The organism is Actinoplanes sp. NPDC021490, assembly GCF_055562135.1.
Map to the genome: position 1 here is coordinate 1 of NZ_JBVHFW010000020.1, position 54,882 is coordinate 54,882.

Below are 54,882 nucleotides of genomic sequence, written 5' to 3' on the forward strand. Positions count from 1 at the left end.
TCCACGATCTCTGCGGTCATTACTCACAGTGCCCATCCCGCCGGACCGAAATCCGGCGAATCGGGCCAGAAACACCGTTCGTGGCACAGTCCCACCTCGGCAAAGGCGCAGCTCAGCCCCACATTGGTGGACGCGGCGCTGTCCACACTCGGGAGTTATCCACAGCGGAGCCCATGCGGGGCCTCAAAGATCGGCGAATTGCGCCACACTCGGCGTGGCGGTGGCCCCCAGGGAGGGTGGGTAATGCGCTTGTGGGAGTGGCTTCCCAGTGCCGGTTCGGGTTGGGGGCTCTGCTACGTTCCTCGCGCCTCGCCGACGGGGCCGCGATGGAGGTCTCTGGCGCGCGAACGAGTCGCTAATTGATACGCGAAGTAAGCGGCTTTTGTGATTCGTGGCGCGCGGTGTCGAGCGCCCCGCGGCGGCCGGCCTCGCGAGAGAGCGATCGGCGGGCCGCGCCCTGAGCTGGGACATGATCAACACTTAGGTTTGTCAATAGATGTCCGCATTTCGTATTGGCAACTTTGTTTCAAGATAGATAAGACCCTTGTTCTGATCTCCTACCCTGCGATACAAAACTGCGCCGGAGTGGTGCAGGTTCGCACGGTGCGAGCCCGTTGCCACATGCAGTACCGGTCCCACGGGGGAGGTGGGCTGATGACACGGGCTCGTATGCCGCGTCCACATGAGGTAGCCATCGCGCGGAGGGATCCGCGCTTGCTCGAGGCGATCAGCGAACGACGCACCGACGAAGCTTGGCGGACCCGCGGCGCATGCCGTTCGGTCGATCCGGAGACGTTCTTTCCGGCGCCGAACGAACCGTCCGAGGGCGCCGTCTCGCTGTGCGGCACATGCACTGTCCAGGGGCCGTGCCTGGCCTGGGCGTTGCAAGTCGGCGACTGCCACGGCGTCTGGGGTGGCACGACCCCACGCGAACGCCGGGCGATGCTCGTGGCCTGGCGCGAACGCGTCGGCCCGAACGGTGAAGCCGTCGACGACGACACCGACGAGGAAGACCGCAGGTTGCTCAGCCTCACTCCGATCAGCCGCTGACCCATTCGTCGCCCGCCGGCCGGCACACCCTCAAGGGAGTGCCGGCCAGGCGCGCGGGCTGGTGAAATAGGGCGTGACCGAGATCGAGACGCCCCGCGGGCCGGCCCACGTACGGATCACCGAGCCGGACGGCCCGGCCGCCAGCACGCTGGTGCTGGGGCACGGCGCCGGCGGCGGGGTGGACGCGCCCGACCTCAGGGCCGTGCACGACGCCGCGGTGGCCGCGGGCGTACGGGTCGTGCTGGTGACGCAGCCCTATCGCGTGGCGGGTCGCCGCGCGCCCGCTCCGGCGGGGCAGCTGGACGAGGCCTGGGTGGCCGTGATCGAGGGCGTACGGGGAAATCTGCCGTTGATCGTCGGTGGGCGGTCGAGTGGTGCGCGGGTGGCCTGCCGGACGGCGGCGGGGCTCGGGGCGGCGGGTGTGCTGGCCCTGGCGTATCCGTTGCATCCACCGGGCCGGCCCGGGAAGAGCCGCGCCGGGGAACTGCCGGTGGGGCTGCCGACGCTGGTGCTGAACGGCGACCGGGACGCGTTCGGGGTGCCCGCGGCGACGGCCGACGTCGAGGTGATCGTGCGGCCGGGCGCCACTCATGACCTGCGCAAAGACGTCGCCGGAACGGCCGATCTGGCCGTTGGATGGCTGCGGAAGCACGGGTGGGCCGTCTGAAGGAATGCAAGTTGCGCCCGCGTGGTTGTAAGCCCCGGAGCTTGAAGTCGGAAGGGGTTTTACTGGTGCGAGCCGGAACCGAGAGCCTCGAGCGCGGAGGCCGGGACGTCGACCGGGTGCGGAATCTGCTGGATTCCCCCGACTGGCCGGCCACCGAGACCGTAAAGGCCACACCATCGGTGAGTGTCAGCACACCGGTGGTTTTCGAAGGCGTTGAAGGGGCACTACCCGTATCCTCGGCGGGGCGGTCGAGGGGAGAGCTCAGGGTGGCCCAGACAGAACGGACCGAGGAGCGCCGGGCGCGCTTCGAGCGGGACGCGTTGCCGTTTGTGGATCAGCTATACGCTGCTGGTCTGCGGATGACGCGTAACCCGGCCGACGCCGAGGACCTGGTGCAGGAGACGTATCTCAAGGCGTACTCCGCGTTCCACCAGTTCGAAGAGGGCACGAACCTCAAGGCGTGGCTGTACCGCATCCTCACGAATACCTATATCAACTCGTATCGGCGCAAGCAGCGTCAGCCGGTGCAGGCTCCCACCGAGGAGATCACCGACTGGCAGCTGGCCTCGTCCGAGTCGCACACGTCGGTCGGCCTGCGCTCGGCCGAGACCGAGGCGCTCGACCGGCTGCCCGACAGCGACATCAAGGAAGCCCTGCAGGCCCTGCCCGAGGACTTCCGCCTGGCCGTCTACCTCGCCGATGTCGAGGGTTTCTCGTACAAGGAGATCGCCGACATCATGGGCACGCCGATCGGCACCGTCATGTCCCGACTGCACCGCGGCCGGCGCAACCTGCGCAAGACCCTGGAGCAGTACGCAGCCGACCGGGGCATCACCCGGACCGCTTCGGAACCGCAGGAGGCGTGACCAGAGATGAGCGCGCTGAACGGTGAGGATCACGAAACCGACTGCGGCCTCGTAATCAGCGAGGTTTACCTCTACCTCGATCTGGAGTGCAGCGAGGACCGGCGGACGCTGATCCAGAAGCACCTGGACGACTGCGACGGGTGCCTGCGCGAGTACGGCATCGAGCACGAGGTGAAGGCGCTGGTGTCGCGCTGCTGCGGCGACGAGAAGGCGCCGCGCGAGCTGCGGGAGCGGCTCCGGGTCAAGCTCGACCAGCTCGAGGTCCAGGTGGAGACCCGGGAATACCTGCCCTGAGGTAGCACAAGACACAAGAAAGGCCCCGCGATCGCGGGGCCTTTCTTCGTAAGAACGCAAGCTCAGCTGTTGGGCCGCTTGCCGTGGTTCGCGCTGCTCTTCTTACGAGCCTTCTTCTTGCGAGCCTTCTTGGCCATCGGTGACTCCTCGTTCGTGCGGTGTTTCCCGAGCCGATGGTAGTCGGCGCGTCGTCTGCGCCCGGACTCGCCCGACGGTGAATCGTGGTTTGATGACGCGTACCGACCAGTGAGCGAGGAGGGTTCCCCATGGCCGACGAGATCCGGGCCGAGATGGTGGCCAACGTGTGGAAGGTCGTGGCTTCGAGCGGCGACACCGTGGCCGAGGGGGACACCCTGGTGATCCTCGAGTCGATGAAGATGGAGATCCCGGTCGTGGCCGAGACCGACGGCACGGTCGCCGAGGTCGCCGTGCACGAGGGTGACGTGGTGCAGGAAGGCGACCTGATCGCCATCATCCAGGGCTGATCCGCGGTCAGCCACGCCGCCAGCGCAGCAGCAGCCGGCTGCGGCCGCGCTGGCGGGGAACGGCCGGCACCCGGGTCATCGCCGTGGCCAGCTGCCTGGTCGACTGGTCGAGGCCGGGTGCGGCCAGGGCCAGTTCGGCGAACGCGCGAGCCCCGGGTCGCGACGCCACCTCGGTGAGCCTCGTGGTGACCACCCCGGCCACGTCGGCCCGCGCCGACGGGTCGGTCCAGGCCGCCACGATCAGGGCGAACAGCGCGGCCTCGGTGACCCGGTCGACCCCGCCGTCGACCAGTTCGCGCAGCATCCGGCGCCGTTCCGAGTCGAGCCAGGACTCCTCGGAGCGGTGGTGCAGCAGCCCCAGGCAGGCCCAGATCTCGGGGGCGGCCACGTCGGCCGGCGGGTGCGCGAGCAGCGCCATCAGGTCGGCCGGGGCCACCATGATCAGTTGAAGGGCCGCGTCGTACGCCGCCGGTGGATGCGCCCACGACAGCGAGGCGACCTGGCGCAGACGGCGTACGGCGTCGGCGGTGGGCTCGTCGGGCACCGGCGCGTTGCCGCGGGGCAGCGGCGCGGCGGCCGGGGCGCCGCTCAGCCACGGGGTGTCGCGGCAGCAGTCGGCCAGGTCGGTGTGCTCGTGCGACTCGTCGGGGTGGTCGCGGATGTAGTCGGCCAGCCGCACCAGGTGCATGAGATCGCCGTCGGCGCGGTGCCGCAGCCGGTGCGCGGTGTGCACGGCGCAGTCGTAGTCGGGATCGCGTTCGAGGGCGCGATCGACCCAGCTCAGCGCGTCTTCCAGGCGGCCGTTGTCGGCCAGCGTGCCGGCGATGTCGGCGTACACGGAAAGGTCGTCGGGGTCGTGGGCCACCGCGCGGCGCAGGGCCGCGAGCGCCTCGGGCAGGCGGCCGGCGCTGCGATAGGCGTACCCGAGCCAGATCTCGCCGAGCTTGGACGGCCGGACGCGGGCGCCGCGGGAGGCCCAGTCGACGGCCATGTCGTGCTCCCCGACCCGGCGGGCCAGCGCGGAACCGGCGCCGAGCAGCATCGCGTGCTCCGGATAGGCGGCCAGCGCGTGACGGACCACGCTGAGATAGGGCCGCAGGGTCGGCGGCGCCGGTTCGCCCACCCGGGTGCAGAGCCGCATGAGAACCTGAGCCAGAAGAGCCGGATCGATCCGTACGCCCAGAGTCGGCTCACCGACCCAGGGGATGCCGGCCCAGTCGGCCGCTGGTGACTGGCCGCTGGCCGCGGCGAGCAGGGGCAGACCGTCTTCGGGGCGGCCGGCCGCGGCGAGCAGGTGCGCACGGGCGGCGAGCCGGCCGGGGGTGGCGTGCGGTCCGGCGCGGAAGAGGTCGAGCCCGCCTCCGGGGCGGGCAGCGAGGCGTCCGAGCATCTCGTGGACCTCGGGCAGGGTGGGCGCGTGAGCCAGCGCGCCGGCCAGGTGATCGGCGGCCTTCTCCGGCTGATCCGTCGCCAGGGCCGATCTTGCCTGTTCAAGAGCGCGGTCGGCGGCGCGGCGTACATCCACGATGCAAGACAGTAGGGGAAATCGTCCCTTCTGTCAGTAGGCGGAGCGCTGCGCATTAGTGCTCGAAACGTTGACGAAGTAAGCTCTATCTTGCAAGACTGCGCAGCAATCGAGCGTACAGCGGCTCATCAGGGGAGGAATACGTGACAGCACGAGGCCAGGGGATGGCCGCGGACATCGCGGAACAACCGGGCGGATTCGCGCGGTTGCTCGAGGGTGAGCACGCCGGCGCCATCGCGACCGTCGCCGCCGAGGTGGCCCGCCGAAAGCCCCGCAACGTCGTGTTCGTGGCCCGGGGCACCTCCGACCACGCCGCGCTCTACGGGGCGTACCTGAGCGAGATCCGGCTGGGCCTGCCGGTGGCCAGCGCCTCGCCCAGCGCGATCACGCTGTTCGGCGCGCGGCCCGACTTCACCGGCACGCTGGTCGTCGGCGTCAGCCAGAGCGGCGGCTCGCCCGACCTGACCGGCGTGCTGCAGGTGGCCCGCGAGACCGGTGGCCTCACCCTCGCGGTCACCAACAATCCCGACTCGCCGCTGGCGCGGGCGGCCGAGCTGTCGATCGACGTCGCGGCCGGCCATGAGCGGGCGGTCGCGGCCACCAAGACGTACACGGCCGAACTGCTCGCCCTTCTGCTGCTGGTCGAGGGCATCCGGGCGGGGGACGGCACGCTGCCCGACGAGGAGCGGGCCGCGCTCGACAAGCTGCCCCAGCTGGCCGAGGACGCGCTGGCCGACCAGACGGCCGACGACCTCGCGCAGCGGTACCGGTTCGCCTCCCGGCTGGTGACGACCGGGCGCGGGTACGCCTACCCGACCGCTCGCGAGGCCGCGCTGAAGCTGATGGAGACGTCCTACCTGCCCGCGCTCGCCTTCTCGGGCGCCGATCTGCTGCACGGGCCGCTGGCCATGACCGACCCGGACGTGCCGGTGCTCGCCGTCGTGGGCGACGGGCCGGGCGGGCAATCGATGCGCGACGTGGTCACCCGGCTCGGCGAGCGGCGGGCCGACGTGGTGACGATCGGCGCGACCGACGTGCCGGGCGCGGCCGGGCGGCTCTCCGTGCCCGCGGTGACCGACGAGCGGTACAGCGCGCTGCTCGACATCCTTCCGCTGCAGAAGCTGGCCCTCGCCCTGGCGCTGGCCCGTGGCGAGGATCCCGACTCGCCGCGCGGGTTGAAAAAGGTCACCACGACGCTTTAGGAAGCTCCAGGAAACAGTCACGTGGCAGGCTTGGCCCGTGTCAACGTTGCGAGATCTGGCCGAGGAGCACACCGGCCTGGGGCCGGCCGACATCGACCACCTGCACCGCATCGCCGGTGATTGGCAGCTGCTGTCCGACCTCTCCTTCGCCGACCTGCTGATGTGGGTGCCGGTGAAGCGGGAGGGCGGGCAGCCGCGCGAGTACCTGTGCGTGGCCCAAGTGCGCCCGACCACGGCTCCGACGGCGTACCAGGACGACCAGGTCGGCAAGATCGTCGGCGGCCCGGAGGTGGCCCACCTCGACATCGCCTTCGCCCAGGAGCGGATCTGGCGCGAGGGCGACCCGGTCTGGTACGGCGACACCCCGGCCCGGCACGAGGCGATTCCCGTACGCCTTCGCGACCCGAACGATCGCGAAGAGGGCTACAGCGAGGTCATCGCGGTGATCGGCCGCGACACCAACCTCTCCACGGCCCGTACGCCCTCCCAGCTCGAACTGAACTACCTGACCACCGCGGACGACCTGGCCCAGATGGTCGCCGACGGCACCTTCCCGCCGCCCCGGCACCCGGGGGAGACCACGTCCGCGCCCCGGGTCGGCGACGGCTTGGTCCGCCTGGACGCGGGGGGCAAGGTCACCTACGCGAGCCCGAACGCCCAGTCCGCGTACCGTCGCCTCGGCTTCAATGCCCACCTGGTCGGCGAGGAGCTCTCGGTGCTGACCAGCCGGCTGGCCGCCGACCCGCTGGAGGGCAACGACACCGCCGAGCGGATCCTGTCCGCCCTGCGCGGCGAGTCACCGCCCCGGCAGGAGATGGAGGCCCGCGGCGCGACCGTGCTGATCCGGGCCCTGCCGCTGCTGCCCGCCGGGGTGCCGATCGGCGCGCTGGTGCTCGTCCGGGATGTGACCGAGGTCCGCCGGCGCGACCGCGCGCTGATGACCAAGGACGCGACGATCCGCGAGATCCACCACCGGGTCAAGAACAACCTGCAGACCGTGGCCGCGCTGCTGCGTCTGCAGGCCCGCCGGGTAGACGCGCCCGAGGCCCGGCACGCGCTGCAGGAGTCGGTGCGCCGGGTCGCGTCGATCGCCCTGGTGCACGAGACGCTGTCGATGTCGAGCGACGAGGCGGTCGAGTTCGACGGGATCGTCGACCGGGTCGCCACCGCCGCCACCGAGGTCGCGTCGACCAGCGTGCCGGTCAAGATGCGCCGTACGGGTACCTTCGGGGTGCTGCCCGCCGAGATCGCCACGTCGCTGGTCATGGTGCTCAACGAGCTGCTGATCAACGCGGTCGAGCACGGCTTCCCGGCCTCCGAGGACGACGACGAGCCCCCCGCCGACCGCGTGGAACCGGGCGAGGTGGTCGTCTCGGCGCACCGGTTCCGCAAGCAACTGCACGTAACAGTGGCCGACAACGGGCAGGGGTTACCCCAGGAATTCCGGGCCGACGACAGCCAGCGGCTCGGCCTGCAGATCGTGCGCGCGCTGGCCACCGGTGAGCTGCGCGGCAGCATAGAGCTGCGTAATCGGGCCGGCGGGGGTACGGAGGCGGTGCTGGTGGTCCCGTTGGGCAAGCGCTGAACGATCCCATCTGGTGGGCCTCGACACACTCCCGAAATCTGGACCGCACTGGCCCAGAAGGGTTCCGCGTGAGAGGCTTGCCGACATGACCGCTGCTCTGGACCGCCGCTTCGTGGCTCGCCGCCACGTTGATTACGGCCGTGTCCGCAGCGCGATGTGTCCGGCTTCCTGACGCCGTCCGAATTATTTTTCGGGCGCGCAAGACGCGCCGGCCACTCCTGACACCGTAGTCACGAGCCTCCAAAAGCCGTGAGCGTCTGATCGCGCCCACCGACTCCAGGAGGACCGCCGACATGGCGACCCCAGCTAAGCCGACCGCTCGCCCCCGCAAGGCGCGCGGCGAGGGTCAGTGGGCGCTCGGACACCGCGAGCCGCTCAACCCCAACGAGCGGATCAAGAAGGACGACAACCCGCTCAACGTCCGCGCCCGGATCGAGAACATCTACGCGCACTCCGGCTTCGCCTCGATCGACCCGCAGGACCTGCGCGGCCGGTTCCGCTGGTGGGGTCTCTACACCCAGCGCAAGGCGGGCATCGACGGCGGTCGTACGGCGGTGCTCGAGCCGCACGAGCTCGAGGACGAGTACTTCATGCTGCGGGTGCGCATCGACGGCGGCGCGCTGTCGGTGGCCCAGCTGCGCACCATCGCGCAGATCTCCAGCGAGTTCGGCCGGGACAGCGCCGACATCACCGACCGGCAGAACATCCAGCTGCACTGGATCCGGATCGAGGACATGCCGGAGATCTGGCGCCGTCTCGAGGCCGTCGGGCTGCAGACCACCGAGGCATGCGGCGACTGCCCCCGCGTGGTGCTCGGCTCGCCCGTAGCCGGCATCTCGACCGAGGAGGTCCTCGACGGCACCCCCGCGATCGACGAGATCCTCGACCGCTACATCGGCGACCCGCAGTACTCCAACCTGCCGCGCAAGTTCAAGTCGCAGATCTCCTGGCTGGCCGACGGGCCGTACGAGACCAACGACATCTCCTTCGTCGGCGTGATCCACCCCCAGCACGGCCCCGGCTTCGACCTGTGGATCGGCGGCGGCCTGTCCACCAACCCGCGGCTGGCCGAGCGGCTCGGCGTCTGGGTGCCGCTCGACGAGATCCCGGACGTCTGGGAGGGCGTCGTCGGCATCTTCCGCGACTACGGATACCGGCGCCTGCGCAACCGGGCCCGCCTGAAGTTCCTGCTGGCCGACTGGGGTGTGGCCAAGTTCCGCGAGATCCTCGAAAAGGAATACCTGGGCCGCGCGCTGATCGACGGTCCCGCGCCCGAGCTGCCGGCCAAGCCGATCGACCACATCGGTGTGCACAAGCAGATCGACGGCCGCAACTACATCGGCGCGGCCCCGGTGGTCGGCCGTTCCTCCGGCGCCCAGCTGAGCAAGCTGGCCGACCTGGTCGAGGCGCACGGATCCGACCGGGTGCGGCTCACGGCGTACCAGAAGCTCCTGGTCCTTGACGTGGCCGACGAGATGGTCGAGCCGCTGATCGCCGGGATGCGCCAGATCGGTCTGGAGGCGCGGCCCTCGGTGTGGCGGCGCGGCACCATGGCCTGCACCGGCATCGAATACTGCAAGCTCGCGATCGTCGAGACCAAGGCCCGCGGCGAAGAACTGGTGGCCCGGCTCGAGGAGCGGCTCAAGGACTTCGACGCCGACATCTCGATCCACATCAACGGCTGCCCCAACGCCTGCGCCCGCACCCAGGTCGCCGACATCGGTCTCAAGGGCCAGCTGGTCATGAACGCGCACGGCGAGCAGGTCGAGGGCTTCCAGGTCCACCTGGGCGGCGGGCTCGGCATGGCGCAGGGGCAGACGGCCGGCTTCGGGCGCAAGCTCCGGGGGCTCAAGGCAACCGCCGAGGAGCTTCCCGCGTACGTGGAACGCGTGGCCCGGCACTACCTGGACGGACGCACGTCGAAGGACGAGGCGTTCGCCGACTGGGTCATGCGCGCCGACGAGGAGCTCCTCAAATGAGCGACGCCCGATCGACGCCCCTGTACTGCCCGTACTGCGGCGAAGAGAACCTGTTCCCCAACGAGGCATCACACGGAGCGTGGGAGTGCCACTCCTGCGCCCGGGTTTTCACGGTCAAGTTCAACGGGTTGCTGTCCAAGGGAGTGAACCGATGACCATCGTGGCCGCTACGTCTCTCAATCTGGTCAACCTGGGCGCCGGCCCGGCTGTCCAGGACCCCGCGCGCCGCTCCCGCGACGAGCTCGAGGCGCTGGCGCGCGACGCCGGCCGCGAGCTCGAGGGCGCGCCCGCCGAAGTGATCGCCAAGTGGGCGACCGACACCTTCGGCGACCGGTTCTGCGTCACCAGCTCGATGGCCGACGCCGTGGTCGCGCACGTCTTCTCCCGGGTCTCGCCCGGCGTCGACGTGGTGTTCCTCGACACCGGCCTGCACTTCCCCGAGACGCTCAGGGTGCGCGACATCGTGGCCGCCACCATGGACGTCAACGTGCGCTCGATCCGCCCGCGCAAGACGGTCGGCCAGCAGGACGGCGAGTACGGGCCGCGGCTGTTCGCCCGCAGCCCCGACGAGTGCTGCTTCCTGCGCAAGGTCGAACCGCTCGAGCGTGCCCTGTCCGACTACGACGCCTGGGCTACCGGCCTGCGCCGCGACGAGTCCCCGACCCGGGCCAACACGCCGGTCGTCGCGTTCGACCCCAAGAAGGGCAAGGTCAAGGTCAACCCGATCGCGGCCTGGACCCAGGCCGAGGTGGACCGCTACATCGGCCGCTGGAACGTGCCGGTGAACGAGCTGTTCAAGAAGGGCTACGGCTCGATCGGCTGCTGGCCCTGCACCCGCCGTACGAAGGCCGGCGAGGACCCGCGCGCGGGCCGCTGGGCGATGTTCGAGAAGACCGAATGCGGACTGCACGTCTGACCGGCCGTCTCGCGGTGGTCCTGGTCGCCCACGGCAGCCGGGACCCGCGGGCGGCCGAGTCCACCCGGGCCCTGGCCCGGGCGGTGCGGCGGGCCCACCCCACGTGGGACGTCCACGCGTCGTTCCTCGACCACGCCGGGCCGCGCCCCCTCGACGTGCTCCGGTCGCTGCCTGGTCGCCGGGCCGTCCTGGTGCCGCTGCTGCTGACCGCGGCCTATCACGGGCGGGTCGACATCCCCGCGGTGGTCGCTGAGGCGGCTTCGCTGCCCGTCGACGTGAAGCTGGCCGACGTCCTGGGCCCGTCACCGGCGCTGACCGACGCCCTCGTCCGGCGTCTCGACCCCACCGGGCTGGACGCCGTCGTGCTCGCCGCGGCCGGCACCCGGAACGCGGCGGCCCGGGAAACGATCACCTGGGCCGCCGACGCCCTCAGCGCCCGTCTGGGCGTGCCGTGCATGGCGGCGTACGCGTCGGCCTCCCCGCCGGACCCCGGCGCTGCTGTGGCCCATTTGCGGGCCTCCGGGGCGCAGCGGGTCGGCATGGCGACCTACTTCCTGGCGCCCGGCTTCCTCTACGACCTCGCCGTACGCTCCGCCCGCGCGGCCGGCGCGGTGTCGGTGGCCGAACCACTGGGCGACGACTTCGGGCTGGTCCGGCTCATCGCGTCACGCGTCCTGGCCGCCAACGGCCTGCCCGTTCCCGCCGCGGCCTAAGAGCCCGATCACCTCGTCGGTGGTCCGCACGTCGCCGAACGTCCGATAAACGGTGTAGAGCGTCGCGTTGTGGTCCTCGTCGCGGCGGGCCGAGTTGGCGTCGGCCACCATGACCACCCGATAGCCGAGCGTGCTCGCGTCCCGCACCGAAGACTCGCAACAGACGTTGGAGACGGTCCCGGTGACGATCACCGTGTCGAGGCCGCGCTCCGCCAGCAGCCCCGGCAGCGGCGAGCGACCCGGGAAGAAGGCGCTCATGGCCGTCTTCTCCACCAGCAGGTCGGCGTCGTGAACCTCGAACTCGTGCCACAGGCGGTCACGCAGCGGCCCCTCGCCGCCGCTGCCCGCGAACATCAGCGCGATGTCGGGCCCCAGGAACTCCTCGCTGACCGGGTCGGGCTTGGTGAAGCCGGGCAGCACCCAGACGACCGTGCCGCCGGCCGCGCGCAGACCGTCGGCAAGACGCGTGATGTTGGGGACGATGCCGTAGGTGTACTCGTTCTCGGTCACGAAGAACGGGACCATGTCGACGACTATCAGGGCCGTGCGGGCGGGGGTCAGGGTGGTGTAGGCGTGGCGGCGGCCCCTTCGGGACTCCTGCCGGTTGTACTCGCGCTGTTCGATTCGCCAGTCGTGCAATCGCCGTTCCATGGGGCGCAAGGTAGCGCGGTCGCTCTTCCGCGGAGGCCCGTCGGTGTCGTCGTGCTCGGTGAGGCTGTCTCTGCGTTTTACCCGGGACGCTCTGCGCTGCGGGTGGGACGGCTCTGCGTTCCGCGCGGGAGGCGGCACGAGGCTGTTCAGGGCCCGCTGTGGCGTCCGCTGAGCCGCTTTGGGCCCTGGGGCCGGCCGTGGGGGGCTCCGAGGGCGGTGTTGGTGGCTGTGGCGCTCGCTGGGCTTCGCTTCGTTTCGCTTCGCTTCGCCGAGAGTTCCCGCTAGACCGGCCTATGCGCTGACTGGCCGCATAAGGGTCGTTGAACATGGCCCACCCGACCGGGGGACCCCCACCCTACCGAGCCTCGCCGCTTGATCGCTGACGACTGTCCACAGTCTCCCACGTCGGCGGCGGGAGCCGTTCGAGTTATCCACAGGGAGCGCCCACCCGAGGGCCGGAGACTGTGCCGACTTGCTGCCGAGGACGGCTTGCGTCACGGCGGGCCCCACGGCACAGACCTCACGGGCAACGGCGGGGCCCGCGCCACACAACGCCACCGGCCACGGCGGACCCGCGCATGGACAACGCCACGGCCACGGCGACCCGCGCCACGGACGACGCCATGGGCCCCAGGCCACGGACGGCCGCCATCGGCCACAGCCGGGCCCCCACGCCACGGACGGCCCCCACATCGGCCACTGCGAGTCCCACACGACTGGGCGGCGCCACGCGCCACGGTCAACCCCGCACCACGGCCGCAGCCCGCGCTACGGCCGTCCCCATCGCGGACCTCGCGAGGAACCCCCGGGTTCGCGCCACTGCGGTTGCCCGGCACTACGTGGCGTACCGGATAAGTAGGACGGTCACCATAGCTCAGCGTTACCGCCGGTTGTGCGCTCCGCCGAACTCCACGGCGCGTGAGCGGAATGTGGACCATTCGTGTCGGGGGCGCAATTTCGAGATCATTTCGCGGATTCTCGATGAAACCGAACGTGATCGAAATAGCGCAGTCGGCGAACCTCTCGGGAAGCTCTCAGGATTCGGCGCGCTGAGTAATCGATCGGAAACAGCAAGACGCCCCGGTGCCGATCGGCCCGGGGCGTAAATGCTGTGGGGGATTGGTTCAGGCGGTGGGAGCGCCGACCCGCAGGCCGCCACGACGCTTGACTGCGCGCCGTTCGTCTTCGCTCATCCCGCCCCATACGCCGGCATCCTGACCGGACTCGAGGGCCCACGTGAGGCAATCCTCGGTCACGGGACAGCGCCGGCACACGGCCTTGGCCTGCTCGACCTGCAGGAGCGCGGGGCCGGACGTCCCGATCGGGAAGAACAGCTCCGGGTCCTCGTCGCGGCAGATCGCATCGTGACGCCAGTCCATGGCGGCAACACTCCTTGTTTCGGATTGGGTGATGAATTGCGTTACCGGTTTACCTATGCGTGCGCGGGCGGCCTGTGGGGTGTGTGACCCTCGGCTCGCCGTGCGTAGCAAGCTTTTGTGTTATCGGATGCCGTTCAGCGCTTCTGGATTAGGAACGCGCGCAAGCAGCAACCGGTTACTTCTTATCGCTTGTGAATGCTTTCACGAACTCGTGCGATGTCAAGGGTAGCGCCCGAAGTTTCTCCGGGCGGGTGAGCTGGCTCACGCCCTCTTTGTCCGGTTCTGAGGCTTGCGCCAGAGCCGGTTGACCAACGCTCCCATCAATGTAGTACGGTCCGTGCCCCAGTGCCGACCTTTTGACCGTGTTTTTGTAACGGATCGTAAGGTTGAGGTGTTCCGGTGACGCAGAGGTGACCTACCCAGCGGTCAGCAGATCACACGTAGCGCTTCGGGAACGGACACGAAGTGCACCTTCTGACGCTCGCCGAGATAGTCGCCGTCCAGCTGGAAAGCCTGCGGTCGACTGGCGATCACGGTGAATTCGTCCTGATCGTGCAGGTGCAGCACCTGCTTGCCGTGCGGCTCGGCCTTGCGCATGGCCAGCTGGGCCATCGTGCGGCTCGTGCTGGTGACGGCGAGACCACGCAGCGCCATCACGTCGAGACCGCGGTCGAACGAGGCGCCGGGGCTCGGGTTGATCGGCCGGTCGCCCAGATAGGTCCAGGGCGCGGTGTTCTGGATGATGACGGTGCCCAGGTCGGACTCGGTCGGCTCGCCGGGGCGCTCGAGGGTCAGCGGCGGGGACTTGCGGTCTTCGCCGGTGAGGAACTGGCCGACGATCGAGCGGAAATAGAGACCGGGCGTCGACGTACGCCCCCGGAGGCGGGCCTGCTCGACCCGGCGCACCACGGCGGCGTCCAGGCCCATGCCGGCCGCGAACGTGAAATAGCGGTCGTCGGCGCGGCCGAGCCCGATCACCCGGTGCCGCCCGTCGCGCAGGCCGTCGAGGATCACGCCGACGCCCTCGACCCAGTCGCGCGGCAGGCCGAGCGCGCGAGCGAAGACATTCGTCGACCCGCCCGGGACCACGGCGAGCGCGGGCAGCACCTGCGAGCGGGGGCCGGTCAGCCCGCTCAGCACGGCCTCGGCGGTCATCAGCCCGTTGACCGCCTCGTTGACCGTGCCGTCGCCGCCCAGGGTGACGACCACGTCGACCCCGCTCTCGGCGGCGGAACGAGCCAGCGTCGCGGCGTGACCACGACGGGTCGTGTATTCAACCGTCAGCTCGACTGCGCTGCGCAGGGCCCGGACCAGGACGTCCCGGGTGCGCTCGCTGGTGGTCGTAGCTTTGGGGTTGACCAGCAGTAACGCTCGCATGCGCGGCACTGTACTAAAGAGCTCGCCAAAACACTGTCGGTATGGTGCTCCAGTGACCGGTGAGAAGGCAGTCGTTGACAACCCCGCGAGCCTGGTGTGGGCGGTGCGGCTGCTCTACCTGGAGTGCGCGGCCCTGGCCGGGCTCACTGTTTATCTCGTGGTCCTCGATCTGACCGGCGAGTCGGTTCACGTCGGCATGGCCGTGGCGCTCACCGTTTTCGCCGCCCTCGGCGTGGCGGCGATCTTCTTCGTCGCGCGCGGGCTCGGCCGCCGCACCCGGGGATCACGCGGGCCGGCGATCGTCATCCAGCTCTTCACGATCGCCGCCGGTGGCTTCCTTCTGCAGGTCGGGCCGGTGTGGCTGGGCGTGGTCCTGATGGTGCTGGGCGTGCTCGTCGGCCTGCTGATCGTGCTCCCGGCCAGCACGCGAGCGCTGGGCATCGATTAAACGCCCTCATTCGGCGAGTCAGGGCCTACCCTGATGAGGTGACCGGATCAACGGTGCGGCCGCCCGCATATCAGCTGCTGGCGGACGAGTTACGGGCCGACATAACCTCGGGACGACTGCAGCCCGGCGAGCGACTGCCGCCGGAGCCTGAGTTGTGCGTCAAGACGGGTGTCAGCCGCAGCACCGTACGCGAGGCGTTGCGCCTGCTGGCCAGCCAGCACCTGATCGTGACCACCCGCGGGGTCACCGGGGGCAGCTTCGTCGCGCATCCCGACGCCGAGCAGATCGCCGACAGCCTCACCACCGGGTTCACGCTGCTCACCAAGTCGGACGGGGTGGGCTTCGCCGACCTGCTCGAGCTGCGCCGGGCGATCGAGGTGCCGGCTGTCGGGCTGGCCGCGATGCGCCGCGACGACACGCATCTGGCCGAGATCCGGGGCGCGTTCTTCGACCCCGCCGTGGACGACTTCGAAACGATGATGGCGGCGCACGCGGCGTTCCACATGGCCATCGCCAAGGCCACCCAAAATCCGCTGTTCGAGCTGGTGGCGCGGCCGGTCTATCACGCGGAGTTCGGCTCGGAGGTCACCGACGACCTGCCCCCGGGGTATTGGTCGCAGATCGACGCGGACCACCGGCTGATTCTCGAGTGTCTCGTCATGCAAGACGTGGAGTCGGCAACCCGGGCGGCGACCCGGCATCTCGACTACCTGGCCGCGGTGGTGCGCTGAGCCGCGGTGGTCGCCGAGTCAGGCGCCGGTGCGACGGGTGACCAGGCGGATCGTCGCGCGCTGCCCGGTGGCTTCGGCGGCGGCCGAGGTGGTCAGCGCGGTCAGCACCTTCCACGCGAAGGACGACTCGGCGGGCAGCTTGGCCCCCCGTACGGTCGTGACCGTGACCTCGACGGTCAGCGCGTCCTCGGTGACGGCGAAGCGGCACTCGAGCTCGGCGCCGCGGGTCGCGATGGCCAGCAGCATCGCGCACGCCTCGTCGACGGCGATGCGCAGATCCTCGATCTCGTCCAGCGCGAAGTGCAGCCGGGCGGCCAGACCGGCCGTCGCCGTGCGCAAGACGCCCAGGTAGCCGCCGTCGGCGGGCACGGTGAGCATGACGACGTCGTCACCGATCGCCGGATCCGGGTATGTGTCCGTCAGCTGGGTCACCGTTGCTCCTCCCACCGTCAGCAGACTTTAGTCGCTGAGCGCAGTCGGCCGGTACGCCCGGGTGGGGCGCACCGGCCGAAGCAGCGCGGAAATCAGGCCTGCTTGGTCTCCCAGAAGATCTTGGAGATCTCCTCGATCTTGCCGAGCAGCTGGTCGGCCACGGCCGGGTCGACCGAGCCCTTGGCGCCCGAGGCGCCGGCCAGCTTGGTGGCCTCGTTGAAGAGCTGGTGCAGGTTGGGGTACTTCTCGAAGTGCGGGGGCTTGAAGTAGTCGGTCCACAGCACCCACAGGTGGTGCTTGACCAGCTCGGCCCGCTGCTCCTTGATCAGGATGGCCCGGGTGCGGAACTCGGGGTCGGTGTTCGCCTGGTACTTCTCGGCGATGGCCTTGACGGACTCGGCCTCGATCCGAGCCTGCGCCGGGTCGTAGACGCCACAGGGCAGGTCGCAGTGGGCGCTGACCACGGTCCTAGGCATGAGGAAACGCGGAAGTCGCATCAGGACTCCTCCATACGAGTTTGCGATGATCCGTCGTTGACACTACCCCTTGGGCCCTGCCCGTAACGCGACGGAGGACTGATGCCTTGAGGTGGCAACTACCACTGTTCGCGGTGCTCGTGCACGGGCCGTCCATGGTCCCGGCCCTGCGCTCGGGCGATGCCCTGCTGGTGCGCCGCGGCGCACGCGTGCGAGCCGGTGACGTGGTCGTCGCGCGGTTCCGCTCCCGGCCCGGCCTGCTGGTGGTCAAGCGGGCGGTGCGGCCGCAGGACGGAGGCTGGTGGATTCAGGGCGACAACGAACTGATCCAGGACGACAGCCGGGCGTACGGGGTGGCGGATGTCATCGGCCGGGTGTGGATTCGCTACTACCCGCGCGTAGGTCGGCTAGGTTAAGGTCGCACAACCGCAGCACACACTCGTGCTCCGCGGTTGCTTCTTACGGGTGATCCCCGCATCGCGCTCCGATCCCGCGCACAACTCGCCGCTGTGATCGATAGGCGCCTCGTCGACCTACGTCCTGATGCCGGTTGGAGTCCCCATGTCTTATTTCAGCTTTGAACTCGATCCCGCCCTCGCCGCCGATCCTGTCTTCGACCTGCACAAACACGGCAAGATGGAGATCGCGCTGACGGTTCCGCTGTCGAGCCGCGACCATCTGTCGCTGGCCTACACACCCGGCGTCGCCCGGGTCTGCGAGGCCATCGCCGACGACGAGGAGCTCTACCCCGACTACACGTGGACGGCCAACACGGTCGCGGTCGTCACCGACGGGTCGGCCGTGCTCGGGCTGGGCAACATCGGCCCCAAGGCCGCGATGCCGGTCATGGAGGGCAAGTCCATCCTGTTCAAGCAGTTCGGCGGGGTCGACTCGATCCCGATCTGCCTGGACACCCAGGACGTCGAGGGGATCATCGCCGCGGTCAAGGCGATGGCGCCCTCGTTCGGCGGCATCAACCTCGAGGACATCAGCGCCCCGCGCTGCTTCGAGATCGAGCGCCGGCTCGACGCCGAGCTCGACATCCCGGTCTTCCACGACGACCAGCACGGCACGGCGGTGGTCACGCTGGCCGCGCTGCGCAACGCGGCCAAGCTGCTCGACCGCCGGTTCGCCGACCTGCGCGTGGTGATCAGCGGAGCCGGCGCGGCCGGGGTCGCGATCACCGGCATGCTGATCGCCGCGGGCATCGACGGGGCCAACGTCATCATCTGCGACTCGCGCGGCATCATCCACGCCGACCGTGGCGACCTCACCCCGGTCAAGGCCGAGCTGGCCGCGACGACGAACCTCTCCGGGCGTACGGGGGGAATCGCCGAAGCCCTGATCGGCGCGGACGTGCTGGTCGGCGTGTCCGGCGGCCAGATCGAGGAGAGCGCGGTGGCCGGCATGGCGCCCGGCGGCATCATCTTCGCGATGGCCAACCCGACGCCCGAGGTGGCGCCCGCGATCGCCCACAAGTACGCCGCGATCGTCGCCACCGGCCGCAGCGACTTCCCCAACCAGATCAACAACGTGCTGGCGTTCCCGGGCATCTTCCGCGGCGCCCTCGACGTGCGGGCCAGCACGATCACCGACCGCATGAAGGTGGCCGCGGCCGACGCGATCGCCGCCGTCGTTTCGGACGACCTGACCGCCGACGCGATCGTGCCCTCGCCGCTCGACCCGCGGGTCGCCCCGGCCGTCTCGGCCGCCGTCGCCGCGGCCGCCCAGGCCGACGGCGTGGCCCGCCGTCCGGCGCCGGTCGCGCCCGAGCAGCGTCCCGCGCCGCTTTCGCTCTGACCCGGCCGCCGACCACTATGGTCGGGAGCTATGCGCGCCGCCTACGCCATAGCTTCCGACCCGATCAATCCCCGCTCCGCCCTGCGCGTGGCCGACCAGCCCGATCCGGAGCCGCCCGAGGGCTGGGTGACCGTCGACGTCCGGGCGGCCTCGCTCAACCAGCACGACATCTGGTCGCTGCGCGGCGTGGGCCTGCCCGCCGATCGCCTGCCGATGATCCTGGGCTGTGACGCGGCCGGGGTCGACCCGGACGGCAACGAGGTCGTCGTCTATCCCGTGATCGCGGACAAGGCCGACCCCCGGGGCCTGTCGCTGCTCTCCGAACGGCACCCGGGCACGCTGGCCGAGCGGGTCGCCGTGCCCCGGGAAAACCTGATTCCCAAGCCGGCCGGGTTGTCCTTCCTGGACGCGGCGTGCCTGCCGACGGCCTGGCTCACGGCCTATCACATGCTGGTCACGCGGGGCCGGGTCGCCGAGGCGTCCTCGGTGCTCGTGCAGGGCGCCGGCGGCGGGGTGGCCACGGCGGCCGTCGTGCTCGCGGTGGCCATGGGCAAGCGGGTGTACGCCACCAGCCGCGACGCGGGCAAGCGGGAAAAGATCGCCGCCCTGGGCGCGACGGCCGTCGAACCGGGACTCCGCCTGCCCGAGCGGGTCGACGTGGTGATCGAGTCGGTCGGCGCACCGACGTTCGAGCACTCGATGAAGTGCAGCGCGCCCGGCGCCCGGATCGTGGTGTGCGGGGCGACCGGCGGCCACCTGGCCACCGTCGACCTGCGCCGCGTGTTCGCCATGCGGCTCGACATCCTGGGCAGCACGATGGGCACCGGTCCCGAGCTGGCCGCGCTGCTCGACCTGCTCATCGAGAAGAACGTGCGGCCGGTGGTCGACTCGACGTACGGGTTCAGCGCGGTGGCCGACGCGTTCGCCCGGCTCGAGTCGGGCGACATCTTCGGCAAGGTCGCGATCGACTTCCTGCACTGAACCGAACGGCGCTGAACTGAACGGCGCTGAACCGAACGGCGCTGAACTGAACGGCGCTGAACCGAACGGCGCTGAACTGAACGGGCTTCACAGATCGTCGGCGAACGTGGCGACGCCCCCTCGGGTGGCGTCGCCCTTCAGCCGTTCACGGGCGCGTTCGTCGCCATAGAGGGCCCAGCGCCAGAAGTCGGTGCTCGTGGTGGCGACCACGTCGAGCGCCCGTCCGGTGGCGAGGTGCCCGCCGTCGGTGACGCTGACGAACGCCTTCGGCCACTTCACCGCGTCGTAGGCGGCGCGGCCGTCGGCGTACAGGACCGTGGGGTCCTTACGGCCGTGCACGAAGAGCATCGGCGCCTCCGGACCGGCGAACGGCTGCGACAGCACCTGACGACCGGCCAGCACCACGCCGGCGCGTAACCGCTCGTCGCGCGCGCCGCTGAACAACCCCAGCGTGGTGACACCGCCCGCCGAATGCCCGGCCGCGGCCACCCGCTCGCGGTCGGCGCTCGGAACGGCGGCGAGCGTCTGGGTGATCACGTAGCTGGCGTCGGCGGGCTGGTTGAGCACGTCGAGCACCTTGAACTCGGGAGCCGAGCGGGAGGTGAACGGGTAGGCGGGCGCGGACACGACGAAGCCCGCGCGGGCCCAGGCGGTCAGCAGCGTGCGGTAATCGGCCGGGCGGCCGCCGAGCCCGTGGCTGAACAGGATCAGCGGGAAGGGGCCGTCGCCCTCGGGCACCCAGACCGTCGTGGTGAGCGGCCGGTCGGCCCCACGCCGCAGGGTCAGCGTGCGCGTCTCGACCGCGAAGTCCCGGCTCGGCGCCGAACCCCGGGGCGCCGGTGCCGGTGCGGAGGCCGGTGCGGGGGCGGACGAGGTGACCGGCGGGACCGGGGGAGCCGGTGCGGGCTCCGCGGTGCACGCGGTCAGAACGGCAAAGGCCAGGGCGAGAACGACCGTACGGTGAGGCACCCGACCCATTGTGCGTCGGAGCTCACCGGGGCCGAGGAGGGGCCGGCGATCCCACGATGGGGTGAATTCCCCGGACGGATGATGTTTGTCCTGGTCGGAGCTGTGATGCCTAAGATAGCGGGCTCGGCTGACGTGCATTCTTTCGCTATGGTCTTGCGCATGTCAGACAACAGCGTCGACCCGAGCGGCAACACCGAGGCATTCCGGGCCTTCACCCAGAGCACGCCTCAGCAGCCGGCTGCGTCCTCCAAGACTCCACTGATCGTCGGCGGCGTCGCCGTGGCCGTGGTGCTGCTCGCTCTCATCATCTGGCTCGTCGCCTGAGCGGCTGAATTCAGCGCGACAGCGAGAGCGCCGTCCGGGACTGGTCGGCGATCTCCAACTCCTCGTCGGTGGGGACCACACAGACGGGAAGCCGAGCGCCCGGCGGGGAGATCACCTCGTCGTGGCGCTCGTTGCGTTCCGGGTCGATCGCGATGCCGAGCGGTTCGAGACCCGAGAGCGACGCCGCGCGTACGGCGGCCGAGTTCTCACCCACGCCGGCCGTGAACGTGATGGCGTCGACCCGCCCCAGCACGGCCAGGTAGGACCCCACGTATTCGCGGATGCGCCGGCAGTAGACGTCGAAGGCCAGCGTCGCGTCCGGGTCACCGGCCGCGCGTAGTTCGAGCACCGCGCGCAGGTCGTTCACCCCGGCCATGCCCTGCAGGCCGCCGTGCCTGGTCAGCGAGGTCTCGATCTCGTCGAGGGGCAGGCCGGCCACCCGGTGCAGGTGGAAGATCACGGTCGGGTCGATGTCGCCGCTGCGGGTGCCCATCACCAGCCCGGACAGCGGCGACAGGCCCATCGAGGTGGCGACGCTGCGGCCGCCCTCGACGGCGCACGCGCTCGCGCCGTTGCCCAGATGCAGGGTGATCACGTTGGTGGTGGCCGGGTCGCGGCCCAGCAGCTGGGCGGTGCGGCGGGACACGTACGCGTGGGAGGTGCCGTGGAAGCCGTACCGGCGGATCTGCCACCGCTCGGCCAGCGACTTGTCGATGGCCCAGGTGACGCCCTCGGGCGGGATCGTGGCGTGGAACGCGGTGTCGAAGACGGCCACCTGAGGCACGTCGGGCAGCAGCTTGCGGGCCACCTCGATGCCGGTCAGCGCGGCCGGGTTGTGCAGCGGGGCCAGCGGCACGAGCGCGTCGACCCGGGCCACCACACCGTCGTCGATGACCGTGGGACCGGTGAAGTCGGAGCCGCCGTGCACCACCCGGTGACCGACCGCGGCCAGGCCGGACAGGTCGACCTCGTCCATGATTCCCTGCAGCGCGGCCCGGTGGTCGGCGACCTCGCCACCCGACTCGCCGATCCGCTCGACCAGCCCCTTGGCCACCGTCTCGGAGCCGTCGAAGAGCCGGTACTTCACCGACGACGAGCCGCTGTTGAGCACCAGCACCCGGCTCATCGCACCGCCGCCTGAATCGCCGTGATCGCCACCGTGTTCACAATGTCCTTCACCGTCGCGCCCCGGGACAGGTCGTTGACCGGCCGCCGCAGGCCCTGCATGACCGGCCCGACGGCGACCGCCCCGGCCGACCGCTGCACCGCCTTGTACGTGTTGTTGCCGGTATTGAGGTCCGGGAAGATCAGCACGGTCGCCTTGCCCGCCACATCACTGCCGGGCAACTTGGTCGCCGCCACGGCCGGGTCGACGGCCGCGTCGTACTGGATCGGGCCCTCGACCGGCAGATCGGGCCGGCGTTCCCGGACCAGCGCGGTGGCCGCGGCGACCTTTTCCACATCGGCGCCCGCCCCCGAGCTGCCCGTCGAATACGACAGCATCGCGACCCGCGGCTCGATGCCGAACGCGGCCGCCGTACGGGCCGAGGAGAGCGCGATGTCGGCCAGCTGAGCCGCGTCGGGGTCGGGGTTGACCGCGCAGTCGCCGTAGACCAGCACCCGGTCGGCCAGCAGCATGAAGAACACGCTGGACGCCACCGACACGTCCGGGACCGTCTTGATGATCTCGAACGCGGGCCGGATCGTGGCCGCCGTCGTGTGGTTGGCCCCCGAGACCATGCCGTCGGCCAGCCCCTCGGCCACCATCATCGTGCCGAAGTAGTTGACGTCGCGGACCACGTCGTAGGCCAGGTCGAGCGAGACACCCCGCTTCTTGCGCAGCTCGGCGTAGCGCTCGGCGAAGCCGTCCCGCCACTCGCTGGCCCCCGGGTCGACCAGCCGGGCCGCCCCGATCTCGACGCCCACCTCGCGGGCCCGGCGGGCGATCTCGGCCGGGTCGCCGAGCAGCGTCAGATCGGCGACGCCCCGCCGCAGCAGAGTCTCGGTGGCGCGCAGGATGCGCTCGTCCGTGCCCTCGGGCAGCACCAGGTGGCGGCGCTCGGCCCGGGCCCGGTCGATCAGGTCGTTCTCGAACATCAGCGGCGTGACCCGGCTCGACCGCGCGACGTCGAGCACCCGGGTCAGCGCGGCCGTGTCCACGTTCTCCTCGAAGGCGCCCAGCGCGGCCTCGATCTTGCGCGGCGTGCCCGTGCCCAGACGGGCCTGGATGTGCGAGGCGGCCGCGATCGTGTGATAGCTGTCGGCGTCGACGACCAGCATCGCCAGCCCGGTGTTCAGCCTCTCGATGACCCGGACGACCCGCGGGTCGGCCCGCTCGCCCAGCGTCAGCACCAGGCCGGACAACGTCACGTTGCCCGCGGCGTGCGCGGCGCTCGCGGCCAGCAACAGGTCGGCCCGATCGCCCGGCGTGATCATCAACGCGCCGTCGGTCAGATGGTCGAGCACGGCTGGCACGTGGGCCGCGCCGACCACATAGTCGAGCACATCACGGTCGAGCGCGCCCTCGCCGCCCGACACCACCGTCGCGTCGAGGGCCTCGGCCACCTCGGCCACGGTCGGCGCGGCGACCGCGGCCACCTCGGGGATCGACCACATCGGCACCGGCAGCCCCGCGTCGGGCAACGGCCCCAGACCCTCCGGCACCCGGTTGGCGATCACGGCGACCACCGTGGCGTCCAGGTCGACGAGCGAGTGATACGCACTGCGCGCGGCCGCCGCCAGCGACTCGGCCGCACGCCCGGCCCCGCTGATCACCGGCACCACGACGCTGCCGAACTCGGTGGCCAGACGAGCGTTGAAGCCCAGCTCCCGCGGAATCTCGTCGCGCTCCTTGGCCCCACCGGCCGCAAAATCACTGCCGATCACGACCACCGATGCCGCCAGCCGTTCCACCTGGCGATAGCGCTCGACGATCCGCGAGATCAGCTCCTCCCACTTCCCGTCGGCCACCAGCGCGCTCGCCTCGGCCATGGTCACGCCATAGGAGTCGGCATAGGGCGCGACCACCGGATAGCGCTTGGTCAGCAACGTCAGCAGCGGATCATCCCCGTCGCCACCCACCAGCGGCCGGAACACCCCGATCCGGGCCACCTGCCGCGACAGCAACTCAACCAGCCCGAGCGCGACGGTGCCCTTGCCGACAGCGGGCCCCAGGCCGGCCACATAGACGCTTCGTGCCACGCCCTCAACCTACCGGCCGGTCCACGCCACCGCCGGGCCGAAAGTCCCAACACCCAGTGACCGACGACCCAACATCAACGGCGAGCCCCCCACCAAGGCCGGGTCATCCATCAAGATCAAGATCAGGTGACGTGCCAAGACGAGTGCCGGATCATCCATCAAGATCAAGGGCGAACGACCAACCAAGGTCAAGGGCGAACGACCAACCAAGGTCAAGGGCTGGATGCCGTAGCGGGGTGGGTGGTGCAGACCGTCACTCCCGTCGAGGGCCGGGCCGGTCTTCGCTGGCCGCTGCGCGTCCAAAACGCAAAGCCCACCCCGGCGACGTGCGTAAGTAGTTGCGCCCATACAAACCACCCCCGTCGCCCCGGGACAGGCACATGGAACAAGCTGTGCGGACTCGACTGCGTCCGCGGCAACCGTGCGGAAAGCCGGATTGACGCCGTCCCAGTCGATCAGGCCGGTATGGCGGCCTGGACGGGTTGCACGGGCTCGGGGTGGCCCGCAACTGCGACGTGGCCGGGTTGGATGACGAACACAGAGCCGGCCGGGCGTTCTCCGATCGCGAACGGGCTCGGCCGGGCGGCTGTAATGGCGCGGCAGCCGGAACACCGGGTTTTGGGGTCGGCGCAACCGATCACGCAGGTCGCCGGGGTGGGTTTCGCGTTCTGGACGCGTCAGCGGCCAGCGAAGCCCGCGCCGGCCCTCGGCGTGAGCGACGGTCCGTCACCACCCACCGTGCTACGACATCCGCCTTTCGACCTTGATCTTGATCTAGGAAACGCCTTGATTCAGGAAGCGCCGAGGTGGCGTAGATAGCTCTCCGGCGAATCGAGGAAGCCGCGCCAATTGGTCACGATGTCGAGGTCCTCCCATGTTGTGCGGCGGATGCCGTGGGGGCCCAATTCGAGGATGGTGGCGCCGGGCAGGGCGGTGAGCAGCGGGGAGTGGGTGGCCACCACGACCTGGGAGCCGGCGGCGCGCAAGTCGCCGAGGTGACCGAGCAAGCCCAGCGTCGAGGTGAAGGACAGCGGCGCCTCGGGCTCGTCCATCAAATAGAAGCCGTAGCCGCGGAATTTGCGGGCCAGGATTTCCAGGAAGCCCTCGCCGTGGCTCTGTTCGTGCAGGCCGCGGTCGGGATTGTCGCCGGGCAGGCTCTCCAAGTAGGTGTAGAGCCCGTGCGTGGTCTCGGCGCGCAAGAAGTACGCGTTCACGCGGCGGCCGGGGGTGCGGATCACCTGCAGCGCCTCGCCCAGCGGGGATTCGGTCACGCGGGTGGAGTGCATGGCGTCGCGGGAGCCGCCCTCGGGGTTCAGCCCGTGCGCCGTGGCCAGGGCCTCGACCAGCGTCGACTTGCCGGAACCGTTTTCGCCGACGAGGAAGGTCACCCCGGCGGGGATGTTGAGACCGTGATCGAGCACCGCGCGGACGGCGGGGATCTTCGCCCACCACGCCGAGCGGTCGATCTCGGCGTCGGCGTGGAGTTCGACGCGCCGGATCGGGCGGGACTCGGCGGCTCTACTCCTCATCCTCGTCGTCGCCCCGGGCCAGCCACGTGGCGAAACGCTCGATCGGGGTTTCGAACTCGGGGTTCATGTCGACGAAGGTGCGCAGCTGGTCGCCCAGCCACTCCAGCGTCACGCTTTCCTCGCCGCGCCGGTCGACGAGCTCCTCGATGCCACGATCGGTGAAGTACATGCCCGGATAGTAAAAGGGGGCGCCCCGCCTCTCGCGGAGCACCCCCTCTCATTGCCTTACGGACGCGGCAGCGCGGCCTCGATCAGCGCGGCCTGCTCGGCCTCGTGCATCTTGGCCGAGCCGACCGCGGGGGCGGCGGCGGCCGGACGCGAGATGCGACGCAGCCGCACACCCTCGAGGTGCTCAAGCAGGTTGAGCGCGACGAACGACCAGGCGCCCTGGTTGGCCGGCTCCTCCTGCACCCAGACGAAGTCTTCGGCGTTGGGGAACTGGCCCAGCACGGCCTTGAGCTCGTCCACCGGCAGCGGGTAGATCTGCTCCATCCGCACGATCGCGGTGTCGGTGATGTCCCGCTGGGCCCGGGCCTGGAACAGGTCGTAGTAGACCTTGCCCGAGCAGAGCAGGACCCGCTTGACCGAGCCGGCGTCGAGCGGCGAGCCGTTGACGCCGGCGTCGCCGATCACCGGCTGGAACGTGCCCTGGGTGAAGTCGGAGACCTGCGACACGGCGAGCTTGTGCCGCAGCAGCGACTTCGGCGAGAACACGACCAGCGGCTTGCGCTTGGTCGACAGGGCCTGCCGGCGCAGCAGGTGGAAGTAGTTGGCCGGGGTCGTCGTGTTCGCCACCCGCATGTTGTCCTGCGCGCACAGCTGCAGGAACCGCTCGGGCCGGCCCGACGAGTGGTCGGGACCCTGGCCTTCCTGGCCGTGCGGGAGCAGCAGCACCAGCGACGACTGCTGGCCCCACTTGACCTCGCCCGACGACAGGAACTCGTCCACGATCGACTGGGCGCCGTTGACGAAGTCGCCGAACTGCGCCTCCCAGAGGACCAGCGCCTCCGGGTTCTCGACCGAGTAGCCGTACTCGAAGCCCATCGCCGCGTACTCGCTGAGCAGCGAGTCGTGCACGAAGAACCGGGCCGAGCCGGTGGTCAGCGTGGAGAGAGGCAGAAAGTCCTTGCCCGTACGCGAGTCGACCACCGAGGCGTGCCGCGAGACGAACGTGCCGCGGCGCGAGTCCTGCCCGGCCAGCCGGACAGTGACGCCCTGGGCCAGCAGCGAGCCGAACGCGACGAGCTCGCCGAAGCCCCAGTCGATGCCGCCCTCGGTGCCCATCTTGGCCCGGCGCTCGAGCAGCTGCTGCACCCGCTTGTGCGGGGTGAAGCCCTCGGGCAGTTCGACGTGAGCCTGGCCGACCGCGCGCACGGTGGCGGCGTCGATCGCGGTCTCGACCTCGGGCTCCGGCTCCTCGCTGATGACCCGGGGGCGGGGCGGGGTGCCGGCCGCGTCCCGGGTCGCCTTGAAGACCTGCTCGAGCTGGGACTGGTAGTCGCGCAGCTGCTCCTGGGCGTCGTCGACGGTGATGTCGCCCCGGCCGATCAGCTCCTCGGTGTAGAGCTTGCGGACCGAGCGCTTGGTGTCGATGATCTCGTACATCCGCGGGTTGGTCATCGACGGGTCGTCGCCCTCGTTATGCCCGCGGCGGCGGTAGCAGACCAGGTCGATCACTACGTCCTTGTTGAACACCTGGCGGTATTCGAAGGCCAGCTTGGCGACCCGCACGACGGCCTCGGGGTCGTCGCCGTTCACGTGGAAGATCGGCGCCTGGATCATCCGGGCCACGTCGGTCGAGTACATCGACGAGCGGCTGTACTCGGGGGCGGTGGTGAAGCCGACCTGGTTGTTGACGATCACGTGGACCGTGCCGCCCGTACGGTATCCGCGCAGCTGCGACAGGTTGAGCGTCTCGGCCACGACTCCCTGACCGGCGAACGCGGCGTCGCCGTGCACCAGCAGCGGCAGCACCGTGTAGCCGTGCAGGCCCAGGTCGAGGCGGTCCTGCTTGGCCCGGACGATGCCCTCGAGCACCGGGTCGACGGCCTCCAGGTGGGACGGGTTGGCCACCACGCTGACCGTTGTCGAGTGCTCGCCGTCCGGCGTCGTGTATTTGCCGGTCTGGCCCAGGTGGTACTTGACGTCGCCGGAGCCGTGGGCCGACTTCGGGTCCATCTGACCCTCGAACTCGTTGAAGATCTTTTCGTACGGCTTGGCGACGATGTTGGCCAGCACGTTGAGCCGGCCGCGGTGGGCCATGCCGATGACCATCTCGTCCAGACCGGCCTCGGCCGACGACTCGAGCACGGCGTCGAGCAGCGGGATCAGCGACTCGCCGCCCTCGAGCGAGAACCGCTTCTGGCCGACGAACTTGGTCTGCAGGAACGTCTCGAAGGCCTCGGCCGCGTTCAGCCGGTTGAGGATGTGCTTCTGCTCGTCCGAGTCGGGCTTGGTGTATTTGATCTCGATGCGGTCCTGGATCCAGCGCCGCTCCTCGGGGCCCTGGATGTGCATGTACTCGATGCCGACGCGGCGGCAGTACGTGTCACGCAGGACGCCCAGCACGTCGCGCAGCTTCATCCGCTGCTTGCCGGCGAACCCGCCGACCGGGAACGTGCGGTCGAGGTCCCACAGCGTGAGGCCGTGCTGCAGCACGTCGAGGTCGGGGTGGCGGCGGATCTCGAACTCGAGCGGGTCGGTGTCGGCCATCAGGTGACCGCGCACCCGGTACGCGTGGATCAGCTCGACGACCCGGGCCGCCTTGTCGATCTGGCCCTCGGAGGTGCGGGCGACGTCGCGCACCCAGCGGACCGGCTCGTACGGGATCCGCAGCGAGGTGAAGATCTGGTCGTAGAAGTCGTGCTCGCCGAGCAGGAACTCGTGCATGGCCTTGAGGAACTCGCCGGACTGCGCACCCTGGATGACCCGGTGGTCATAGGTGCTGGTCAGCGTGGTGACCTTGCTGACGCCGTGCTCGGTGAGGGTCTCGTCGCTCATGCCGGAGTAGGGCGCGGGGTATTCCATCGCGCCGACGCCGATGATCGCGCTCTGCCCGGTCATCAGCCGCGGGATCGAGTGGACCGTGCCGATGCCGCCCGGGTTGGTCAGCGAGATCGTCGTGCCCGAGTAGTCGTCCATGGTCAGCTCGTTGCGCCGGGCCCGGCGGACGATGTCCTCGTAGGCCTGCCAGAACTTGCGGAAGTCCATCCGCTCGCAGTTCTTGATGGACGGCACGACCAGGGTGCGGGTGCCGTCCTTCTTGGCCAGGTCGATGGCGATGCCCAGGTTGATGTGCTCGGGCTGGACCAGCGCGGGCTTGCCGTCGACCTCGGCGAACGAGTTGTTCATCTCGGGGTGCTGGGTGACCGCGCGGACCATCGCCCAGCCGATCAGGTGGGTGAAGCTGACCTTCCCGCCCCGCCCGCGGGCGAGGTGGTTGTTGATGACGATGCGGTTGTCGACCATGAGCTTCGCGGGGACCGCGCGCACCGAAGTGGCTGTCGGTACCTCGAGCGAGGCGTCCATGTTCTGCACGATCTTGGCCGCGACGCCGCGCAGCGTGGTGACCTTCGCGCCTTCGGCGGCCTTCCCGTTGGCGGCGGGGGCGGGCTTGGCGGCCGGCTGCGGCTTCGCGGGCGCGGGCTTCGGCTTGGCAGACTCGGTCGGAACCGTCGGCTTGACCGGAGCAACCGTGGACGCCGCGGGGGCGTCCGTGCCGGCCCGCGCCGCCGAGGCGGTCGCGTTGGCGGCCTTCGCCTCGTCGGGAGTCACGATCGAACCCGTGGCCATCGCGGGCTTGTAATCGGCGAAGAAGTCGTGCCAGGCCGGGTCGACGCTGGTCGGGTCGGCCAGGTAGCGCTGGTACATCTCGTCGACGATCCACTCATTCGGCCCGAAGTCCGCGAGTGGGTTCTCGTGCGAAGTCTGCTGGGTCGACACTTCCGTGTTCGCCTCTTTCACCATGTTTGTCAGCACGCGACTGTTTTCGTCACATGGGACGGGAAGGATTCGGCATCCAGGCTACGCCGTGCGCCGCGGTGAACTCCTGCCACATGGGGGTGCAATGGAAGATCCCACGTCGCGCGGGGCGACGTGGGATCTCATTTTTGCAAGATCAGCTGATGTCCCGCCGCTTGGTCAGCCAGGTGCCGAAGAAGCCGAACACGACCGCGTAACCGATCAGCACGGCCGCCCCGACCCAGCGTGGCGGGCTCCCGGGCAGATCGGTGCCCGAGATCATCAGGAGCGATGCCGTGGTCGGCACGATGACCTGCAGGTTGTTGATCCACTCGGCCACGTACTCGCTGAGCAGGAAGAAGATCAGACCGACGGCCGAGGTGCCGACCACGTAGGTGATGCCCAGGACCAGCGTGGCCGCGATCTGGCTGCGGATCAGCACGCCGGCGCCGACGCCGAGGATGCCCCACAGCACGAAGGCCAGCGCGTTCAGCCCGATGGCCCGCCACACGGCCGGTTCACCCAACTGGGCGCCCAGGTCGAGGTTTTTCAGGATCAGCGGAACCACGATCAGGTTGAGGACCGTGGTGAACAGCCAGACGACCAGGCCGATGATGATCGCGGCGCCGAACTTGGCCAGGATGACCGCCTCGCGGCGTGGCGTCGTGAGGAACGTCGTGGTCGCCGTGAGGTGGAAGAACTCGCTGGTCACGATGATCGCCGAGAGCAGCAGCACGACCAGCACGCCGAAGTACTGGCCGCTGGTGTAAAGGCTGGTGGCCACGTTGATCGGCAGCAGCGCGGCCTCGATCTGCGCGCTCTGGGAATCGGGCACCCCGGCGTCCGGCGGGGGGCCGCCCGCGCTGGCCTGGGCCCAGTTGACCAGCAGGCTGGCGGCGTACAGCGGAACCAGGATGATGCCCATGATCCACCACAGCGAGGTGGTGCGGACCTTGAAGAGCTCGGCGTTGACCAGTCTCATCGGATGCCCGCCTTTCCGGCCGTGAGCTGCAGGAAGACCTGTTCGAGGTCGCCGCGTTCGGTGGCCAGCTCGTGCAACTCGACCCCCGCGCCGAAGGCCGCGTGACCCACCGCGGCCGCCTCGGCCCCGTGCACCAGCAGCGAGCCGTCCTGGGCCGGGGTGACGGTCGCCTTCAACTCGGAGAGCGCGGCGGTCAGCGCCTCGGCCTGCGGGGTGCGCACCCGCACCTGGACGCCGCCGCTCAGGTCGCCGAGCACCTCGTCGACCGGGCCCTGCCGGACCAGCTTGCCGGCCGCGACGATCACCACGTCATCGGCGAGCAGCTGCATCTCGCCCAGCAGGTGGCTCGAGACCAGCACCGTGCGGCCGTCGGAGGCCAGCGACTTGAGCAGGTCACGCATCCACCGGATGCCCTCGGGGTCGAGACCGTTGGCCGGCTCGTCGAGGATCAGCACCCGCGGGTCGCCCAGCATGGCCGCGGCGATGCCCAGCCGCTGCTTCATGCCGAGCGAGTAGCCCTTGAACTTGCGGCCGGCGGCCGGCGTGAGACCGACCAGCTCGAGCACCTCGTCGGCGCGGGTGTCGGGCAGCCCGGCGGCGCGGCAGATCATCCGGAGGTGGTTACGCCCGGTGCGGCCACGGTGCGCGCTGGACGCCTCGAGGACCGCGCCGACCTGGCGTACGGGATCGGTGAGGTCGGTGTAACGCTGATCGCCGAACGTCGCCGTGCCCGCGGTCGGGGTGACCAGGCCGAGCAGCATGCGCAGGGTGGTGGTCTTTCCGGCGCCGTTGGGGCCCAGGAAGCCGGTCACCCGGCCCGAACGTACGCGGAACGACAAGTCGTCCACTGCTCGGAGTTTCTTGTACTGCTTGGTGAGGCGATCGACGACAATCTCGTCGGTGCCTGGCCGGGTCATCGACTGGTTCCCCTTCCTCCTTGGAGTGAAGGGACAACCTACTAGGTCGTGGCGATCCAGGTGGCCCTGGCCCGAGCGAGGGGCGAACCGTCCGGGCCGTAGATCGTCGAGAGCACCATCGCCTTGCGCCCGGAGAACTCCGTCGCCTCGCCGGCCACCACACACGTCGACCCCGGCTCGGGCAGGGCGCCGGTGGCGACCGCGATCCGGCCGAGCACGTAGGTGCGCCGGTTGCGCAACGCGGCCCAGCCGCCGGGGCAGTCCAGCGCGGCCCAGACCACCGGAAGGCCGGCCTCGGCGGGCACGACCCAGGGCGCGGCGGTACGCCCGTCGGGCAGCGGCCCGGAGAAGACGCGCAGCCCGTCCGGTCGTTCCGGGCCGCAGACGTAGCAGGTGGGGAAGGGATGGTGGGTGAAGCCCTCGTACGCCTCGGCCGCCCGCGCCGCCTCGGCCAGGCCGACCGGCGCCACGGCCGGGATCTCGCCCTCGGCCGCGGTCACGGTGGCCACCAGCGTGCCGCCGTCGTGCACGGCGCCGTCGGCATAGGTCAGGGGAGTGTCCAGGGGCGGCGGCACCCGCAGGGTGACCTCGAAGACCGCCCCGCCGGGCCGGGCGCCCGCCTCGACCGCGAACGTGCCGGCCGACCACCCTCCGTTGCCGGACGTGGGCGGGCCGTTGAAGCGTGCCGGAATCTGCATGCGAGGAAGGCTCGCACAAGCCGTTCATTTGGTGGCCATGAATCGCCTGCTGAGGCGACATTCCATCGGCAGGTGCCGCCCTTACACACATCACATGGCTGTACTACTGACTGCCGCCGCCCCCACCGGAACCAGCGGCTACACCCTGCTCCTCGCCGACGACCCGAGCCAGGTCGCGGCCGCGCAGAGACTGCGCCACGACGTGTTCGCCGGTGAACTCGGCGCCACTCTGCCGGGCGCCACCGCCGACGGGCGCGACGCCGACGAGTTCGACGACTTCTGCGACCACCTGATCGTTCGCGAGGACGCGACCGGCGCGGTGGTCGGCACCTATCGGATGCTCCCGCCCCGGGCCGCCGAGCGGGCGGGCCGCCGCTACGGCGACGGCGAGTTCGACCTGTCCGCGCTGAACCCGCTGCGCGACCAGCTGGTCGAGACCGGCCGCTCGTGCGTGCACCCGGCCCACCGCAGCGGTTCGGTGATCAACCTGATGTGGGCCGGAATCGCCCGCTACCTGCACCTGAACAACCTGCGCTGGCTGGCCGGATGCGCCTCGGTGCCACTGGACGACGGCGGCGTGACCGCGGCCGGCGTCTGGGCCCGGGTGCAGGCCAAGCACCTGTCCCCGCCCACGCTGCGGGTCAAGCCGCGCCGGGACTGGCTGGCCGGAAGCGAGGTGGCCGGCGATCCCCGGACGCCCCCGCCCGCGCTGCTCAAGGGATATCTGCGCCTGGGCAGCTGGGTCTGCGGGCCGCCCGCGTACGACCCGGACTTCAACTGCGCCGACTTCTACGTGCTGTTCTCGATGGACCGGATGGACCCGCGGTACCGCCGGCACTTCCTCGGAGCGGCGCGATGATCGCCGGGAGGGCGCTGACCGGGCTGTGGCAGCCGGTCTCGGGCTGCGGCGACCATTGCCGGGACGGCGCCGACCGGCACGCCACCCCCGGCACGGGCGCCCTGCGCATGATCGCCCTCGCCGTCGTGCTGACCGGCGGTCTGCTGCTGGTGCCGCTGCTGCGCGGGATCGCCCTGCGCGGTGTGGCCCGCTCGATGCTGCGGGTGCTGGGCATCCGGCTCGTGCGCCGCGGCCCGACCCTCAAGCCGGGCAGCCTGCTGGTCGCCAACCACGTCTCCTGGCTCGACATCCTGGTGCTGACGGCGATCACGCCGGTGCGCCTGGTGGCCAAGGGCGAAGTCGGCTCGTGGCCGGGCATCGGGCTGCTGGCCGGCCTGTCCGGGGCGATCTTCATCGACCGGTCCCGGCCGAAGTCGCTGCCCGCCACGGTGGGCGAGGTGGCCACCTCGCTGCGCTCGGGCCGCACCGTCGCGGCGTTCCCCGAGGGCACGACGTTCTGCGGGGTCAGCCGGGGCCGCTTCCGCCCGGCGCTGTTCCAGGCCGCGGTCGACGCGGGCGCCCCGGTGGTGCCGGTCTCGATCAACTACGACTCCACCGCCGCCGCCTTCATCGGCGACGACACCCTCTTCGATTCCGTACGCCGGGTCGCCGCGCTACGGTCGCTGACGGTGACCCTGGTGGCCGCGCCCGCCCTGCGCCCGGCGCCCGGGGCCGATCGCCGGATGCTCGCGCGCGCCGCCCAGGCCTCGATGGGAGGCGGCGGCTACCGCCTGGCCGCTTAAGCCGGTTTCCAGAAAACTTTCAGCTTCTGTGCAGCTGCGGTGCAGCAGACTGATAAATACTGGGTGTCATGGCCGCCCAGACCCAGCCCAAGCAGAGCGAGGCGAAGCTGCTCGTCGTCGAGGACGACGCGAACATCCTCGAGCTGCTCTCCGCCAGCCTTCGCTTCGCCGGCTTCGACGTGAGCACCGCGACGAGCGGCAGCGCGGCGGTCAGCGCGGCGAAGAACACCACCCCCGACCTCGTCGTCCTCGACGTCATGCTGCCCGACCTCGACGGTTTCGAGGTCATCCGGCTCATGCGCGAGGGCGGCCAGCGCACCCCGGTGGTATTCCTGACCGCCCGGGACGGCACCGACGACAAGATCCGCGGCCTCACCCTGGGCGGCGACGACTACGTCACCAAGCCGTTCAGCCTCGAGGAGCTCACCGCCCGCATCCGGGCGGTGCTGCGCCGCACGACGCAGGGCGACGACGAGCCGTCCCGCCTGGTCTTCGCCGACCTCGAGCTCGACGAGGAGACGCACGAGGTCTACCGGGCCGGCCAGCGGGTGCAGCTGTCGCCGACCGAGTTCAAGCTGCTGCGCTACCTCATGCTCAACGCCAACCGGGTGCTCTCCAAGGCGCAGATCCTCGACCACGTCTGGAAGTACGACTTCCGCGGCGACGACAACATCGTCGAGTCCTACATCTCGTACCTGCGGCGCAAGGTCGACAACGTGCAGCCCCGCCTGATCCATACGCTCCGCGGGGTCGGCTACGTGCTACGCAAGCCAGCCGTCTGAGCTCCCGGCCGTGACGCTCACCGAGCGGGTTCGCAACTCGATCCCGCCGCAGCCCAGCCTGCGCCGGGTCTCGCTGCGCATCAAGCTGGTGGCGTCCGTCCTCGTCCTGGTGTTCGCGGCGCTGACCGCGATCAGTGCCGCCAGCACGTACGCGTTGCACAACTATCTGCTGGACCGGCTGGACACCTCGCTGTCGATCTATGCGACGACGATCGCCAAGGCGCGTCAGGGCTCCGAGATCCCGGTCCCGAGCGACTACTACGTCTCGTCCAGCAGCGTCGACGGCGTTCGCCCCGACCCGCCCGTGGTCGGCGACCCTGACCTCGGACTGGAGGACACGCCGCCGCTGGTCAAGGGCTCCGACGAGGTCAACGCGCTGCTCGGCGACCCGTACACGGTGCGGTCGCCCAGCGGCAAGGTCGTATGGCGCGTGGTGGTCGTGATCGACCAGTGGGGCTCGGTCATCCAGGTCGGCGAGAAACTGTCGGTGATCGGCCTGGCCGTCAACCAGATGGTCTGGGTCGACCTGCTGGTCGGTGTGGGCGTGCTGATCGCGCTGGCCTCGATCGGCGCCGCCATCGTGCGGCAGAGCCTGGTGCCGCTGCTGCAGATAGAACGCACCGCGGCGGCGATCGGGGCCGGTGACCTCACCCAGCGTGTGCCCGACCCCGAGGCCCACGACGGCGAGCCGCACACCGAGCTGGGCCGGCTCGCCAAGGCGCTCAACGCGATGCTGGCCCAGATCGAGGCCGCGTTCAGCGCGCGGGCCCAGTCCGAGGCGGCGGCCCGGGCGGCCGAGGCGGTGGCGATCGAGGCGGCCGACTCCGCGCAGGCCTCCGAGGCCCGCGCCGTGGAGTCCGAGGGCAAGATGCGGCAGTTCGTGGCCGACGCCTCGCACGAGCTGCGGACGCCGCTGACCACCATCCGCGGCTTCGCCGAGCTTTACCGCCAGGGCGCCGTGACCAACCCCGACGACGTGGCCCGGCTGGTGCGCCGGATCGAGGACGAGGCCGCCCGCATGGGCCTGCTCGTCGAGGACCTGCTGCTGCTGGCCCGGCTCGACCGCGAGCGCCCGCTCACCCTCGGCCCGGTCGAGCTGCCGGTGCTGGCCCTGGACGCGATCCAGGCGGCCGAGGCGACCGCGCCCGAGCGGGCCATCGAGCTCGAGGTCCGCGATCAGCCCGAGCAGCTGGTGGCGTACGGCGACGACGCCCGGCTGCGCCAGGTGATCGGTAATCTGGTGACCAACGCGCTGGTGCACACCCCGCCCGACGCCACGGTCACGCTGCGGCTCTACGCCGAGGGCGACGACCGGGCGGTGGTCGAGGTGTCCGACACCGGGCCGGGGCTCTCCCCGCAGCAGAAGGAACATGTCTTCGAGCGGTTCTATCGCGCCGACGAGGCCCGCACCCGCAACACCGACCGGACGGCTACCGGCACCGGCCTGGGACTCGCGATCGTGGCGGCGATTGTCAGGTCGCACCAAGGAACCGTCGAGGTGATCAGCGAACCGGGGCAAGGGGCGACGTTCAAGGTGACTTTGCCTACGCTAAATCCGGATAAGGGCTTCACAGAAAACATCCAGGCCTGACACAGGTCGATCCGAGAGCAACGGGGCAAGGTTGTGGGCATGAACGAGAACGAGACCGACCCGCGACCCGCGGACGCCTCCTCCGAGAGCAGCAGCCCGGCGCCGGGACAGTCTGAGCCGCCGACCGCCGCGCTGCCCGCCGCACAGCCGGCGGCGCCGCAGGCCCCCCAGTGGGCCCGGCCGGTGTCGAGCGCTCCCCAGACGGGCGCTCCCCAGGCCGCCCCGCAATCGGGTGTTCCGCAGTCCGGCGTCCCGGTGACGGGCGCCCCGCAGTGGCAGCATCAGTCGCCCTGGCCGCAGCAGCCGGGCTATCAGCAGCCCCACCCCGGCTACGGCTACGGCCAGCAGCAGCCGTACGGGCAGCAGCAGGCCTACGGCGCGGGCTGGGCCGGCGCCCCGCAGACCCAGACCCAGCCGCTCGGCACCGAGGGCCAGCCCTGGACGCCGACCGCCGACGGTCAGCCCGCCTGGGCGCTGCCGGTCGACCAGCAGCAGCCTCGCAACCGGGGCCGCGGCCGCAAGATCTTCGTGGCCGGCGCCGCCGCGGTGCTGATCGCGCTGGGCGCGGGCGGCGTGGGCGCGGCGACCGCGCTGGCCTTCGACGACGACGGCTCGTCGCCCGCTGTGCAGACCGGCAACTCCTCGGTCACCCGCGTGGTCGACCGGTCGTCGCTGGCCCAGATCGCCGCGGCCGTGCAGGACAGCGTCGTCTCGATCACCACCGGCAGCGGCGAGGGCTCCGGTGTGGTCATCTCGGCCGACGGTTACATCGTCACCAACAACCACGTGGTGGCCTCGGCCCAGGGCAAGAACGTGACGGTCATCTTCGCCGACGGCAAGAAGGCCGCCGCCACGATCGTCGGCACCGACGAGCGCACCGACCTGGCCGTGGTCAAGGTCTCCGGCGTCTCCGACCTCAAGCCGTCCACCTTCGGCAGCAGCGCCAAGATGCAGGTCGGCGACACGGTGCTCGCGATCGGCAGCCCGCTGGGCCTGGAGGGCTCGGTCACGGCCGGCATCATCAGCGCCAAGGACCGCACGATCCAGTCCGGCGAGGGCGGCGGCGAGCAGGAGAGCCCGTTCGGCTCGCAGCAGCAGCAACAGCAGGGCGCCACCACCACGATGTCCGGCCTGCTGCAGACCGACGCGCCGATCAACCCGGGCAACTCCGGCGGCGCCCTGGTCAACACCAACGGCGAGATCATCGGGATCAACTCGGCGATCGCCACCCAGGGCAGCAGCTCGGGCAACATCGGCCTGGGCTTCGCGATCCCCAGCGACAAGGCCAAGCAGGTGGTCGAGGACCTGATGGCCGGCAAGAAGGTCAGCCACCCGGCGCTCGGCGTCAGCGTGACCGAGGCCGAGAACGGCGGCGCCCTGGTGAGCCAGGTCACCCCGAACAGCGCGGCGGCCAAGGCCGGGCTCGAGCAGGGCGACGTGATCACCTCGGCCGACGGCAAGAACATCGGCGACTCCGACGACCTGGTCGCGGCGGTCCAGTCGGGTGCGGTCGGGCAGAAGATGACGCTCGACTTCACCCGTGACGGCCAGAAGAAGCAGGTCACGGTGACTCTGACCGAGGCCCAGTAGAAAAGCTTGACCCTTTCGGTCCGGCGGGTGGTGTGACAAGGGGGTTGTCACGCCACCCGCCGTACGTTTGTACGGCGCTAATCTCCGACTTCCGGACGAATCCCCTCTTTTCCACCGTGGGGACTCGCCATCGCCCAGCCGGACCGCCTAATCTCCCTTCGGCATCGGAGGCATTCCGGCAGCGAGAGGCAGCAGGTTGACCTACGTCGAGACCCACGGGAACGTGTGGGAAGCGCTGGCGGGTCACGCCCCCGGTGAGCCCTCCGGCCCGGCCGATCCTGGGCTGTGGGGCGCGGTCGTCGACCGCCTCAATCCCACCAGCGCCCGCCCCGTGCTCCGCGCCGGAGTCGAATATGTCCAGCTCACCAGCGCGCGCGGCAGCGACTACATCATGCTGCGCTCGCCCGACGACGGCGAGCGCGCCAGCTATCTGCGGCTGACCCCCGAGGAGTGGGAGCTCGCCCTGCTGATGGACGGCGAGCACACGGTGGCCCGGCTGGTCGCCGAGTTCGCCCGCATCGCCGGCCGGCTCGCCCCCGACCAGGTGCGCCGCGTCGTGGCCGACCTGGCCGGCAACCGGATGCTCGACGAACTGCCGATGGACGCGTTCCGCCCGCTGCAGGAGCTGCGGCGCAAGCCGGTGGGCGAGCGGGTCGGCAACTCGCTGCTGGCCGCCGCCCGCGGCCGCCGCATGCTGCTGGTCAACGTGGACGGCCTGGTCACGGCGCTCTACCGCGCGGGCGGCCGGCTGTTCTTCAACAAGGTCGTCGGCATCGTCACCGCCGTGCTCACGGTTCTGGGTCTCGGCTTGTTCGTCGCCACCTGGACGCGCGGCAGCCGCTCGCTGTTCCTGACCGGCGACTCCTATCTGCTCGGCGCGCTCACGCTGCTCCTGCTCAACCTGGTCGTGGTGGCCGTCCGCGAGTACGCCCGGGCGATGGCGGCCAAACACACCGGTCGTGAGGTGCCCGCGGCCGGGCTGCTGGTCTGGTTCGGGTTGCCGTCGCTGTTCGTCGACACCAGCGACGTCTGGATGGCCGGTCGTCGCGCCCGCATGCTGGTCTCGGCGGCCGGGCCGCTGAGCGCGCTGCTGCTCGGCGGCTTGGCCCAACTGGGCGGGCTGGCCCTGCCCTCGGTGGCCGACCTGGCCTTCAAGCTCGCCTTCCTCTGCTATCTGAGCGCGTTCGTCCACCTCAGCCCGCTGCTGCCGCTCGACGGGCAGTACCTGCTGATGAACTGGCTCGAGATCCCCCAGCTGCGCAACCGCGCGCTGACCTGGGTCGGTGGCCGGCTGCGGGGCCGTCCGCCGCGCTGGGGCGCGCTCGACCGCGAGGGCCGCCTCATCGCCCTGTACGGCTTCCTGGCCGTCTGCTGGCTGGCCGCCGCGGCCAACGTGGCCGTCCGCCTCTGGGAGGACCGGCTCTCCGGCCTGGCCACCGGCCTGTGGCACGAGGGCGTCACCGGGGCCGTCCTGCTGATCGCCATCGTGCTCGGCCTGGCCGCCCCGATCGTGTATTTCCTCGTCGGCCGGTTCACCCGGTGGTGGAGCCTGTCCCGGCTGCGCCGCGCCGAGAACGACCGCGAAGCCGACAGCCCCCGCCGCCTGGCCGCGCTGCGCGCCTCCGACCTGGGCGGCCTGCCCGAGCCCGCGCTGCAGGGCCTGGCCTCGCGGGCCCGGTGGGTGCACCCGCCGACCGGCCGCCGGCTCATCGAGGCAGGCGGCGCGCAACAGGCCGTCTACGTGGTCGTCGAGGGCGCGCTCGAGGCCCGCCGGCCCGGCGACCCGCCCGGCACGATCCGCCACCACGTCGGCCCCGGCGCGGTCGTCGGCCTGGTCAACGCGATCACCGGCCGGTCCACCGAGCTCGACTGGCACACCGCCGGCACGACGCTGCTCTCGATCCCGACCGCCACCGTGGCCACCGTGGTCGGCCCCCTGCCCGGCCCGCCGCCGCAGGACCGGGCCGAGGCCGAGTCGCTGTTCGCCGACACCCCCGCGCTCGCCGGTCTCGCCACCGACCAGCGGCTCGCCCTGATCGCCTCGGCCCACCCGGTCGACCTCGACCCGGGCGCGCCGGTGATCCTGCCCGGCCCGACCCACGCGGTCGTCGTCGAGTCCGGCGTGATCGCGCTGCCCGACGGCGTCGAGCTGCGCCGCGGCACGCTGGTCGGCCCGGTCGGTGACGGCAGCCCCGGCATGGTCGCCCAGACCATCACCCCCGTACGGCTGTGGGTCCTGCCCGACGCCTCCGATCTGCCGCCGCTGGTCGGCGCCACCCACCGGCCGGGCTCGCCGATGCCCGTGGTCACCGCCAAGGGATCGCCGCGTCCCGGTTCCCCGGCCGGCTCGGCCTACCCGCCGCTGACCATTCCGCCCGGGCCGCCCGACGGCCACGACAGCCCCGAGGCCGACCGCCGGTTCGAGCGCGTGCTCACCTGGCTGGTCGTCGTGCTGCTGACCACGGCCCTGTTCCTGACCGGTCTGTCGTTCCGGCCCGGCCCGGCCTGGGCCGAGATGCCCGCCGACCGGGTGCTGCTCTCGATCGGGGCGGGCCGGGTGACGGCCACTTTCGACGGTGCTCCGGAAAACCTGGAGGAGGGCGCGCGGCGCTACCTCGACCAGGGCGAGGTGATCGAGGTGCCGTCGCGGTCCTCGGCCACGCTCACGTTCGCCGGCGGAGCGACGACCCTGCTCTGCGCGAACACCCGGGTCGGCATCGGCAACCTCAGCACCGGCAACGGCCGTGACCAGGCCCCCCGGGCCACCATCTCGCTGCAGAACGGGCGGGTGCTCGCCGGCACGGGCAGCACCAGCGGGGCGTACAAGCCGCTCGCCCTGACCGTGGACCGCAGCCAGGGCACGGTGACCAACACTGGCGCGGCCTGGTATCAGATCGAGCCGGGGGCGGTCGTCGTCTCGAAGGGCACGGTCGCGGTCGACGGCAAGACGAGCGAGATCACCGGCAAGTCGCTGGGATGCGCGGACGGTGCGCCGGTCGAGGCGCCGCCGTCGAGCAGCCCCGAGCCGGTGCCGAGCGAGGACCTTTTACCGTCCGATTCGGAATCGATCAATCCGTCGATCGCCCCGAGCGCGACGCCCTCGCCTACCGATACTGTAGTCACACCGTCACCGACCGCTGATCCGGGCGACGACGACAACGATCCGGGCCAGCCCGGCAACGACCCCACCGACGATCCGACGACGACCCGACCGACGACCCGACCGACGACGCGCCCGACCACGGCTCCGACGACGACGCGCCCGGTCACCCCGCCGCCGCCACCGGTCACCACCGCGCCCCCGACGACGCCCCCCACCACCCCGCCGGAGACGGACGAGCCGGCGCCCGAGGGGACGTCGACCGCACCCAACTGACGTGTGGGGGCGCCCTCACCGTCAGGAGGTTCGATGCTCTGCTGGTTCTGCGCCGAGTCGGCCCGGGCGAGCTGCCGTTTCTGCGGCCGCGGAGTCTGTGCCGAGCATGCCCGTTTCGGCCCCTACCTGCTGCAGGTGAGCCGGTCCGAGTCCAGGCGGCGGGCGGAGGCGCTGGTGGTGGATGACGCGGTGCAGTGCGGCACCTGCCGGCCGCGCCCGCACGCGGTGGCCATGCCCGAACTGGACTGAGGGACGTACGGTCGGGACATGGCTCGCAACGACGGCTACGAAGACCTGGGCGCCTGGTCGGAGTTCGGCACGGTGACCGGCCTGGTCGCCGGGCGCACGACGGAGAACCTCGCCGGCGACGTGCGCACCGGCTTCGGCGACCGTCCCGACGGCATCGACCTCGACGGCCTGCCCGACGTGACCGTGGGCGCGAGCCTGGCCGAGGCGGCCGGTGATCTGGCCGGCGAACTGTCCCCGCCGCCGCCGAAGGACTACGCCAACGAGGTGGACGCCGACGGTGACGGCACGCTCGACGAGGCGACATATCGCGGCCGCGCCGACGGCGGCGTCGACATCCTGGTCGACGTGAACGGCGACGACCGCATCGACTTCGTCGGCGCCGACGTCGACCTGGACAACCGGGTCGACTACGCCGACTACGACAAGGACCGCGACGGCGTCTTCGAGAAGCGCATGTTCGACGACGACGGCGACGGCTTCCTGGACCGCGCGGCCTGGCTGCACCCGGGCAGTTAGCCCGAGTTCGCGATCGGCGTCAGCTCTGCCACATCTCGTCGGCGTTCAGGATGCGGCCGGCGTCGATGTCGAGCTTGACCAGGCGGTGTCCGCTCTTCGTCTTCTTCAGGAATTTGGCCAGGCTGACCGGCACCCAGTCGCCCGCCTTGTCGTCGATGACGGTGTAGCGGCCGCCGATGTCCGCACCCAGCCGGCGCAGGCGGGGGTTCTTGTTGCGGATGTAGTACTCGGCGCACCACACGCCCTCGCTGCTGTCGATGCCGTCCTCGAGGCACGCCTTGCGGGCGTGGGGCCACTCGAAGAACTCGACCAGGTCGAAAGTGACGCCGTTGCCCTGGTACGAGGTGATGTAGGCGTACTCGGTCGCGCCCAACTCCGACGCGGGCCTGGCCGGTGGTTTTGCCGCGGGTTTCGGCCGGGGTGGCGGGGTCTTGGGTGTCGCCGGGGCCGGGGGAAAGGCCGGGGCCGAGGCGGGGGCGGGACGGGCGGTCACGCCGGCCGTGGCCGTGCAGGCGGCCAGCGGCAGCAATAGGTTGGTCGAGGTGACGGCGGCGACGAGGCTACGCCGTACGGCCGGAGTGATTGTCATGCTTGTCAGGGGTGACTCCGGGGCCGGCGGATACGGCGTGTCGGCCACCCGACGGGTTATGCCGTGAGCTGATTCGCCCAGAGGGGAATCGGTGGGATGTGCGGGCCGCCTGAGGAAAGCTTGGTGGCGTCGAACGGCCGGTCGGGTTCCGGCTTTACCGGCGGATGCGAGAGGGTGTTGTCATGAGTGTTGACGAGTTGACGATGCGGGGCGGTGGCGCATCCTTCGATGACCAGGTGTTCGAGCGGCTCCTGCGGGAGCGGATCATTTTCCTCGGCAGTGAGGTCAACGACGAGGTGACCAACCGCATCTGCGCCCAGATGCTGCTGCTGGCCTCGGCCGACAGCGAGAAGGACATCGCGCTCTACATCAACTCGCCCGGCGGCTCGATCAGCGCCGGCATGGCGGTGTACGACACGATGCAGTACATCAAGAACGACGTGGCCACGATCGCGATGGGCATGGCGGCCTCGATGGGCCAGTTCCTGCTCTGCGCCGGCGCCCCCGGCAAGCGGTATGCGCTTCCGCACGCGCGGATCATGATGCACCAGCTCTCCGGCGGCATCGGCGGCACCGCGGCCGACATCGCCATCCAGGCCGAGAGCATGCTCCACATCAAGAACGTGATGAACGAGCGGATCGCCTTCCACACCGGTCACACGGCCGAGGAGATCGGGCGCGACTCCGACCGGGACCGCTGGTTCACGGCCCAGCAGGCTATGGACTACGGCATGGTCGATCACGTGATCACCAAGGCGGCTCAGGTGGGTAACAACTCCGCACTGGTCTGACCTGAGGTTTCACCGCTTCTATGACGGGCACGCGGCCAACGCCGCGTGCCCGTTGTGTCGTACGCGACGGTTTCGGGTAAGAGGCGTTCATCCCCCGAATCTGTCAAGGAGGTGCTGACGTGAGGATCCCGACGTTCTCCCGCCAGTCTTCGAGCGATACCACGGAGACCGCTGAGCGCCCGGCCGCGACGAGCACGGTGACGCGGCCGCACGACGACAACACGACCGAAGTCCGACCGGCTCCCGTACGCCCCCGGCGCGACGAGGAGGACACCCTGCGCGACCTGCCTCCGGCACCGCCTCCGACCTCGCGGCACACCGAACCGCCGGCGCCGCCCGCCACGACGTCGCGTCCCTCGGGGGCTGCCCCCGTCGAGCGCAAGGCCGCCGTCGCCGCCGACCGGGATGCCGCCGTCACCGCCGGCCCCAAGCCCCGCGCCAGCCTGCTCGCCACCCTCGGCCTGATCCTCGCGGTGGCCTCGGTGATGCTCGTGCTGTCCGGGCCGCTGCTCGGATACGGCATCGGCGTCGCCGCCCTGGCCCTGATCCTGTCGCTGAGCGGCATCCACGCCACCGGCAAGCGTCACATCGCCGGCAAGACCGACGCCCTGCTCGGCATGGTGCTCTCCCTCGGCGCGATCGTGCTCGGCGTGCTGGCGCTGACCGGCTCGCTCAACTGGCTCGGCACCGACATGCAGCCGGTCAACAGCCTCCGCGAGTGGATCGACGCACAGTTCGTCGATCGCTTCTAAAGGTTTACGCCCGGCAACAGTCGGGCATCAGATAGTTGCGAACGGCGATGCGCCGGACGCGAAGATCGGAACCGGGACTGGCGCTCAGCAGTCCCGCCCCGGAACAGCCCGGCGGTTCGCCGGCAACACCTTCGCTCGGGGGTGGCCTGGTTCAGGCCACCCCCGACGCATGTGCGCAACGAATCTTCGCCACCACCGCCGATCACGCAACGATCGAATGCAGCGTGCATGGTTGAACTAACGCATCCGACCGTCTCCCCGGCCTAGCGTTTCTGCCATGACCACCACGGCTTCGCCGCGCCGCTATCTCATGTGCCGGCCCACCCATTTCGCGGTGACCTATCGCATCAACCCATGGATGGATCCCACGGCCCCCTACGACAACGCGCTCGCCGTCAGCCAGTGGGAGAACCTGCGGCAGACGTACCTCGACCTGGGACACACGGTCGAGCTGATCGAGCCGCTGCCCGGGCTGCCCGACATGGTGTTCTCGGCGAACGGCGCGACGGTGGTCGACGGCCGCGTGCTGGCGGTCCAGTTCCGCGACGCCGAACGGGCCGACGAGGCTCCCGCGTACGCCGCCTGGTTCCGCGAGCGCGGCTTCGAGGTGATCGAGCCCAAGCACACCAACGAGGGCGAGGGCGACATCCTGCTCGCCGGCGACGTGCTGCTGGCCGGCACCGGGTTCCGCACCGCGCACGCCTCGCACGCCGAGACCCAGGAGGCGCTGCGCCGCCCGGTGATCACGCTGCAGCTCGTCGACCCGTCCCTCTACCACCTGGACACGGCGCTCTGCGTGCTCGACGACACCAACATCGCGTACCTGCCGGCGGCGTTCTCACCCGGGTCGCAGGCCGTGCTCGAGCAGCTCTTCCCGCACGCGGTGATCGCCAACGCGGAGGACGCGGCGGTTCTCGGCCTCAACGCGGTCAGCGACGGCCGTACGGTTGTGCTGCCCGAGCAGGCCACCCATCTCGCGGCGGAACTGCGGGCCGCCGGCTATCAGACCGTCGGGGTCGACGTCTCCGAGCTGCGCAAGGCCGGGGGCGGACCCAAGTGCTGCACGTTGGAGGTGCGATCGTGACGAGTGTCGAGATGCTGCGGACCCCGGCCGGGCTGGCCGAGGCCGAGCGTTATACCGCGCACAACTACCACCCGCTGCCCGTCGTGATCGCCGAGGGCGAGGGCGCCTGGGTGACCGACGTCGACGGCCGCCGCTACCTCGACTTCCTGGCCGGATATTCGGCGCTCAACTTCGGGCACCGCCACCCCGGGCTGATCGCGGCGGCGCACGCCCAGCTCGACCGGATCACGCTGACCAGCCGCGCGTTCGTGCACGACCAGTTCGCCGACTTCTGCCGGTCGCTGGCCGAGCTCTGCGGCAAGGACCTGGTGCTGCCGATGAACACCGGCGCCGAGGCCGTGGAGACGGCGATCAAGGTGGCCCGCAAATGGGGCTACCTGGTCAAGGGCGTGCCGGACGGCCGGGCCGAGATCATCGTGGCCGCCGACAACTTCCACGGCCGGACGACGACGATCGTCAGCTTCTCGACCGACCCCGACGCCAAGGCCGATTTCGGGCCGTACACGCCCGGGTTCGTCGTGGTCCCGTACGGGGACGAGGCCGCCCTGCGCGAGGCGATCACCCCGAACACGGTCGCCGTGCTGATGGAGCCCATTCAAGGTGAGGCGGGCGTGCTCGTGCCGCCGGCCGGCTACTTCGCCGCCGTGCGCGCGCTCTGCGACGAGCACAACGTGCTGATGGTGGCCGACGAGATCCAGTCGGGTCTGGGCCGCACCGGCCGCACTTTCGCGATCGAGCACGAGGGTGTCGTCCCCGACATGTACGTGCTGGGCAAGGCGCTGGGCGGCGGCATCGTGCCGGTCTCGGCCGTGGCCGCCAACCGTGACGTGCTGGGCGTCCTCAAGCCGGGCGAGCACGGCTCAACGTTCGGCGGCAACCCGCTGGCCTGCGCGGTCGGTCGCGAGGTCGTGCGCCTGCTGGCCACCGGCGACTTCCATCGGCGCTCGGCCGAGCTGGGCGACTATCTGCACGCCCGGCTCAACGCGCTGATCGGCCACGGCGTGGTCGCCGTCCGAGGCCGGGGCCTCTGGGCCGGCGTAGACATCGACCCAGCACTCTTGACCGGCCGTCAAGCTTGCGAGCTGCTGGCCGACCGAGGCGTACTGGCCAAGGACACCCACGGCTCAACAATCCGCCTGGCCCCACCGTTGGTGGTAACAAAGTCCGAAATCGACCATGCCACAACCCAGCTGGCCGCAATCCTCACCGACCGCGGCCCCGCCTAGGACAGTTGGCTACGTTCAGCTGCGTTCGAACTTTCGGAGCGCCATGGTAGGCGCCTCGGCCATCACGGATTCGGGTTCGACGACGCCTCCCGTGGCCCACATCTTGGCTCGGCCGACGTGCACTCCGCCGTACAGCTCGACCACGTCGTCGGGACCCAGCGTGCGGCTTTCCTGCCGGTGCAGGGCGATTCGCTCGTCGTCGTTGGAGGAGCCGCCGAGGCGCAGGCCGCTGCCGTTGGTGCTGATGTCCTGCACGGTGAGGTTGCCGTCGGTGCGCAGCGTGAACTGCACGTGCCCGCGGCTGATCCACTTGCGGGCGTCGTCGGTCAGCCACTGGCCGAGCATGACGCCGCGCCCGCCCTCGGGGGCCCGGCCGACCACGACCGGCTCGTCGGTCGAGACCACGAAGCGGCGGCGGATGACCCCGTCGATGCGGACGGAGAGGACCTCGACGGCGGGCCGGGGGCCGGCGTCGCGAAGCTTGGCGTTGTGCCGCGGGCAGGTGGGGGCGCCCGAGCGCAGCGACGGCGGCGGCTGGGACACCGGGCTGGTGAAGGTGCGCATGTCGGCGAACGGGCTGTCCGGGTCGCCGCCGGAGCCGTAGCTGTTGCAGTTGGGCTCGGGGCAGCTCCAGATGCGGGCCAGCAGGCGTTCGCCCACGGGCGAGCGCTCGGCCGGCTTGGGCGGCTCGCCCCGGCCGACCCGGGCCATCAGCACCGGGCTGCCACCTTCGCCGGCCACCGCGGCCAGCAGACGGCCCGGTTCCTCGACCCACGGGTGACGGTCGCGGTTGCCCCGGGTGCGGGTGAGCACCGGCAGGCCCAGCAGTTCGGCGACCTCCCAGACGCGGTCGTCGACCTGGGGCACGACTTCGACCTTGCCGTCGTCGGCCCAGCGGCGGATGACCATTCGCTCGTTCGAGGTGAGGTCGGTGTCGGAGAGCAGGCCTCGTTCCACGACCACGTAGACGGGGACGTTTTCTTCGGCCACGCGCCGGCCGAGGGCATCGATGACCAGCCCGAGGCGCACCGAGCTGGCGGGACGGCCGCCATCCAGATCGACATAACGCACGATCTCCGACATGTCGACCACCGCGCGCGCGAGGGCAGGGTCGGTGGTGAGGCGGGCCTCGATGGCGTCGAGGACCTTGCTGACCTCGAATCTCACGGGTCCTCCCGAGGGTCCGCTGGTGTCTGTGCCACGGCAATCATGCCCGGTCCCCGCGCGAGGCGGGGCGTCGCACCCCTTGTCCGCACCCGGGCGGCCGAGATGTCCGTTTGCCGTTGACAGCGGTCGGGAATTGATGTCGGTGAGCCGGCGTCATTCGGGCGTCCGGCCGGGCGGAAGGGACGGACATGCGGACACCACGGCTGGCCGGGCTGGGTCTCGCGACGATGGCGACGGCGGCATTGACGCTCGCCGGCTGCGCCGACGGGGGCAGCACGACGCCCGGTGCGAGCGCTCCCGCCCCGGGCGCGAGCGCGACCGCCACGGCCTCGGGCAGCGCCGCCGATCCGGCCGCGGTCGAGGCCCTGACCAAGGCGACCTCGCAGCTCGGCACGACGAGCTTCAAGGTCACGGCGACTTCGGGCCCCGGCTTCAAGCTGGTCGGCCAGGTCGACCCGGCGCAGGGTGTCGGCACGGCCGACCTCTCGGCGAGCGGCACGAACGCCGAGCTCAACGTCAAGACGCTGCTGGCCGGTCAGGATCTCTACCTGCAGGTTCCCGGCGTCACCAAGGCGGGCACGTGGACCCACGTCGACGTGGCGCGGCTGCCCGAGGGCGCCAACGTCGGCCTGCGGCCCGGCCAACTGGACCCGGTGAACACCTCGAACCTGCTCAGCTCGTCGACCGACGTGCACGCCACCGGGGGTAACAGCTACGCCGGGACGCTCGACCTGACCAAGGCGATCGGGCTGGCCGGTGTCTCGCAGGTGACTGTGGACGAGACCGGCGCGCAGGCCCAGAAGGTGCCGTTCACCGCGGGTCTGGACGACCAGGGCCGGCTGGCCGAGCTGACCGTGCAGATCCCGGCGGTCAACGGGCAGGCCGCGCAGCCGCTCGAGGTGCTCTACAGCGACTACGGCGTTCCGGTGACGGTGGCCAAGCCGGCCGCCTCCGAGATCACCGAGGCGCCGGACAGCCTCTACAACTCGCTGGGCCGCTAGACCTCGGCCGTGGGAGCGGATTTGCGCGCGGTCCAGTCCGTGCTCAGCGGGCGGAACGCCGGACGGTTCTCTTCGATCCAGGCGTCGATCCGCTCCCACCAGTCGTAGAGCCAGGCCACCCGTTCCTCTTCGCCGGTCGGCACTTCTTCGGGTGGCACACTCCAGAACTTCATCACGAGCCGCTTGTCCATCGGCAGCTCCTGCCAGATGTCGGCGATCGTGAGCATCCGGTCGAGGCCGGTGTGCGCCACGAAGATGACCCCGGCGTCGGGGGCGGCGTCGATGGCCGAGAACAGGCCGCCCGGCTTGGGTGGCAGCACGTGCCGCAGGGTTTCCGCCCGCTCGGCCGCGTCGGCCAGTCCCCGGGCCCGCAGCCGGGCGATCGCGCTGGTGCGGCGGCGCGGCGTGAAGTTGCCACCCTCCGGGAAGATCACGAACGCGTCGTTGTCGTCGAGCCCGGTCGCCGTCTCGCCGATCTGCTGCTCCAGCGTCGCGGTGCCCGTACGCCCGGGTGTGATGAACCGGTTGGGCAGACGGTTGAGCAGCACATCGACGGCCGGGTCCCACTGCAGCGTCGCCTTCAGCACGATCCGCGGCTCGCGCTGGAACCAGTTGGTCAGCGCGTGGATCAGGACGAACGAGTCACCCGGCCCGGCGTGCCGGCTGACCACGACCTCGGGGCGGCCGGGGAGCGCGGTGTCGGGGTCGGTGCCGACCACGTCGATGGTCAGGTGCAGTGCCCACTTCGCGACCCAGAACAGGATGGCCAGGAAGCGGCCGGTCACCACGTAGTGCGCGCGCTGGAAGCCGGGGCTGCGGATCTTCAGACCGAACCCGGAGGCCACCCAGAGAACGGCCAGCACGACCAGCGCGGCCGCGTCCCAGATCAGATAGAGGACGACCAGCAGCACGAGCCGGGGAACGCGCAGGTGCCCGGGCACCAGCGGCGAGGTCAGCAGCGCGAGCAGGAGCCAGATCGGAAGCGTGGTCACCAGCAGGACCGCCAGCACCACGACGGCGGGGGCGATGACCAGGCGGCGTACCCAGATCGGGGGAAGCGGCATCACAGCACGTCCGGCCCGGGTTGCGGCGGCACGTTGGCGGCCAGGTAGCGGCGGGACGCGGTGTAGGCCCGGCTGATCCGGCGTCCGACGGCGGCCATGTCACGGTAGGCCCAGGGACTGTCGTCCCGGCTCTCGCCGCTGCCGGCGGGGAGTACGTGCACCCGTACATGGTCGGGCAGTGACGCAAGCTCCCGGGCGAACCGGTGCCGCCGCGCGATCTCGAAGGCCACCTGGGCCACCTCCCAGGGCCGGCGCGGAACGCTGAGCGTGCGTTCGATGCGGCCCACCTGCAGCACGAAGATCAGCTCGGCGCCGAGCCGGACCGCCTCGCCGATCGGGATCGAGTTGACGATGCCACCGTCCACATAGTGCTCGCCCGCGATCTCCATCGGCGGCAGCAGCCCGGGCACGGCCGACGAGGCCAGCACGGCGTCGACCAGGGGACCGCTGTCGAACCAGTGCTCGGCGGCCCGTTCGATGCTGGCCGCGCAGCAGTGGAACGGCACCTTGAGGTCGGCGAACGTGGTCTGCTCGCCCAGTTCGGCCTCGAGCAGCCGGCGCAGCGGGAGCGGCGAGTGCAGATGCGTACGGGCGGCGAAGCGGCGCAGCTGACGGCCGATCGAGTCGCCGTAGACGGTGGCCGCCTCGGGTGACGTCCAGAGCCGCACCAGCCGGTCGGTCACCGATTCGCTGGGGTCGGTCGCGACCAGGGCGCCGTTGACCGCCCCGATCGAGGTGCCGACCACGACGTCCGGCCGGAAGCCGGCTCGGAACAGGGCACGCAGCATGCCCACCTCGACGGCGCCGAGCACACCGCCGCCGCCGAGCACGAACGCCACCGGGCTGTTGACCATGGCTTCATCGTTCCACGCTGGGCAGCCAAAAAGTCCAGCGCGTGTCATCATCGTCGCCGTGCCTCTTTCACGCCGTGCCGTAGTGCTCGCCGCCGGTGGCGCCCTGCTCGCGGGCTGCGGCCGGACGGGCACCGCCTCGTGGACCGAGCCGACCGGGGGCCGGGGCGGCTCGCAGACGGTTGAGCCGGCCCGCCGGTCCGCGGCGGTCGCCTCGACGGCCCAGGTGCGGGCGGTGCTCACCAAATACCTCAAACCGACCAGCGACAACCCCAAGCATCCCGGGTACGCCGGTGCGGTCGCGCACGTCATGCAGGACAACCGGACCGTCATGTCGGTGAACGTGGGCCACGCCCTGCGCTACAAGGCGGGCCCGGTCGAGCTGCCCGCCGCGCAGCGGGTCGCCATGCGGACCGACTCGATCTTCGACCTGGCCTCGATCACCAAGGTCTACACCGCGATCCTGGTGCTCCAGCTCGTCGACCAGGGCAAGGTCGACCTGGACGCGCCGGTCCGCCGATATCTGCCGGAGTTCACGGGCGCCGGCAAAGACAAGATCACCGTGGCGATGCTGCTGGCGCACACGAGCGCTCTGCCGGTCGGGGCCAAGGTCACCGGCTTCCGTACGAACGCACAGCGCTGGCAGTCCGTGATGACAACGCCTCTGGTCAAGGGCGGGGTGCCCGGCACGACGTTCCGCTATTCGAGCGTCGGCCTCATGGTGCTGGGCCGGCTCGTCGAGAAGCTGACCGGCAAGACGCTCGACCGGGCGCTGGCCGACCGCATCACGACGCCGCTCGGCCTCAAGGACACCGGTTTCCTGCCGCTGAAGTGGGTCAAGGACAAGTCCCGCCTGGTGGCGACCGACGCCCGGACGTCCCGGGGCCTGCTGCGCGGCACGGTGCACGACGACGTGGCCAACCACCTGGGCGGCGTGGCCGGGCACGCGGGCCTCTTCTCGACCGCCCGCGAGGTCGCCGTGATCGGCCAGATGCTGCTGGCCGGCGGCGTCTACGGCGGCCAGCGCATCCTGGCCGCCGCCACCGTGCAGCGCATGCTGACCAACGTCAACAAGGGCAAGCCGGCCGTCGACCCGGAACGCCCCCGCCGCACCGCCGACCACGGCCTCGGCGTCGAGCTCAACCAGAGCTGGTTCATGGGCCGGCTGGCTTCGGCGACCGCTTTCGGTCACACCGGCTTCACCGGCACGTCCCTGCTGGTCGTCCCGGCCCGCAAACAGGTGATCGTGCTGCTGACGAACCGCGCCCACCCGAACTGGTCCTGGTCCAACCCGGACACCCACCGCGTAGCCGTACACAACGTGCTCGCCGCTTAGAACCGATATTCCCAGCCCGTACGCCACCCGAAGTCCGCGGCCATGAGATCTTCCAGCGGCACCCCGTCGATCAGATGATCCAGTGCCCACCGCGTGGCGACGTGGCCGATGACCAGAATGCGTTGCCCGTCCCACCGCAGGGGCACGTCGTTCAGGAACCGGCCGACCCGCGTGACCGCCTGGCGCCAGCTCTCGCCGCCGGGGTAGGGCTCATCCAGGTAGCGCTCGCGGTGTTCGTGCAGCTTTGCGGCCGGCATCCCGTTGCCCGAGCCGTAGTCGCACTCCCGCAACCGCCAGTCCCGCAGGATCGGGACGGCGTGGCCGGCGAAGGCGATTTCCGCGGTCTCTTCGGCGCGGCGCAGGTCGGAGGTGAACACCGCGGTGATGCCGTCGTCCCGTCGCCGTTCGCCCAGCTCGGCCGCCAGTTGCCGGCCACGTTCCGACAACCGGCCGGGCAGCCAGCCGGTCGCGACGCCGCGGTCGTTGTCCTCGCTCCACGAGTGCGTCTCAAAAACAATCACGCCCGAGGATAGGTGCAGTTGGTTTGGGCGCAACCACTTACGCAGGTCGCCCGGGTGGGCTGAGCGTTCTAGGCGCGCCGGCGCCCTGCTCGGCCCGCCCGGGCCCTCGGCGTGAGCAGCGGTCCGTACCCACCACCCCGCTACGACATCTTGAAGTTGACCTTAGGAGAGGGACTTCAGATATGCGCCGTTCTGGTTCTGGAATTCCCAGCTGTAGAACTTGTCCCAGTTGATCGACCAGGTCATCAGGCCGCGCAGGTTCGGGTTGGTGCCGCTGCGCAGCGTGTACGAGCCGCAGTTCGTGTTGCGGACCAGGCAGCCGACGGCCTGCTGGATCGCCGCCGGGGCGACGTAACCGTTGCCGGCGCTCACGGATGACGGGGCGCCGAACGCGACCTGGTCCTCGCGCAGGCCGGGGAACACGTTGGCGGTGTTGCCCGCGACCGGGAAGCCGGCGAGCAGCATGTCGGTCATGGCGATGTGGAAGTCCGCGCCGCCCATCGAGTGGTATTGGTTGTCGAGGCCCATGATCGAGCCCGAGTTGTAGTCCTGGACGTGCAGGACGGTGATGTCGTTGCGCAGCGCGTGGATCACCGGCAGGTAGGCGCCGGCGCGCGGGTCCTGGCCGCCCCAGGGGCCGGAGCCGTAGTACTGGTAGCCGAGCTGCACGAAGAACGTCTCGGGGGCCATGGTCAGCACGAAGCCGGCGCCGTAGCGGGCCTTGAGGGTCCGGATCGCCGAGATCAGATTGACGATGACCGGGGTGGTCGGGTTCTTGAAGTCGGTGTCGCCGGTGTTCAGCGAAAGCGAGTGGCCCTCGAAGTCGATGTCGACGCCGTCCAGGCCGAACTTGTCGATGATGGCGCTGATCGAGCTGACGAACTTGTCCCGCGCGGCGGTGGTGGTCAGCTGCACCTGGCCGTTCTGGCCGCCGATGGAGAGCAGCACCTTCTTGCCGGCGGTCCGCTTGGCCTTGATCGCGGCGATGAAGGCGGCCTCGCTCTCGACGCCCGGGCACTCGGTGGCCGGGCAGAGCGTGAACCGGATGTCGCCCGAGGTCACCGAGGTCGGCTCGCCGAACGCCAGGTTGATGATGTCCCAGTTGGCCGGCACGTCGGACATCCGCAGGTAGCCGGAGCCGTTGGCGAAGCTCGCGTGCAGGTAGCCGATGAGCGCGCGCTTGGGCAGGCCGGTGTTCGGAGGCGTGGTGGTGGGCGGCGTCGTCGGAGGCGTGGTGGGCGGCGTGGTCGGCGGAGTCGTCGGGGGTGTGGTGGGAGGCGTCGTGGGGGGTGTGGTGGGCGGCGTGGTCGGGGGTGTGGTGCCGCCGCAGACCCCGTTGTCGATCCAGACGTCCCACTGTCCGCTGTGGGTCGACGGAGCCTCGTTCTGGGTCCACCACTTGGCGGTGTAGTTGTGGCCGCTCTGCGAGGCCACGTTGTCTTTCACATAGACGGAGGTCGCACTCCACGCCGGTGCGCACGCCGCGGCGGCGCTGGCGCTGGAGGCGAGGTAGACGGTGCCACCGCCGGCCGCGAGAACCGCGGTCATGGCGAAGATCATCGATCGGCGCATGACCAGAGTATGAATACTGTAAAGTTTATTTGTAAATAGCATCACAGTGGAGATGGCACTGAATCGGTGTGGCTGGGTACCGTTGCTGACCGTGCCAGAGGGACACACCATCCGCCTCCTGATCCGTCGGTAATCGGCCCTCTAGCTGCACTTACGGCCTCTGCCGCCCACGGCCGAGCCCACCTCGGCCCCACTCGTGCAGCCGTGCTCACCCCTGTGCAGGGGTTGCCGTGGGCCGAACGGCGGGGTCTGTGGACGGTAGACCCGGGCCGCTGTTGCCGGCCTCGCCCACGCGCTTCTCGGCGTAATAGACGCCGTTGCCGAACGCGTGAAGCCCGCTGTCCGGGTCCTGCGCCATGAGTTGCAGCAGGCTATAGCCGTACGACGGCTCGTCTGCCCATTCGTCGATCTCGGGCTTGCCGATTGCTGCCTGTGTCAGCTTCCACTTCATGCCGGGCCTCCGGTGCAAATTTGCAGGTCACCTATGGTCGAAGGTTACGTGACGTCAACTGCACATGCCATACCGCATCTGCCATTTACGCCACGCCAAGATCACGCCCTGTCTAACGTCTGGGGTATGGCAGAGGCGGTGCCAATGGGTCCGGCTGAGATTCAAGAGCGTCTTGGCGTCAGCCGTCAGCGTGCCTACATCCTCATCGGCCGTAAGGACTTCCCTGACCCGTGGGTGGAGCTGGCGATGGGCAAGGTGTGGCGCAGCACCGACGTCGAGAAGTGGATCCGCATGCATCGGCCGGAGCTGGCTGGTTAGCGCTCCGGCGCCCTAGCCGTCGCCTTCGATGGCCTGCTGGATCAGTTCATCTGCGCGCTGCCGAGCAAAGCGCTCCTGATCGGCGATCAGCGCCCGTACGATCCGGGCCTTCTGCTCGTCTGTGAGGTCGGGGCTGCGCATGATCCGAATGAGTGCGGCGTCGGCCGGATGCTGGTCCGAGGGACTGACGTTGTCTCTACCTGCTTGAAGGTGGGAGCCGCCCACGTTGAGCTGGGCACGAATCTCCAAGCCCCGTTGCGGCTGGGGCTTGGGATCT

At 70.4% G+C, this 54,882-nt stretch carries 56 protein-coding genes (1 of these 56 only partly in view); 32 read left to right on the forward strand and 24 right to left on the reverse strand.

Features of this window, described 5'->3' with window-relative positions; genetic code table 11:
* The first annotated feature begins 654 nt into the window (after positions 1-654).
* From ACZ3I4_RS38605 to rsrA, 4 genes are all read left to right on the forward strand, one after another.
* The gene (locus ACZ3I4_RS38605; protein ID WP_465387073.1) at positions 655-1,050 is read left to right on the forward strand and encodes a WhiB family transcriptional regulator; all 396 of its coding nucleotides are present in this window, start codon (positions 655-657) and stop codon (positions 1,048-1,050) included.
* Between the two features lie 73 nt (positions 1,051-1,123).
* Complete coding sequence (locus ACZ3I4_RS38610) at positions 1,124-1,717, forward strand: alpha/beta hydrolase family protein (RefSeq protein WP_465387074.1); 594 nt, start codon at positions 1,124-1,126, stop codon at positions 1,715-1,717.
* Positions 1,718-1,782: 65 nt separating this feature from the next.
* On the forward strand, positions 1,783-2,583 hold the full coding sequence (locus ACZ3I4_RS38615) for a sigma-70 family RNA polymerase sigma factor (RefSeq protein WP_465387075.1): 801 nt from the start codon (positions 1,783-1,785) through the stop codon (positions 2,581-2,583).
* A gap of 6 nt (positions 2,584-2,589) precedes the next feature.
* The gene (gene rsrA, locus ACZ3I4_RS38620) at positions 2,590-2,877 is read left to right on the forward strand and encodes a mycothiol system anti-sigma-R factor (protein ID WP_465387076.1); all 288 of its coding nucleotides are present in this window, start codon (positions 2,590-2,592) and stop codon (positions 2,875-2,877) included.
* A 62-nt stretch (positions 2,878-2,939) separates the two neighbouring features.
* On the opposite strand, the gene ACZ3I4_RS38625 is transcribed toward rsrA, so the two are convergent.
* Positions 2,940-3,014, reverse strand: a complete 75-nt coding sequence (locus tag ACZ3I4_RS38625) for a 50S ribosomal protein bL37 (protein WP_369752275.1) — start codon at positions 3,012-3,014, stop codon at positions 2,940-2,942.
* A 129-nt stretch (positions 3,015-3,143) separates the two neighbouring features.
* Here ACZ3I4_RS38625 and ACZ3I4_RS38630 point away from each other — a divergent pair, with 129 nt between their 5' ends.
* Positions 3,144-3,362 carry a biotin/lipoyl-binding carrier protein gene (locus tag ACZ3I4_RS38630; RefSeq protein WP_465387077.1) on the forward strand — a complete coding sequence of 73 codons (219 nt, stop codon included), beginning with the start codon at positions 3,144-3,146 and terminating at the stop codon, positions 3,360-3,362.
* Between the two features lie 7 nt (positions 3,363-3,369).
* Here the strand turns inward: ACZ3I4_RS38630 and ACZ3I4_RS38635 are convergent, their stop codons facing one another.
* Positions 3,370-4,887 carry a tetratricopeptide repeat protein gene (locus ACZ3I4_RS38635; RefSeq protein WP_465387078.1) on the reverse strand — a complete coding sequence of 506 codons (1,518 nt, stop codon included), beginning with the start codon at positions 4,885-4,887 and terminating at the stop codon, positions 3,370-3,372.
* A gap of 164 nt (positions 4,888-5,051) precedes the next feature.
* On the opposite strand from ACZ3I4_RS38635, the gene ACZ3I4_RS38640 reads away from it, so the two are divergent.
* The 6 genes from ACZ3I4_RS38640 to ACZ3I4_RS38665 all read left to right on the forward strand — a co-directional run bounded on the left by ACZ3I4_RS38640 (position 5,052) and on the right by ACZ3I4_RS38665 (position 11,282).
* Positions 5,052-6,089, forward strand: coding sequence for an SIS domain-containing protein (locus ACZ3I4_RS38640; protein WP_465387289.1), 1,038 nt, complete (start codon positions 5,052-5,054; stop codon positions 6,087-6,089).
* A gap of 37 nt (positions 6,090-6,126) precedes the next feature.
* Positions 6,127-7,674 (forward strand): sensor histidine kinase, encoded by a 1,548-nt coding sequence (locus ACZ3I4_RS38645; protein ID WP_465387079.1) that lies wholly within the window; start codon positions 6,127-6,129, stop codon positions 7,672-7,674.
* Positions 7,675-7,967: 293 nt separating this feature from the next.
* The gene (locus ACZ3I4_RS38650) at positions 7,968-9,653 is read left to right on the forward strand and encodes a nitrite/sulfite reductase (protein WP_465387080.1); all 1,686 of its coding nucleotides are present in this window, start codon (positions 7,968-7,970) and stop codon (positions 9,651-9,653) included.
* The gene (locus ACZ3I4_RS38655) at positions 9,650-9,808 is read left to right on the forward strand and encodes a hypothetical protein (protein WP_465387081.1); all 159 of its coding nucleotides are present in this window, start codon (positions 9,650-9,652) and stop codon (positions 9,806-9,808) included. The genes ACZ3I4_RS38650 and ACZ3I4_RS38655 overlap by 4 nt, the downstream gene beginning before the upstream one ends.
* The gene (locus ACZ3I4_RS38660; RefSeq protein ID WP_465387082.1) at positions 9,805-10,569 is read left to right on the forward strand and encodes a phosphoadenylyl-sulfate reductase; all 765 of its coding nucleotides are present in this window, start codon (positions 9,805-9,807) and stop codon (positions 10,567-10,569) included. The genes ACZ3I4_RS38655 and ACZ3I4_RS38660 overlap by 4 nt, the downstream gene beginning before the upstream one ends.
* Complete coding sequence (locus ACZ3I4_RS38665; RefSeq protein WP_465387083.1) at positions 10,551-11,282, forward strand: sirohydrochlorin chelatase; 732 nt, start codon at positions 10,551-10,553, stop codon at positions 11,280-11,282. The genes ACZ3I4_RS38660 and ACZ3I4_RS38665 overlap by 19 nt, the downstream gene beginning before the upstream one ends.
* Here ACZ3I4_RS38665 and ACZ3I4_RS38670 read toward each other — a convergent pair.
* The 3 genes from ACZ3I4_RS38670 to ACZ3I4_RS38680 all read right to left on the reverse strand — a co-directional run bounded on the left by ACZ3I4_RS38670 (position 11,235) and on the right by ACZ3I4_RS38680 (position 14,689).
* Positions 11,235-11,933, reverse strand: a complete 699-nt coding sequence (locus tag ACZ3I4_RS38670) for an isochorismatase family protein (RefSeq protein WP_465387084.1) — start codon at positions 11,931-11,933, stop codon at positions 11,235-11,237. The genes ACZ3I4_RS38665 and ACZ3I4_RS38670 overlap by 48 nt on opposite strands.
* 1,124 nt (positions 11,934-13,057) lie before the next feature.
* Positions 13,058-13,312, reverse strand: coding sequence for a WhiB family transcriptional regulator (locus tag ACZ3I4_RS38675; protein WP_133874584.1), 255 nt, complete (start codon positions 13,310-13,312; stop codon positions 13,058-13,060).
* Between the two features lie 426 nt (positions 13,313-13,738).
* Positions 13,739-14,689, reverse strand: a complete 951-nt coding sequence (locus ACZ3I4_RS38680; RefSeq protein WP_465387085.1) for a diacylglycerol/lipid kinase family protein — start codon at positions 14,687-14,689, stop codon at positions 13,739-13,741.
* Positions 14,690-14,741: 52 nt separating this feature from the next.
* Here ACZ3I4_RS38680 and ACZ3I4_RS38685 point away from each other — a divergent pair, with 52 nt between their 5' ends.
* Together ACZ3I4_RS38685 and ACZ3I4_RS38690 are read left to right on the forward strand one after the other, a co-directional pair.
* A complete protein-coding gene (locus ACZ3I4_RS38685) occupies positions 14,742-15,137 on the forward strand; it encodes a hypothetical protein (protein WP_465387086.1) in 396 nt (131 codons plus the stop codon).
* Positions 15,138-15,175: 38 nt separating this feature from the next.
* Entirely contained in the window at positions 15,176-15,868 is a 693-nt protein-coding gene (locus ACZ3I4_RS38690; protein ID WP_465387087.1) for a FadR/GntR family transcriptional regulator, read from the forward strand.
* An 18-nt stretch (positions 15,869-15,886) separates the two neighbouring features.
* On the opposite strand, the gene ACZ3I4_RS38695 is transcribed toward ACZ3I4_RS38690, so the two are convergent.
* Both ACZ3I4_RS38695 and sodN read right to left on the reverse strand, forming a co-directional pair.
* Positions 15,887-16,246, reverse strand: coding sequence for an ATP-binding protein (locus ACZ3I4_RS38695; protein WP_215796105.1), 360 nt, complete (start codon positions 16,244-16,246; stop codon positions 15,887-15,889).
* A gap of 146 nt (positions 16,247-16,392) precedes the next feature.
* Positions 16,393-16,797 (reverse strand): superoxide dismutase, Ni, encoded by a 405-nt coding sequence (sodN, locus tag ACZ3I4_RS38700; protein ID WP_465387088.1) that lies wholly within the window; start codon positions 16,795-16,797, stop codon positions 16,393-16,395.
* 86 nt (positions 16,798-16,883) lie between these two features.
* Between sodN and ACZ3I4_RS38705 the strand changes: the two genes are divergently transcribed.
* The 3 genes from ACZ3I4_RS38705 to ACZ3I4_RS38715 all read left to right on the forward strand — a co-directional run bounded on the left by ACZ3I4_RS38705 (position 16,884) and on the right by ACZ3I4_RS38715 (position 19,557).
* Positions 16,884-17,192, forward strand: a complete 309-nt coding sequence (locus ACZ3I4_RS38705; RefSeq protein ID WP_465387089.1) for a S26 family signal peptidase — start codon at positions 16,884-16,886, stop codon at positions 17,190-17,192.
* 145 nt (positions 17,193-17,337) lie between these two features.
* Positions 17,338-18,576 (forward strand): NAD(P)-dependent malic enzyme, encoded by a 1,239-nt coding sequence (locus ACZ3I4_RS38710; RefSeq protein ID WP_465387090.1) that lies wholly within the window; start codon positions 17,338-17,340, stop codon positions 18,574-18,576.
* A gap of 30 nt (positions 18,577-18,606) precedes the next feature.
* Positions 18,607-19,557, forward strand: a complete 951-nt coding sequence (locus tag ACZ3I4_RS38715; protein WP_465387091.1) for a zinc-binding dehydrogenase — start codon at positions 18,607-18,609, stop codon at positions 19,555-19,557.
* Positions 19,558-19,644: 87 nt separating this feature from the next.
* Here the strand turns inward: ACZ3I4_RS38715 and ACZ3I4_RS38720 are convergent, their stop codons facing one another.
* Positions 19,645-20,535 (reverse strand): alpha/beta hydrolase family protein, encoded by an 891-nt coding sequence (locus tag ACZ3I4_RS38720; RefSeq protein WP_465387092.1) that lies wholly within the window; start codon positions 20,533-20,535, stop codon positions 19,645-19,647.
* Between the two features lie 150 nt (positions 20,536-20,685).
* On the opposite strand from ACZ3I4_RS38720, the gene ACZ3I4_RS38725 reads away from it, so the two are divergent.
* Positions 20,686-20,850, forward strand: a complete 165-nt coding sequence (locus ACZ3I4_RS38725) for a hypothetical protein (RefSeq protein ID WP_465387093.1) — start codon at positions 20,686-20,688, stop codon at positions 20,848-20,850.
* Between the two features lie 10 nt (positions 20,851-20,860).
* Here the strand turns inward: ACZ3I4_RS38725 and ACZ3I4_RS38730 are convergent, their stop codons facing one another.
* The 8 genes from ACZ3I4_RS38730 to ACZ3I4_RS38765 form a co-directional block, all read right to left on the reverse strand.
* Positions 20,861-21,976 carry an acetate/propionate family kinase gene (locus tag ACZ3I4_RS38730; RefSeq protein WP_465387094.1) on the reverse strand — a complete coding sequence of 372 codons (1,116 nt, stop codon included), beginning with the start codon at positions 21,974-21,976 and terminating at the stop codon, positions 20,861-20,863.
* On the reverse strand, positions 21,973-24,051 hold the full coding sequence (gene pta, locus ACZ3I4_RS38735) for a phosphate acetyltransferase (RefSeq protein WP_465387095.1): 2,079 nt from the start codon (positions 24,049-24,051) through the stop codon (positions 21,973-21,975). The genes ACZ3I4_RS38730 and pta overlap by 4 nt, the downstream gene beginning before the upstream one ends.
* 791 nt (positions 24,052-24,842) lie before the next feature.
* A complete protein-coding gene (locus ACZ3I4_RS38740; protein ID WP_465387096.1) occupies positions 24,843-25,580 on the reverse strand; it encodes an AAA family ATPase in 738 nt (245 codons plus the stop codon).
* Positions 25,570-25,749, reverse strand: a complete 180-nt coding sequence (locus tag ACZ3I4_RS38745; RefSeq protein ID WP_465387097.1) for a DUF6104 family protein — start codon at positions 25,747-25,749, stop codon at positions 25,570-25,572. Before ACZ3I4_RS38745 ends, ACZ3I4_RS38740 begins: the two co-directional genes overlap by 11 nt.
* Before the next feature lie 56 nt (positions 25,750-25,805).
* Positions 25,806-29,546 (reverse strand): multifunctional oxoglutarate decarboxylase/oxoglutarate dehydrogenase thiamine pyrophosphate-binding subunit/dihydrolipoyllysine-residue succinyltransferase subunit, encoded by a 3,741-nt coding sequence (locus ACZ3I4_RS38750; protein ID WP_465387098.1) that lies wholly within the window; start codon positions 29,544-29,546, stop codon positions 25,806-25,808.
* Positions 29,547-29,697: 151 nt separating this feature from the next.
* Positions 29,698-30,522 carry an ABC transporter permease gene (locus ACZ3I4_RS38755; protein WP_465387099.1) on the reverse strand — a complete coding sequence of 275 codons (825 nt, stop codon included), beginning with the start codon at positions 30,520-30,522 and terminating at the stop codon, positions 29,698-29,700.
* Positions 30,519-31,439 carry an ABC transporter ATP-binding protein gene (locus ACZ3I4_RS38760; protein WP_465387100.1) on the reverse strand — a complete coding sequence of 307 codons (921 nt, stop codon included), beginning with the start codon at positions 31,437-31,439 and terminating at the stop codon, positions 30,519-30,521. Before ACZ3I4_RS38760 ends, ACZ3I4_RS38755 begins: the two co-directional genes overlap by 4 nt.
* A 41-nt stretch (positions 31,440-31,480) precedes the next feature.
* Entirely contained in the window at positions 31,481-32,137 is a 657-nt protein-coding gene (locus tag ACZ3I4_RS38765; protein WP_465387101.1) for a hypothetical protein, read from the reverse strand.
* Positions 32,138-32,231: 94 nt separating this feature from the next.
* Here ACZ3I4_RS38765 and ACZ3I4_RS38770 point away from each other — a divergent pair, with 94 nt between their 5' ends.
* The 8 genes from ACZ3I4_RS38770 (at position 32,232) to ACZ3I4_RS38805 (ending at position 41,882) form a co-directional block, all read left to right on the forward strand.
* Positions 32,232-32,996: a GNAT family N-acetyltransferase gene (locus ACZ3I4_RS38770; protein WP_465387102.1), complete on the forward strand. Its 765-nt coding sequence runs from the start codon at positions 32,232-32,234 to the stop codon at positions 32,994-32,996.
* Positions 32,993-33,778, forward strand: a complete 786-nt coding sequence (locus tag ACZ3I4_RS38775; RefSeq protein WP_465387103.1) for a lysophospholipid acyltransferase family protein — start codon at positions 32,993-32,995, stop codon at positions 33,776-33,778. Before ACZ3I4_RS38770 ends, ACZ3I4_RS38775 begins: the two co-directional genes overlap by 4 nt.
* Positions 33,779-33,846: 68 nt before the next feature.
* Positions 33,847-34,560: a response regulator transcription factor gene (locus ACZ3I4_RS38780; RefSeq protein ID WP_127497738.1), complete on the forward strand. Its 714-nt coding sequence runs from the start codon at positions 33,847-33,849 to the stop codon at positions 34,558-34,560.
* A 10-nt stretch (positions 34,561-34,570) separates the two neighbouring features.
* Positions 34,571-36,151 (forward strand): sensor histidine kinase, encoded by a 1,581-nt coding sequence (locus ACZ3I4_RS38785; RefSeq protein WP_465387104.1) that lies wholly within the window; start codon positions 34,571-34,573, stop codon positions 36,149-36,151.
* A 39-nt stretch (positions 36,152-36,190) separates the two neighbouring features.
* Complete coding sequence (locus ACZ3I4_RS38790; protein ID WP_465387105.1) at positions 36,191-37,741, forward strand: S1C family serine protease; 1,551 nt, start codon at positions 36,191-36,193, stop codon at positions 37,739-37,741.
* A 196-nt stretch (positions 37,742-37,937) separates the two neighbouring features.
* Positions 37,938-41,117: a cyclic nucleotide-binding protein gene (locus ACZ3I4_RS38795; protein WP_465387106.1), complete on the forward strand. Its 3,180-nt coding sequence runs from the start codon at positions 37,938-37,940 to the stop codon at positions 41,115-41,117.
* Positions 41,118-41,150: 33 nt separating this feature from the next.
* Positions 41,151-41,366 carry a hypothetical protein gene (locus ACZ3I4_RS38800; RefSeq protein WP_465387107.1) on the forward strand — a complete coding sequence of 72 codons (216 nt, stop codon included), beginning with the start codon at positions 41,151-41,153 and terminating at the stop codon, positions 41,364-41,366.
* A gap of 18 nt (positions 41,367-41,384) precedes the next feature.
* Positions 41,385-41,882: a hypothetical protein gene (locus ACZ3I4_RS38805; RefSeq protein WP_465387108.1), complete on the forward strand. Its 498-nt coding sequence runs from the start codon at positions 41,385-41,387 to the stop codon at positions 41,880-41,882.
* A 19-nt stretch (positions 41,883-41,901) separates the two neighbouring features.
* Here the strand turns inward: ACZ3I4_RS38805 and ACZ3I4_RS38810 are convergent, their stop codons facing one another.
* A complete protein-coding gene (locus tag ACZ3I4_RS38810; protein WP_465387109.1) occupies positions 41,902-42,471 on the reverse strand; it encodes a hypothetical protein in 570 nt (189 codons plus the stop codon).
* Positions 42,472-42,653: 182 nt separating this feature from the next.
* Between ACZ3I4_RS38810 and ACZ3I4_RS38815 the strand changes: the two genes are divergently transcribed.
* The 4 genes from ACZ3I4_RS38815 (at position 42,654) to rocD (ending at position 46,324) form a co-directional block, all read left to right on the forward strand.
* Entirely contained in the window at positions 42,654-43,262 is a 609-nt protein-coding gene (locus tag ACZ3I4_RS38815) for an ATP-dependent Clp protease proteolytic subunit (RefSeq protein ID WP_465387110.1), read from the forward strand.
* 119 nt (positions 43,263-43,381) lie between these two features.
* Positions 43,382-44,014, forward strand: coding sequence for a hypothetical protein (locus tag ACZ3I4_RS38820; RefSeq protein WP_465387111.1), 633 nt, complete (start codon positions 43,382-43,384; stop codon positions 44,012-44,014).
* Positions 44,015-44,291: 277 nt separating this feature from the next.
* The gene (ddaH, locus tag ACZ3I4_RS38825) at positions 44,292-45,098 is read left to right on the forward strand and encodes a dimethylargininase (RefSeq protein ID WP_465387112.1); all 807 of its coding nucleotides are present in this window, start codon (positions 44,292-44,294) and stop codon (positions 45,096-45,098) included.
* An 11-nt stretch (positions 45,099-45,109) separates the two neighbouring features.
* Entirely contained in the window at positions 45,110-46,324 is a 1,215-nt protein-coding gene (gene rocD / locus ACZ3I4_RS38830; protein WP_465387290.1) for an ornithine--oxo-acid transaminase, read from the forward strand.
* Between the two features lie 15 nt (positions 46,325-46,339).
* Here rocD and ACZ3I4_RS38835 read toward each other — a convergent pair whose 3' ends face one another.
* On the reverse strand, positions 46,340-47,491 hold the full coding sequence (locus ACZ3I4_RS38835) for an FHA domain-containing protein (RefSeq protein ID WP_465387113.1): 1,152 nt from the start codon (positions 47,489-47,491) through the stop codon (positions 46,340-46,342).
* Positions 47,492-47,679: 188 nt separating this feature from the next.
* Here ACZ3I4_RS38835 and ACZ3I4_RS38840 point away from each other — a divergent pair, with 188 nt between their 5' ends.
* Positions 47,680-48,492 (forward strand): hypothetical protein, encoded by an 813-nt coding sequence (locus ACZ3I4_RS38840; RefSeq protein ID WP_465387114.1) that lies wholly within the window; start codon positions 47,680-47,682, stop codon positions 48,490-48,492.
* On the opposite strand, the gene ACZ3I4_RS38845 is transcribed toward ACZ3I4_RS38840, so the two are convergent.
* Positions 48,489-49,556: a 1-acyl-sn-glycerol-3-phosphate acyltransferase gene (locus ACZ3I4_RS38845; protein WP_465387115.1), complete on the reverse strand. Its 1,068-nt coding sequence runs from the start codon at positions 49,554-49,556 to the stop codon at positions 48,489-48,491. The two genes, ACZ3I4_RS38840 and ACZ3I4_RS38845, sit on opposite strands and share 4 nt — an antisense overlap.
* A complete protein-coding gene (locus ACZ3I4_RS38850; protein ID WP_465387116.1) occupies positions 49,556-50,410 on the reverse strand; it encodes a patatin-like phospholipase family protein in 855 nt (284 codons plus the stop codon). Before ACZ3I4_RS38850 ends, ACZ3I4_RS38845 begins: the two co-directional genes overlap by 1 nt.
* A 58-nt stretch (positions 50,411-50,468) precedes the next feature.
* Between ACZ3I4_RS38850 and ACZ3I4_RS38855 the strand changes: the two genes are divergently transcribed.
* The gene (locus ACZ3I4_RS38855) at positions 50,469-51,743 is read left to right on the forward strand and encodes a serine hydrolase domain-containing protein (RefSeq protein WP_465387117.1); all 1,275 of its coding nucleotides are present in this window, start codon (positions 50,469-50,471) and stop codon (positions 51,741-51,743) included.
* Here the strand turns inward: ACZ3I4_RS38855 and ACZ3I4_RS38860 are convergent.
* The 3 genes from ACZ3I4_RS38860 to ACZ3I4_RS38870 all read right to left on the reverse strand — a co-directional run bounded on the left by ACZ3I4_RS38860 (position 51,740) and on the right by ACZ3I4_RS38870 (position 54,287).
* The gene (locus tag ACZ3I4_RS38860; RefSeq protein WP_465387118.1) at positions 51,740-52,264 is read right to left on the reverse strand and encodes a histidine phosphatase family protein; all 525 of its coding nucleotides are present in this window, start codon (positions 52,262-52,264) and stop codon (positions 51,740-51,742) included. The two genes, ACZ3I4_RS38855 and ACZ3I4_RS38860, sit on opposite strands and share 4 nt — an antisense overlap.
* 162 nt (positions 52,265-52,426) lie before the next feature.
* Complete coding sequence (locus tag ACZ3I4_RS38865; RefSeq protein WP_465387119.1) at positions 52,427-53,836, reverse strand: glycosyl hydrolase family 18 protein; 1,410 nt, start codon at positions 53,834-53,836, stop codon at positions 52,427-52,429.
* 208 nt (positions 53,837-54,044) lie between these two features.
* Positions 54,045-54,287, reverse strand: coding sequence for a hypothetical protein (locus tag ACZ3I4_RS38870; protein WP_465387120.1), 243 nt, complete (start codon positions 54,285-54,287; stop codon positions 54,045-54,047).
* Positions 54,288-54,413: 126 nt separating this feature from the next.
* On the opposite strand from ACZ3I4_RS38870, the gene ACZ3I4_RS38875 reads away from it, so the two are divergent.
* Complete coding sequence (locus ACZ3I4_RS38875) at positions 54,414-54,605, forward strand: helix-turn-helix transcriptional regulator (protein WP_465387121.1); 192 nt, start codon at positions 54,414-54,416, stop codon at positions 54,603-54,605.
* 12 nt (positions 54,606-54,617) lie between these two features.
* Here the strand turns inward: ACZ3I4_RS38875 and ACZ3I4_RS38880 are convergent, their stop codons facing one another.
* A protein-coding gene (locus tag ACZ3I4_RS38880) for a helix-turn-helix domain-containing protein (RefSeq protein ID WP_465387122.1) crosses the window boundary here: on the reverse strand, positions 54,618-54,882 show its 3' portion. It continues 224 nt past the right edge of the window; 265 of the gene's 489 nt are visible here — the last part of the coding sequence; its start codon lies beyond the right edge, outside the window; it ends in the stop codon at positions 54,618-54,620.

Bases quoted from the DNA above. Each gene is read 5' to 3' on its own strand.
- ACZ3I4_RS38605 (WP_465387073.1), top strand. From the start codon at position 655: ATGACACGGGCTCGTATGCCGCGTCCACATGAGGTAGCCATCGCGCGG.
- rsrA (WP_465387076.1), top strand. From the start codon at position 2,590: ATGAGCGCGCTGAACGGTGAGGATCACGAAACCGACTGCGGCCTCGTA.
- ACZ3I4_RS38630 (WP_465387077.1), top strand. From the start codon at position 3,144: ATGGCCGACGAGATCCGGGCCGAGATGGTGGCCAACGTGTGGAAGGTC.
- ACZ3I4_RS38640 (WP_465387289.1), top strand. From the start codon at position 5,052: ATGGCCGCGGACATCGCGGAACAACCGGGCGGATTCGCGCGGTTGCTC.
- ACZ3I4_RS38650 (WP_465387080.1), top strand. From the start codon at position 7,968: ATGGCGACCCCAGCTAAGCCGACCGCTCGCCCCCGCAAGGCGCGCGGC.
- ACZ3I4_RS38655 (WP_465387081.1), top strand. From the start codon at position 9,650: ATGAGCGACGCCCGATCGACGCCCCTGTACTGCCCGTACTGCGGCGAA.
- ACZ3I4_RS38660 (WP_465387082.1), top strand. From the start codon at position 9,805: ATGACCATCGTGGCCGCTACGTCTCTCAATCTGGTCAACCTGGGCGCC.
- ACZ3I4_RS38665 (WP_465387083.1), top strand. From the start codon at position 10,551: ATGCGGACTGCACGTCTGACCGGCCGTCTCGCGGTGGTCCTGGTCGCC.
- ACZ3I4_RS38670 (WP_465387084.1), bottom strand. From the start codon at position 11,933: ATGGAACGGCGATTGCACGACTGGCGAATCGAACAGCGCGAGTACAAC.
- ACZ3I4_RS38675 (WP_133874584.1), bottom strand. From the start codon at position 13,312: ATGGACTGGCGTCACGATGCGATCTGCCGCGACGAGGACCCGGAGCTG.
- ACZ3I4_RS38680 (WP_465387085.1), bottom strand. From the start codon at position 14,689: ATGCGAGCGTTACTGCTGGTCAACCCCAAAGCTACGACCACCAGCGAG.
- ACZ3I4_RS38695 (WP_215796105.1), bottom strand. From the start codon at position 16,246: ATGCTCACCGTGCCCGCCGACGGCGGCTACCTGGGCGTCTTGCGCACG.
- sodN (WP_465387088.1), bottom strand. From the start codon at position 16,797: ATGCGACTTCCGCGTTTCCTCATGCCTAGGACCGTGGTCAGCGCCCAC.
- ACZ3I4_RS38710 (WP_465387090.1), top strand. From the start codon at position 17,338: ATGTCTTATTTCAGCTTTGAACTCGATCCCGCCCTCGCCGCCGATCCT.
- ACZ3I4_RS38715 (WP_465387091.1), top strand. From the start codon at position 18,607: ATGCGCGCCGCCTACGCCATAGCTTCCGACCCGATCAATCCCCGCTCC.
- ACZ3I4_RS38720 (WP_465387092.1), bottom strand. From the start codon at position 20,535: ATGGGTCGGGTGCCTCACCGTACGGTCGTTCTCGCCCTGGCCTTTGCC.
- ACZ3I4_RS38725 (WP_465387093.1), top strand. From the start codon at position 20,686: ATGTCAGACAACAGCGTCGACCCGAGCGGCAACACCGAGGCATTCCGG.
- ACZ3I4_RS38730 (WP_465387094.1), bottom strand. From the start codon at position 21,976: ATGAGCCGGGTGCTGGTGCTCAACAGCGGCTCGTCGTCGGTGAAGTAC.
- ACZ3I4_RS38740 (WP_465387096.1), bottom strand. From the start codon at position 25,580: ATGAGGAGTAGAGCCGCCGAGTCCCGCCCGATCCGGCGCGTCGAACTC.
- ACZ3I4_RS38745 (WP_465387097.1), bottom strand. From the start codon at position 25,749: ATGTACTTCACCGATCGTGGCATCGAGGAGCTCGTCGACCGGCGCGGC.
- ACZ3I4_RS38750 (WP_465387098.1), bottom strand. From the start codon at position 29,546: ATGGTGAAAGAGGCGAACACGGAAGTGTCGACCCAGCAGACTTCGCAC.
- ACZ3I4_RS38755 (WP_465387099.1), bottom strand. From the start codon at position 30,522: ATGAGACTGGTCAACGCCGAGCTCTTCAAGGTCCGCACCACCTCGCTG.
- ACZ3I4_RS38760 (WP_465387100.1), bottom strand. From the start codon at position 31,439: ATGACCCGGCCAGGCACCGACGAGATTGTCGTCGATCGCCTCACCAAG.
- ACZ3I4_RS38765 (WP_465387101.1), bottom strand. From the start codon at position 32,137: ATGCAGATTCCGGCACGCTTCAACGGCCCGCCCACGTCCGGCAACGGA.
- ACZ3I4_RS38770 (WP_465387102.1), top strand. From the start codon at position 32,232: ATGGCTGTACTACTGACTGCCGCCGCCCCCACCGGAACCAGCGGCTAC.
- ACZ3I4_RS38775 (WP_465387103.1), top strand. From the start codon at position 32,993: ATGATCGCCGGGAGGGCGCTGACCGGGCTGTGGCAGCCGGTCTCGGGC.
- ACZ3I4_RS38780 (WP_127497738.1), top strand. From the start codon at position 33,847: ATGGCCGCCCAGACCCAGCCCAAGCAGAGCGAGGCGAAGCTGCTCGTC.
- ACZ3I4_RS38790 (WP_465387105.1), top strand. From the start codon at position 36,191: ATGAACGAGAACGAGACCGACCCGCGACCCGCGGACGCCTCCTCCGAG.
- ACZ3I4_RS38800 (WP_465387107.1), top strand. From the start codon at position 41,151: ATGCTCTGCTGGTTCTGCGCCGAGTCGGCCCGGGCGAGCTGCCGTTTC.
- ACZ3I4_RS38805 (WP_465387108.1), top strand. From the start codon at position 41,385: ATGGCTCGCAACGACGGCTACGAAGACCTGGGCGCCTGGTCGGAGTTC.
- ACZ3I4_RS38810 (WP_465387109.1), bottom strand. From the start codon at position 42,471: ATGACAATCACTCCGGCCGTACGGCGTAGCCTCGTCGCCGCCGTCACC.
- ACZ3I4_RS38815 (WP_465387110.1), top strand. From the start codon at position 42,654: ATGAGTGTTGACGAGTTGACGATGCGGGGCGGTGGCGCATCCTTCGAT.
- ddaH (WP_465387112.1), top strand. From the start codon at position 44,292: ATGACCACCACGGCTTCGCCGCGCCGCTATCTCATGTGCCGGCCCACC.
- rocD (WP_465387290.1), top strand. From the start codon at position 45,110: ATGCTGCGGACCCCGGCCGGGCTGGCCGAGGCCGAGCGTTATACCGCG.
- ACZ3I4_RS38840 (WP_465387114.1), top strand. From the start codon at position 47,680: ATGCGGACACCACGGCTGGCCGGGCTGGGTCTCGCGACGATGGCGACG.
- ACZ3I4_RS38845 (WP_465387115.1), bottom strand. From the start codon at position 49,556: ATGCCGCTTCCCCCGATCTGGGTACGCCGCCTGGTCATCGCCCCCGCC.
- ACZ3I4_RS38850 (WP_465387116.1), bottom strand. From the start codon at position 50,410: ATGGTCAACAGCCCGGTGGCGTTCGTGCTCGGCGGCGGCGGTGTGCTC.
- ACZ3I4_RS38865 (WP_465387119.1), bottom strand. From the start codon at position 53,836: ATGCGCCGATCGATGATCTTCGCCATGACCGCGGTTCTCGCGGCCGGC.
- ACZ3I4_RS38870 (WP_465387120.1), bottom strand. From the start codon at position 54,287: ATGAAGTGGAAGCTGACACAGGCAGCAATCGGCAAGCCCGAGATCGAC.
- ACZ3I4_RS38875 (WP_465387121.1), top strand. From the start codon at position 54,414: ATGGCAGAGGCGGTGCCAATGGGTCCGGCTGAGATTCAAGAGCGTCTT.